This is a genomic window from Streptomyces sp. NPDC001219 (assembly GCF_053597915.1).
The window spans coordinates 57,672-110,857 of record NZ_JBSFJF010000025.1; the positions used below are offsets into that span (position 1 = coordinate 57,672).

45 protein-coding genes and 2 tRNA genes (1 of these 47 only partly in view) are annotated in these 53,186 nt (G+C 72.8%); 37 read left to right on the top strand and 10 right to left on the bottom strand.

The window, feature by feature from the left end:
• From proB to ACWC9R_RS18490, 5 genes are all read left to right on the top strand, one after another.
• Positions 1-1,015, top strand: the 3' portion of a protein-coding gene (gene proB, locus ACWC9R_RS18470) for a glutamate 5-kinase (protein ID WP_450732751.1). 104 nt of this gene lie to the left of the window's left edge; the window shows 1,015 of its 1,119 coding nt (coding positions 105-1,119); the start codon falls outside the window, past its left edge; the stop codon is at positions 1,013-1,015.
• A gap of 234 nt (positions 1,016-1,249) precedes the next feature.
• Positions 1,250-1,744 (top strand): hypothetical protein, encoded by a 495-nt coding sequence (locus ACWC9R_RS18475; RefSeq protein ID WP_450732752.1) that lies wholly within the window; start codon positions 1,250-1,252, stop codon positions 1,742-1,744.
• Between the two features lie 72 nt (positions 1,745-1,816).
• Positions 1,817-3,085 carry a glutamate-5-semialdehyde dehydrogenase gene (locus tag ACWC9R_RS18480; RefSeq protein ID WP_450732754.1) on the top strand — a complete coding sequence of 423 codons (1,269 nt, stop codon included), beginning with the start codon at positions 1,817-1,819 and terminating at the stop codon, positions 3,083-3,085.
• Positions 3,086-3,146: 61 nt separating this feature from the next.
• Positions 3,147-3,806 (top strand): SCO2584 family spore wall biosynthesis protein, encoded by a 660-nt coding sequence (locus ACWC9R_RS18485; protein WP_450732756.1) that lies wholly within the window; start codon positions 3,147-3,149, stop codon positions 3,804-3,806.
• Positions 3,807-3,913: 107 nt separating this feature from the next.
• Positions 3,914-5,026, top strand: coding sequence for an SCO2583 family membrane protein (locus tag ACWC9R_RS18490; RefSeq protein WP_450732757.1), 1,113 nt, complete (start codon positions 3,914-3,916; stop codon positions 5,024-5,026).
• Positions 5,027-5,047: 21 nt separating this feature from the next.
• Here the strand turns inward: ACWC9R_RS18490 and ACWC9R_RS18495 are convergent, their stop codons facing one another.
• On the bottom strand, positions 5,048-6,130 hold the full coding sequence (locus tag ACWC9R_RS18495; RefSeq protein WP_450732758.1) for a M48 family metallopeptidase: 1,083 nt from the start codon (positions 6,128-6,130) through the stop codon (positions 5,048-5,050).
• A 150-nt stretch (positions 6,131-6,280) separates the two neighbouring features.
• Between ACWC9R_RS18495 and ACWC9R_RS18500 the strand changes: the two genes are divergently transcribed.
• From ACWC9R_RS18500 to ACWC9R_RS18540, 9 genes are all read left to right on the top strand, one after another.
• Positions 6,281-6,430: a hypothetical protein gene (locus ACWC9R_RS18500; protein ID WP_393363257.1), complete on the top strand. Its 150-nt coding sequence runs from the start codon at positions 6,281-6,283 to the stop codon at positions 6,428-6,430.
• 120 nt (positions 6,431-6,550) lie between these two features.
• Entirely contained in the window at positions 6,551-6,712 is a 162-nt protein-coding gene (locus tag ACWC9R_RS18505; RefSeq protein ID WP_018088238.1) for a hypothetical protein, read from the top strand.
• Between the two features lie 52 nt (positions 6,713-6,764).
• Positions 6,765-7,376 carry a nicotinate-nucleotide adenylyltransferase gene (gene nadD, locus ACWC9R_RS18510; RefSeq protein WP_362606855.1) on the top strand — a complete coding sequence of 204 codons (612 nt, stop codon included), beginning with the start codon at positions 6,765-6,767 and terminating at the stop codon, positions 7,374-7,376.
• Positions 7,377-7,400: 24 nt separating this feature from the next.
• Complete coding sequence (locus tag ACWC9R_RS18515) at positions 7,401-9,215, top strand: LytR C-terminal domain-containing protein (RefSeq protein ID WP_450732761.1); 1,815 nt, start codon at positions 7,401-7,403, stop codon at positions 9,213-9,215.
• Positions 9,216-9,474: 259 nt separating this feature from the next.
• Positions 9,475-9,909 (top strand): ribosome silencing factor, encoded by a 435-nt coding sequence (gene rsfS, locus ACWC9R_RS18520; protein WP_362606851.1) that lies wholly within the window; start codon positions 9,475-9,477, stop codon positions 9,907-9,909.
• The gene (locus tag ACWC9R_RS18525; protein WP_450732811.1) at positions 9,906-10,559 is read left to right on the top strand and encodes a histidine phosphatase family protein; all 654 of its coding nucleotides are present in this window, start codon (positions 9,906-9,908) and stop codon (positions 10,557-10,559) included. The genes rsfS and ACWC9R_RS18525 overlap by 4 nt, the downstream gene beginning before the upstream one ends.
• A 112-nt stretch (positions 10,560-10,671) precedes the next feature.
• Positions 10,672-10,744: transfer RNA gene (locus tag ACWC9R_RS18530), tRNA-Ala, on the top strand.
• A gap of 226 nt (positions 10,745-10,970) precedes the next feature.
• Positions 10,971-11,210 (top strand): hypothetical protein, encoded by a 240-nt coding sequence (locus ACWC9R_RS18535; protein WP_450732762.1) that lies wholly within the window; start codon positions 10,971-10,973, stop codon positions 11,208-11,210.
• Positions 11,211-11,213: 3 nt separating this feature from the next.
• Positions 11,214-11,447 (top strand): hypothetical protein, encoded by a 234-nt coding sequence (locus ACWC9R_RS18540; protein ID WP_362606849.1) that lies wholly within the window; start codon positions 11,214-11,216, stop codon positions 11,445-11,447.
• 212 nt (positions 11,448-11,659) lie between these two features.
• On the opposite strand, the gene ACWC9R_RS18545 is transcribed toward ACWC9R_RS18540, so the two are convergent.
• Positions 11,660-13,000, bottom strand: a complete 1,341-nt coding sequence (locus ACWC9R_RS18545; RefSeq protein WP_450732763.1) for a glycosyltransferase 87 family protein — start codon at positions 12,998-13,000, stop codon at positions 11,660-11,662.
• A gap of 153 nt (positions 13,001-13,153) precedes the next feature.
• On the opposite strand from ACWC9R_RS18545, the gene ACWC9R_RS18550 reads away from it, so the two are divergent.
• From ACWC9R_RS18550 to ACWC9R_RS18590, 9 genes are all read left to right on the top strand, one after another.
• Positions 13,154-13,226: transfer RNA gene (locus ACWC9R_RS18550), tRNA-Ala, on the top strand.
• A gap of 359 nt (positions 13,227-13,585) precedes the next feature.
• Complete coding sequence (locus ACWC9R_RS18555; RefSeq protein WP_450732765.1) at positions 13,586-15,544, top strand: S53 family peptidase; 1,959 nt, start codon at positions 13,586-13,588, stop codon at positions 15,542-15,544.
• A gap of 303 nt (positions 15,545-15,847) precedes the next feature.
• Entirely contained in the window at positions 15,848-18,745 is a 2,898-nt protein-coding gene (locus ACWC9R_RS18560) for a leucine--tRNA ligase (protein WP_450732767.1), read from the top strand.
• A 251-nt stretch (positions 18,746-18,996) separates the two neighbouring features.
• Positions 18,997-19,857 (top strand): hypothetical protein, encoded by an 861-nt coding sequence (locus ACWC9R_RS18565; RefSeq protein ID WP_450732769.1) that lies wholly within the window; start codon positions 18,997-18,999, stop codon positions 19,855-19,857.
• A gap of 368 nt (positions 19,858-20,225) precedes the next feature.
• A complete protein-coding gene (locus ACWC9R_RS18570; RefSeq protein WP_450732771.1) occupies positions 20,226-21,071 on the top strand; it encodes a DegV family protein in 846 nt (281 codons plus the stop codon).
• 709 nt (positions 21,072-21,780) lie between these two features.
• Entirely contained in the window at positions 21,781-22,503 is a 723-nt protein-coding gene (locus ACWC9R_RS18575) for a helix-hairpin-helix domain-containing protein (protein ID WP_450732773.1), read from the top strand.
• Complete coding sequence (locus tag ACWC9R_RS18580) at positions 22,500-25,439, top strand: ComEC/Rec2 family competence protein (RefSeq protein WP_450732775.1); 2,940 nt, start codon at positions 22,500-22,502, stop codon at positions 25,437-25,439. Before ACWC9R_RS18575 ends, ACWC9R_RS18580 begins: the two co-directional genes overlap by 4 nt.
• 38 nt (positions 25,440-25,477) lie before the next feature.
• Positions 25,478-25,957 (top strand): RrF2 family transcriptional regulator, encoded by a 480-nt coding sequence (locus tag ACWC9R_RS18585; protein WP_450732813.1) that lies wholly within the window; start codon positions 25,478-25,480, stop codon positions 25,955-25,957.
• On the top strand, positions 25,957-26,766 hold the full coding sequence (locus tag ACWC9R_RS18590) for an arylamine N-acetyltransferase family protein (RefSeq protein ID WP_450732777.1): 810 nt from the start codon (positions 25,957-25,959) through the stop codon (positions 26,764-26,766). The genes ACWC9R_RS18585 and ACWC9R_RS18590 overlap by 1 nt, the downstream gene beginning before the upstream one ends.
• A 186-nt stretch (positions 26,767-26,952) precedes the next feature.
• Here the strand turns inward: ACWC9R_RS18590 and ACWC9R_RS18595 are convergent, their stop codons facing one another.
• A complete protein-coding gene (locus tag ACWC9R_RS18595; RefSeq protein WP_450732815.1) occupies positions 26,953-27,189 on the bottom strand; it encodes a hypothetical protein in 237 nt (78 codons plus the stop codon).
• Between the two features lie 136 nt (positions 27,190-27,325).
• Here ACWC9R_RS18595 and holA point away from each other — a divergent pair, with 136 nt between their 5' ends.
• Positions 27,326-28,309: a DNA polymerase III subunit delta gene (gene holA / locus ACWC9R_RS18600; RefSeq protein WP_450732779.1), complete on the top strand. Its 984-nt coding sequence runs from the start codon at positions 27,326-27,328 to the stop codon at positions 28,307-28,309.
• Between the two features lie 453 nt (positions 28,310-28,762).
• On the opposite strand, the gene ACWC9R_RS18605 is transcribed toward holA, so the two are convergent.
• Together ACWC9R_RS18605 and rpsT are read right to left on the bottom strand one after the other, a co-directional pair.
• A complete protein-coding gene (locus ACWC9R_RS18605; RefSeq protein ID WP_450732781.1) occupies positions 28,763-29,644 on the bottom strand; it encodes a hypothetical protein in 882 nt (293 codons plus the stop codon).
• A gap of 555 nt (positions 29,645-30,199) precedes the next feature.
• Complete coding sequence (rpsT, locus tag ACWC9R_RS18610) at positions 30,200-30,466, bottom strand: 30S ribosomal protein S20 (protein ID WP_018088219.1); 267 nt, start codon at positions 30,464-30,466, stop codon at positions 30,200-30,202.
• A 438-nt stretch (positions 30,467-30,904) separates the two neighbouring features.
• Here rpsT and lepA point away from each other — a divergent pair, with 438 nt between their 5' ends.
• The 5 genes from lepA to ACWC9R_RS18635 all read left to right on the top strand — a co-directional run bounded on the left by lepA (position 30,905) and on the right by ACWC9R_RS18635 (position 39,332).
• The gene (lepA, locus tag ACWC9R_RS18615) at positions 30,905-32,779 is read left to right on the top strand and encodes a translation elongation factor 4 (RefSeq protein ID WP_450732784.1); all 1,875 of its coding nucleotides are present in this window, start codon (positions 30,905-30,907) and stop codon (positions 32,777-32,779) included.
• Positions 32,780-33,100: 321 nt separating this feature from the next.
• Complete coding sequence (locus ACWC9R_RS18620; protein ID WP_450732786.1) at positions 33,101-34,990, top strand: AMP-dependent synthetase/ligase; 1,890 nt, start codon at positions 33,101-33,103, stop codon at positions 34,988-34,990.
• 283 nt (positions 34,991-35,273) lie between these two features.
• Positions 35,274-37,370, top strand: coding sequence for a SpoIIE family protein phosphatase (locus ACWC9R_RS18625; RefSeq protein ID WP_450732788.1), 2,097 nt, complete (start codon positions 35,274-35,276; stop codon positions 37,368-37,370).
• A 52-nt stretch (positions 37,371-37,422) separates the two neighbouring features.
• Positions 37,423-38,655 (top strand): radical SAM family heme chaperone HemW, encoded by a 1,233-nt coding sequence (hemW, locus tag ACWC9R_RS18630; protein ID WP_450732790.1) that lies wholly within the window; start codon positions 37,423-37,425, stop codon positions 38,653-38,655.
• Positions 38,656-38,762: 107 nt separating this feature from the next.
• Complete coding sequence (locus tag ACWC9R_RS18635) at positions 38,763-39,332, top strand: Uma2 family endonuclease (protein WP_450732817.1); 570 nt, start codon at positions 38,763-38,765, stop codon at positions 39,330-39,332.
• Here ACWC9R_RS18635 and ACWC9R_RS18640 read toward each other — a convergent pair.
• Positions 39,310-40,143, bottom strand: coding sequence for a DUF3097 domain-containing protein (locus ACWC9R_RS18640; protein WP_450732792.1), 834 nt, complete (start codon positions 40,141-40,143; stop codon positions 39,310-39,312). The two genes, ACWC9R_RS18635 and ACWC9R_RS18640, sit on opposite strands and share 23 nt — an antisense overlap.
• 28 nt (positions 40,144-40,171) lie before the next feature.
• On the bottom strand, positions 40,172-40,906 hold the full coding sequence (locus ACWC9R_RS18645) for an MBL fold metallo-hydrolase (RefSeq protein ID WP_450732794.1): 735 nt from the start codon (positions 40,904-40,906) through the stop codon (positions 40,172-40,174).
• A gap of 194 nt (positions 40,907-41,100) precedes the next feature.
• Between ACWC9R_RS18645 and hrcA the strand changes: the two genes are divergently transcribed.
• From hrcA to ACWC9R_RS18665, 4 genes are all read left to right on the top strand, one after another.
• A complete protein-coding gene (gene hrcA, locus ACWC9R_RS18650) occupies positions 41,101-42,117 on the top strand; it encodes a heat-inducible transcriptional repressor HrcA (protein ID WP_450732795.1) in 1,017 nt (338 codons plus the stop codon).
• Positions 42,118-43,254 carry a molecular chaperone DnaJ gene (dnaJ, locus tag ACWC9R_RS18655; protein ID WP_362606778.1) on the top strand — a complete coding sequence of 379 codons (1,137 nt, stop codon included), beginning with the start codon at positions 42,118-42,120 and terminating at the stop codon, positions 43,252-43,254.
• 96 nt (positions 43,255-43,350) lie between these two features.
• A complete protein-coding gene (locus tag ACWC9R_RS18660; RefSeq protein WP_450732798.1) occupies positions 43,351-44,439 on the top strand; it encodes a nitronate monooxygenase in 1,089 nt (362 codons plus the stop codon).
• A complete protein-coding gene (locus tag ACWC9R_RS18665; RefSeq protein WP_450732800.1) occupies positions 44,436-45,179 on the top strand; it encodes a 16S rRNA (uracil(1498)-N(3))-methyltransferase in 744 nt (247 codons plus the stop codon). The genes ACWC9R_RS18660 and ACWC9R_RS18665 overlap by 4 nt, the downstream gene beginning before the upstream one ends.
• Before the next feature lie 211 nt (positions 45,180-45,390).
• Here the strand turns inward: ACWC9R_RS18665 and ACWC9R_RS18670 are convergent, their stop codons facing one another.
• Positions 45,391-47,883, bottom strand: a complete 2,493-nt coding sequence (locus ACWC9R_RS18670; RefSeq protein ID WP_450732802.1) for a hypothetical protein — start codon at positions 47,881-47,883, stop codon at positions 45,391-45,393.
• A 183-nt stretch (positions 47,884-48,066) separates the two neighbouring features.
• Positions 48,067-48,495: an OsmC family protein gene (locus tag ACWC9R_RS18675; RefSeq protein ID WP_159746027.1), complete on the bottom strand. Its 429-nt coding sequence runs from the start codon at positions 48,493-48,495 to the stop codon at positions 48,067-48,069.
• Between the two features lie 247 nt (positions 48,496-48,742).
• Between ACWC9R_RS18675 and ACWC9R_RS18680 the strand changes: the two genes are divergently transcribed.
• Positions 48,743-49,102, top strand: coding sequence for a histidine triad nucleotide-binding protein (locus ACWC9R_RS18680; RefSeq protein ID WP_362612043.1), 360 nt, complete (start codon positions 48,743-48,745; stop codon positions 49,100-49,102).
• A 6-nt stretch (positions 49,103-49,108) separates the two neighbouring features.
• Positions 49,109-50,014: a ribonuclease Z gene (locus ACWC9R_RS18685; protein WP_450732804.1), complete on the top strand. Its 906-nt coding sequence runs from the start codon at positions 49,109-49,111 to the stop codon at positions 50,012-50,014.
• A 93-nt stretch (positions 50,015-50,107) separates the two neighbouring features.
• On the opposite strand, the gene ACWC9R_RS18690 is transcribed toward ACWC9R_RS18685, so the two are convergent.
• Positions 50,108-50,923 carry an HAD family acid phosphatase gene (locus ACWC9R_RS18690; protein ID WP_450732806.1) on the bottom strand — a complete coding sequence of 272 codons (816 nt, stop codon included), beginning with the start codon at positions 50,921-50,923 and terminating at the stop codon, positions 50,108-50,110.
• A 418-nt stretch (positions 50,924-51,341) separates the two neighbouring features.
• Between ACWC9R_RS18690 and ACWC9R_RS18695 the strand changes: the two genes are divergently transcribed.
• Together ACWC9R_RS18695 and ACWC9R_RS18700 are read left to right on the top strand one after the other, a co-directional pair.
• Positions 51,342-52,427, top strand: coding sequence for an S-(hydroxymethyl)mycothiol dehydrogenase (locus tag ACWC9R_RS18695; RefSeq protein WP_450732808.1), 1,086 nt, complete (start codon positions 51,342-51,344; stop codon positions 52,425-52,427).
• Positions 52,427-53,056 (top strand): MBL fold metallo-hydrolase, encoded by a 630-nt coding sequence (locus ACWC9R_RS18700; protein ID WP_362612037.1) that lies wholly within the window; start codon positions 52,427-52,429, stop codon positions 53,054-53,056. Before ACWC9R_RS18695 ends, ACWC9R_RS18700 begins: the two co-directional genes overlap by 1 nt.
• The last annotated feature ends 130 nt before the right edge of the window (positions 53,057-53,186 follow it).

Sequence of the window (53,186 nt, forward strand, 5' to 3'; positions counted from 1 at the left end):
CGACGCGCTGGTGGACGTGCTGGCCAAGCACCAGGACAAGGAGATCGTGCTGGTCTCCTCCGGTGCCATCGCGGCCGGTCTGGCGCCCCTGGGGCTGGAGCGGCGGCCCCGCGACCTGGCCCGGCAGCAGGCCGCCGCCAGCGTCGGCCAGGGCCTGCTGGTCGCCCGCTACACCGCCTCCTTCGCCCGCTACGGCCGCCGCGTCGGCCAGGTCCTGCTGACCTCCGACGACACCAGCCGCCGGGCCCACTACCGCAACGCCTACCGGACCCTCGACCAGCTGCTGGCCATGGGCGCGGTACCGATCGTGAACGAGAACGACACCGTCGCCACCGACGAGATCCGCTTCGGCGACAACGACCGGCTGGCGGCCCTGGTCGCCCATCTCGTCCGCGCCGACCTGCTGATCCTGCTCTCGGACGTCGACGGCCTCTACGACGGCGATCCGGCCACCCCCGGCACCTCCCGGATAGCCGAGGTCGGCGGGCCCAAGGACCTGGAGGGCGTCTCCATCGGCAGCGCGGGCAAGGCCGGCGTCGGCACCGGCGGCATGGTCACCAAGGTCGAGGCGGCCCGGATCGCGGCCGCGGCCGGTATCCCGGTCGTCCTGACCTCCGCCGTGCACGCCGCCGAGGCGCTGGCCGGCGGCTCGACCGGCACCCACTTCCTGCGCACCGGCCGCCGCTCCGCCGACCGGCTGCTGTGGCTCGCGCACGCCTCCACACCGCGCGGGGCGCTCGTCCTGGACGACGGGGCGGTGCGGGCCGTCGTGGAGCGCCGCTCCTCGCTGCTGCCCGCCGGCATCGCCGCCGTGGAGGGCGAGTTCTCCGCCGGTGACCCGGTGGAGCTGCGGGACGGCGGGGGCCGCGCGGTCGCCCGTGGCCTGGTCAATTTCGATGCCCGGGAAATCCCCCGTTTGATTGGCCGTTCGACCCGCGATCTCGCCCGCGAGCTGGGCCCCGCCTATGAGCGGGAGGTCGTGCACCGCGACGACCTGGTGCTGCTGCACCCCTGACGGCCGTCCGCGGCCGTGCCCCTCGGCGGCCGAAAACCGCCCCACCGTCCCGGTGCACGGACCGGCCTTTCCATGGGGACCTTGGTGAAAACGCCCCCGCGACGGGCCGCGGGCTGGTCAACTTTGTTGCGGACGCCGAAGGGGAGCGGCGCCCGCAGCGCGCACGCGCACCCGCCGATGTACGACGGCTCCGCGCCCCCGGGACGGAGCGATTCTCATCACAGGAGGCCGCCGGTGAGACGAGGGCGACCGGGGTCACCGCCCCGAGGGACGGCGGAGCGCACCCTGACCAGCGTCGGAACCGGCGAGGACACCGGCCTGCCGGACCCGCCGGCCGCGGAGCGTGACGGCGCCGACCGGCCCGCCCCGGAGGGCGGCCGCCGGGAGGTGTCCCGTCTGTGGCACATCACCCTCAGCGTCGCGGGCGCCGAGGCCCCGCTGAAGGAGGTCCGGCGGGCCCTGGAGCAGCTCGCCCACGACCATCCGTTCCTGCTGACCAGCCGCTACGCCAACGACCACGCCGAGATCCGCTACTGGGAGGAGGCGCGGGACCTGCACGACGCCGCGGCGGTCGCCCTGCGGCTGTGGGGCGAGCACCGCTCGACGGCCAAGCTGCCGCCCTGGGAGATCGTCGGCCTGGAGGTCATCGACCGCAGGACCTACCACCAGCGCCTCGCGGAGGGCTACGGTCCGCCGCCGGCCTCCCCGATCGGCGTCCACCCGTTCTGACCACCGGCCGTCCGCGTCCCGCGCTGTGAGATACGGCGTGGCCCCGCCCCGCCGCCCCGCTAGGCTGCGGCCATGACCAGCAGCGCACCGCACTCCTCGCCCGTCCTCGAGGCCGCCCGCCGCGCGCGGGAGGCAGCCGCCGTCCTGGCGCCACTGCCGCGTACGGCCCGTGACGCAGCGCTGCTCGCCATCGCCGACGCCCTGGTGGAGCGGACCGACGCGATCGTCACCGCCAACGCCCAGGACATCGCCAAGGCGCGGGCGGCCGGCACCGCCGAGTCGGTCGTGGACCGGCTCACCCTCACCCCCGAGCGGATCGCGGCCATCGCCGCCGACGTCCGCCAGGTCGTGGCGCTGCCCGACCCGGTCGGCGAGGTGGTGCGCGGCTCGACCCTGCCCAACGGCCTCGACCTGCGGCAGGTCCGGGTCCCGCTCGGCGTGATCGGGATCATCTACGAGGCCCGGCCCAATGTGACGGTCGACGCCGCGGCCCTGTGCCTGAAGTCCGGCAACGCCGTGCTGCTGCGCGGCTCGTCGTCCGCGTACGCCTCCAACAGCGCCCTGGTGGAGGTGCTGCGCGACGCCGTCCAGAGCGCCGGGCTGCCCGCCGACGCGGTGCAGCTGGTGCCGGGGGAGAGCCGGGACTCGGTGCGGGAGCTGATGCGCGCCCGCGGCCTGGTCGACGTGCTGATCCCGCGCGGCGGCGCCTCGCTGATCCGTACGGTCGTCGAGGAGTCCACCGTCCCGGTGATCGAGACCGGCACCGGCAACTGCCACGTCTACGTCGACGAGGCCGCCGACCTCGACATGGCCGTCGACATCCTGGTCAACTCCAAGGCCCAGCGGCCCAGCGTCTGCAACGCCGCCGAGACGGTGCTGGTGCACGCCGGGATCGCCGAGAAGTTCCTGCCGCGCGCCCTGGAGGCGCTGACCCAGGCCGGTGTGATCGTGCACGGCGACGCCGCCTGGCAGCAGGCCGGCCCCGGACTGGTGGCCCCCGCCACCGACGAGGACTGGGCGACGGAGTACCTCTCGTACGACATCGCGGCCGCCGTGGTGCCCGACCTGGACGCGGCGGTGGCGCACATCCGGCGCTGGACCTCCGGCCACACCGAGGCCATCGTCACCACCTCGCAGGCCGCCGCCCGCCGTTTCACCCAGTTGGTCGATTCCACCACCGTCGCGGTCAACGCCTCCACCCGTTTCACCGACGGCGGCGCATTCGGCTTCGGCGCGGAGATCGGCATCTCGACGCAGAAGCTGCACGCCCGCGGCCCCATGGGACTGCCGGAACTGACGTCCACGAAGTACATCGTCACGGGCGACGGCCACACCCGCTGAAGGTCCCCCGGATTCCCCGTTCTCCCTGCCCAAAACGACCGGCCGGGGCTAACCTGGACGGGTGCCGGACGACGTGGGGGGCAAGCCGTTCCCGGACGGTGAAGAGCCCGACGAGCACCACCACGGGAGCCACGGAAAAGCGGACGAAGAATTCGCCTCCGTGGTCTTCGACGAGGAATTCGTCCGGTCCGCCCGTATTCACGAGCCCTCGGCGGTCGAGCGGATGCTGGCCGCCGCCGAGGCACGCGCGGAGGCCGAGGCGGCCCGCTCCGGCCCCGGCTTCGGCCCCGACGGCGACGACGTGGACGAGACCGGACCCCGCCGCCGGCGCCGTGGCCGCGAGCCCGACGACTACGACGGCTACGCCGCTTACGGAGAGTACGACGACGGGGAGTACGGCGACTATCCGCCGCATGACCCGTATGGCCCCTACGGCGGAGCGCTGCGTCCGTACCGCGGCGGCACCCGCTGGCACCGGCCGGTCGCCTGGGTGCTGGCCGTGGTGATGGGGATCGGGCTGGTCGCGCTGGCCTTCAGCGCCGTCTACCGGGGCTCCTCCGGGCGGCCCCAGAACCCGGCTCCGGCACCCGCCTCCAGCGGCGTGGACGCCCCGGTCACGGGCGGTCCGGACGGGGCCCGTACGGCGCGCCCCGGCCTCCCGTCGCCGCCGTCCGCGGAGGCCCCGCGGCCCTCGTTCTCGGCGGTGCCCAGGCAGCACTGACGGCGCGGCACACTTCCCGCAAATCGGACGCCTGAAACCGCTTTGCCCGGCGAAGTTGCCCGGCGCCCCCGCGTTTACGTTCGCCCCGGCAGACCTACTCTTGTTGTATGACCGGGCCTGGTGACCCTCCGGAAGGGACGCCCAACGGCGCCCCGGGAGGCGGTGAGGACGAATACCGATCCGTCGTCTTCGACGAATCGTTTGTTCGGGCTGCGCGGCTGCAGGAATTCTCCGCGGACGAGCGACTCGGCGAGCACCACTCACCCGCCGTCAAGACCCGGCACGCATGGCGGCGCCTCGGCGGCTCCCGGCAGGCGATCCTGCTGGTGCTGCTGATCGTGCTCGCCTTCGGCACCGCCGTCTACATGGGCGTACGGCACCCGTACAAGACCCCGGAGACGGTCCGGGCGCAGGCGCTGCGGTCCGCCGTGGTGCCGCTGGCGCCGGCCGGGAAGGTGCCGGGCGCGACGCCGGACGATCTCTTCGCGCACAGCCCCGCGGCGAACTACCGGATCGGCGCGGAGGGCGTGAATCTGCCCGCCGTCTCTCGCACCGAGCACTTCTCCGACGGGCAGATCGTCTCCGCGCTGACCATCGCGAAGGACTACCTCGTCCGATCCTCGCTGGACCCGGACACCCTCACCGGCGGCTCCGTACGGCCGGTGCGGCTGCTGCTCGACACCCGTCAACTCGACCAGTTCGACCGGAGCATGGCGCACCCGGACGACAACGGCCACGACGCCGCGACCGGCTGGCTGATCCGCTTCGACCCGCGCCAGACCCGGCTCGCCGACCGGGACGTACGGGTCAACGGCACGCTGGCTGCCTCGGAGTTGAGCCCGGACGCCCTTGATGTGACCGCCGACTACACCTTCGTCTACGCGGTGCGGCCCGCGCCCGGCGCACCGCACGCGGACACCGGCAAGCCGACAGCGGGCGCCGCCTCGCTGGTCACCGTCCGCCGTGAGGTGCACTTCCGGCTGACCCGCGAGAACCTCAGCGACCACCGCCTGGAGGTGCTGCAGAGCAGCCTGCAGGCGGGGCCGCTGGCCTGCTCCTCGAAGCCGGCCGACGCGCTGCGCCCGCTGTTCGCGGGACAGCACGCCGGCAGTGACCGGCCCTCGGGCACCGACCCCTACGCCAGGGACCGCGTCAACCCCTCCCTCTGCGGCGAGCTGGCACCCTCCGCCCAGCCGAAGCCGAGCCGTCCGATGCGCTAGGAAGGGGTCCCGGGGCGAGCCCTAGGAGCCCGTTCCGCCGTTCCCGTTGGCGCCGCCCTGGCCGTCGGGCCGTGAGCCGCCGCGGAAGACCGTGTCGCGCAGCTTGCCGCCCAGGTCGCCCGCACCGCCCGCGATGTCGCGCACCAGGCCCATCAGCGGGTCCTTGCTGTTGCGCATCGAGTCGGCGTAGTGGGCGGCGGAGTCCCGGAACGAGTCGGAGACCGAGGTGTCCTTGTCCTCGTCCCGGCGCGGGTAGTGGCCGTCCATGATCCGCTGGTAGTCGCGGCCGGCCGCCCACTTCTTGAGCTCGGCCGCCCGCACGGTGGTGAACGGGTGGCTGCGCGGCAGCAGGTTGAGGATCTTCAGCACGGAGTCGCGCAGATCGCCGCCGGACTCGTACTCGTCCGCCTGCTTCAGGAAGGCGTCGACATTCATCTCGTGCAGGTGATTGCCGCCGGCCAGCTTCATCAGGCCGCGCATCGAGGCCTGCAGATCCTGCCCGACCAGCAGCCCGGCGCGGTCGGCCGACAGCTCCGACTTGCGGAACCACTCGCGCAGTGCCGTCACGATCGCCATGATCGCGACGTTGCCCAGAGGAATCCAGGCGACCTTCATCGCCAGGTTCGTCAGGAACAGCAGAATCGTGCGGTACACCGCGTGACCGGACAGCGCGTGGCCGACCTCGTGGCCGACGACCGCCCGCATCTCCTCCTCGTCCAGCAGCTCGACCAGGCCGGTCGTCACCACGATGATCGGCTCGTCGAGACCGATGCACATGGCGTTGGGCTGCGGGTCCTGATTCACGTACATCGGCGGGACCTTCTCCAGGTCCAGGATGTAGCAGGCATCGCGCAACATGGCGTTGAGGTGCGCGAACTGCTGGTCGCTCACCCGTACCGAGTCCGACAGGAACAGCAGCCGCAGGCTGCGCTCCGGCAACAAGCCGCTGAGCGTCTTGAAGACGGTGTCGAACCCGCTCAGCTTGCGCAGCGCCACCAGCGCCGAGCGGTCCGCCGGGTGCTCGTACGCCCGCGACGAGATGCCGGGGAACCGCCGCCGGTCCCGGCTCGGTACGTTTGCGCTGCCGCCTGGGCTCTCCGTCATTGGGGCCTCCCCCTGTTCGACTGCGTGCGTTCAGACTAGAGGACGCCACCGACAGACGAATGGATGCTCGGGCGTACGCTGGCGATCGCACCAATACCCGCACGGGCCCGGACACATGACCACCCGGCCGTACCAGAGGAGCGCCTCGTCATGCCGTATCCGAACCTGCTGCTCGCCGCGGCCCAGGAGACCGCCAGGGACGCCGGACCGGGATGGATTCTGCGCACCGTGATCATCGGTGGAGTGGTGGGCGCCGCCCTGCTCGCCTGGTTCCTGCTGCGCGGCTACGGCCGGGACTGACCCTCCGCCGGCCGCCGCGGGGCGGGTCCGGACGGAGTCGCCGTGGGCCCACGGTGAGCCGCCGCTTACGATGTGGTGGAAGTCTCCGCCCGACCCCAGCCCGGATTGGTCCTGCCGACGATGAGCCTGCACACCACCGCACAGTCCCTGGCCACCCTCGCCGCCGAACCCGGGCACGAGGGCGGTCACGCCAGCCTCAGCCCCTTCGTGACCGGCGGCGGCGCCCTTTTTATCCTGCTCCTCCTGCTCTGGATCACCACCCGTTTCAACCGGGACCGCTGAGCCCCGGCACCCGGCCCCCGGCATCGCGCGCCGCCCAGTAGGGTCTGCACGCATGGGAGAGCACACAGGGCCCGTGAAGCGGCGACTCGGAGTGATGGGCGGGACGTTCGACCCGATCCACCACGGACACCTGGTCGCCGCCAGCGAGGTGGCCAGCCAGTTCCACCTCGACGAGGTCATCTTCGTGCCGACGGGACAGCCGTGGCAGAAGAGCCACAAGACGGTGTCCCCGGCCGAGGACCGGTATCTGATGACGGTCATCGCGACCGCGTCGAACCCGCAGTTCTCCGTCAGCCGGATCGACATCGACCGCGGCGGCAAGACGTACACGATAGACACGCTGCGTGATCTGCGGACCGAGCACCGTGACGCGGATCTGTTCTTCATCACCGGCGCCGACGCGCTCAGCCAGATCCTGACCTGGCACGATGCCGCGGAGCTGGTGTCACTCGCCCACTTCATCGGGGTGACCAGGCCCGGCCACGTCCTCGCGGACCCCGGGCTGCCCGAGGGAGCGGTGTCCCTGGTCGAGGTGCCGGCGCTGGCCATCTCCTCGACCGACTGCCGGGCGCGCGTCGCCCAGGGGGAGCCGGTCTGGTACCTGGTGCCGGACGGTGTGGTGCGCTACATCGACAAAAAAGAGCTGTACCGCAACGACCGCTGACGGGGCTGACGGAAAGGGGCACCGGTGAGCGACCGACAGGACGCGTACGGGCCGCAGGACCCGTATGCCCACGACCCGTATGCCCAGGAGCGGCACGGGCAGCAGTCGGGCTACACCTACGACGCCTACGGGCAGCCGGTGTACCACGACGCCGCACAGCCGTCGTACGAGCAGCACTACGACCCGTACGGGCAGCAGGCCGCCGCCACCGCCTACCAGGGCTACGACCCGTACGGCGGCCAGACCGCTCAGGACCACCAGGCCGGCCGGCCGCCCTACCAGGCGCAGCAGGAGTACGGCTACGACGCCTACGGGAGCGGGCAGGCGCCGGCGCAGCCCGGCTATCCGCAGCAGTACGACCCGTACGGCCCCGCCCAGCAGGACCCGCAGCACCAGCAGGACTGGATTCCGCAGCAGGCCCAGCAGTCCCCGTACGAGCAGCCCTATGGGGAGCCGCCCCGTTACGAGGAGCCCGCACCGCAGCGCCAGGACGGCCCGCCCCGGCCGCCGGCGCAGCGCCGCGCCCCCGACGACACCGACGGGCCGGACGCCGCGGGCCGTCCCGCCGCGCCCGCCGACGGCGGTCCCGAGTACCGCACCGAGCAGTTCTCCTTCATCGAGGAGCCGGACGAGGACTCCGAAGACGTCATCGACTGGCTGAAGTTCACCGAGAGCCGCACCGAGCGGCGCGAGGAGGCCAAGCGGCGCGGCCGCAGCCGGATCGTCGCGCTGTCGGTGGTGCTGGCCCTGCTGGCCGCCGGTGGTGTCGGCTATCTCTGGTGGGCGGGCAAGCTGCCGGGCGTGGCCGCTCCGGGCGCTGATGCGGCCGCCGCGGGCGCCGGGCAGAAGCGCGACGTCCTCGTCGTCCATCTGCGGGACACCACGTCGGGGAACAGCTCGACGGCGCTGCTGGTGGACAACGAGACCACCGACAAGGGCACCACCGTCCTCCTGCCCAACAGCCTCCTCGTCTCCAAGGACGACGGCACCACCACGACGCTCGGCAAGTCCGTCAAGGACGAGGGCACCGAGCCGACCCGGGACGCCCTCAACAGCCTCCTGGGCGCCGACCTCAAGGCCAGCTGGCGGCTGGACACCCCGTACCTGGAGAACCTGGTCGAGACGGTCGGCGGGATCACCCTCGACACCGACGCCACCGTCCCCGGCGCCAAGAAGGGCGCCTCCCCGGTCGTCAAACAGGGCAGCGCCCAGGACCTCAGCGGTCAGGCCGCCGTCGCCTACGCCACCTACCTGGGGCCGGGCGAGCCCCAGACCAAGCAGCTGCAGCGGTTCGGCCAGGTCATGCAGGCGACCCTGAAGAAGGTCTCCAGTGACGCCGACGGCGCCACCACCACGGTGAAGACCCTGCTCCAGGTGCTGGACCCGCCGCTCACCGAGGCCCAGCTGGGCAGCTCGCTGGCGCAGCGGGCGGAGCTGGCGAAGACCGGCGCCTACCGGACCACCCTGCTGCCCGTGCAGGCGAACGGGACGCTCAGCCCGACCACCTCGGCACGCGTGGTCAAGGACGTGCTCGGCGGCACGGTCAAGAAGACCGCCCCCGACGCGACCGCCCGGGTCGCGGTCCGTAACGCCACCGGCAACCGGGCCGCCACCGGCAAGGCGCAGGTGGCGCTGCTCAACGGCGGCTACACCTTCGTCGACGACGGCGCCGCCGGTGCGGCCGCCGCGTCCCGGATCACCTACGCGGACGCCGCCCAGAAGACGAAGGCGGCGGAGGTCGCCAAGACACTGGGGCTGCCGGCCGGTGCGGTCCGGCAGGGCAAGGGCGCCTCGAACGCCGACATCACCGTGGTGCTGGGGCGGGACTACAAGGGCTGACGGGCCGGACGCGCCGGGCTCCCCACCGGTGGCGGCGGGGCCCCCGGCGGCCCGGCCCCGGCGCTGACCGGCCCGGACACCGGAGCCGGCCGGTGGGTCCGGAAACACAGCCGGGAGTGTCGGCGGTCCGTGAGACCCTTGAGGGGTACCTGACCGCCGATCCGGTTGCCCATGGGGACTGCGGCGCGCACCGCGGTTCCGCAGCGCGCCGGCGCCCCTGCCCGGCCGGAGAGGCTGCCCTCGAACCGGAAAGCCGCTTGTGACCGCCACGGACCGCTCCATCGAGCTCATCAACGCCGCCGCCCAGGCCGCCGCCGACAAGCTCGCGCACGACATCATCGCGTACGACGTCAGTGACGTCCTCTCGATCACCGACGCCTTCCTGCTGGCCTCGGCGCCCAGCGACCGCCAGGTCAAGTCGATCGTCGACGAGATCGAGGAACGCCTCAACAAGGACCTCGGTGCCAAGCCGGTCCGCCGTGAGGGCGACCGCGAGGCCCGCTGGGTGCTGCTCGACTACGTCGACATCGTGGTGCACGTCCAGCACAGCGAGGAGCGCGTCTTCTACGCGCTCGAGCGCCTGTGGAAGGACTGCCCCGAGATCGACCTCCCCGAGGAGGCCAAGGCCACCCGCGGCAAGGCCGCCGCGCACGCCGAGGCCACGGCCGGCGAACAGGACGGTGAGCTGCTCTGAACGCCACCAAGAGCGGCCAGGGTCGCCGCATCGTCCTCTGGCGCCACGGCCAGACCGCCTGGAATCTGGAGCGCCGTTTCCAGGGCTCGACGGACATCGAGCTGACCGAGGCGGGCGTCGCCCAGGCGCGGCGCGCCGCCCGGCTGCTCGCCGCCCTGACCCCGGACGCCATCGTCGCCTCCGACCTGCGCCGGGCCGCGGCGACGGCGGGCGAGCTGGCCGCCCTGACCCGGCTCGAGGTGACGCATGACGCGGCCCTGCGGGAGACCTACGCGGGCTCCTGGCAGGGGCTGACGCACGACGAGATCCTCGCGCAGTACGGCGAGCAGTACACCGCCTGGAAGCGCGGGGAGCCGGTGCGCCGCGGCGGCGGCGAGCTGGAGACCGAGGTCGCCGACCGGGCCGCCCCGGTCGTCCTCAACCACGCCGACAAGCTCCCCGAGAACGGCACCCTGGTCGTGGTCAGCCACGGCGGCACGATCCGCACCACCATCGGGCGGCTGCTCGGCCTGGAGGCCCACCACTGGGAGGGCCTGGGCGGTCTGTCGAACTGCTGCTGGTCCGTGCTGGGCGAGGGCGCGCGCGGCTGGCGCCTGATGGAACACAACGCCGGCACCCTGCCGGAGCCGGTGCTCGGCGACGACGACTGAGCCCGCCGGGCGGCCCCGGCCGACCGGATTTCACATCTGGGCAGGTCGCAGGCTAAAGTTCTTCTTGTTCGCGGCGCCGCCGGGGGAAACCCGGAGGAGCGGAACAAGACCCGGGGCTATAGCTCAGTTGGTAGAGCGCCTGCATGGCATGCAGGAGGTCAGGAGTTCAATTCTCCTTAGCTCCACAACCCGGATGATCCCGTCTCCCTCGCGGAGGCGGGATCTTCTGCGTTGTACGGGCCGCCGTACGGGGCGCCCCGCCCGGAACGCCGTCGCCGCCCCGGTGGCGGGCACTCTCGCCGGGGCGGCGGAGGGGCACTGTCCTCGGCCAGGGTGGCGCGAAGGCGGGCCTGACCCGGCACCCGGTCCGTGGCAGAATCGGACGGCGCCGGCAGGGGAGGAGAGATCGCGATGCCCACGAGCATCCTCGAGGAGGTCAACGACCTGCTCGATGTGGCCGAGGCGCAGGGCTATGACTGGCTCCCGGAGTACGCGCTCCGTTTCACCTGCCCCGTTGACGGCCCCGTGTGCAGCAGCGACGGCACTGCCCTGCAGTGCCCCTCGTGCGGCTCCTCCCATGTCGCACAGGTGCTGGGCGACAACGGGGGCGTTTCCTTCGTTTGTACGGCCTGCGGCCACAGTTGGAGCTGATGGATGGGCGCCCACAGCAGGAAATGTGACTGGTGCGGCAGCGGTACGCCGATCGTCCGGGACATGGAACCCGTCAACACGGACTACCAGTACTGGTGCGAGGAATGCGCCCGCGCCCTGGTCATAAAAGGCGACCCCATCGAGACCTACCGGGAGCTCGACGGGGAGCCGATCTACGGGCGACTGCTGGACGAACACTGCACGCTGAAGCGCTTCTACTCGTTCGCCACGTCCTGAGCGGGCCGCCGTGCCCCCGGGGCCGGCGAACGAGCCGGCCTTCTCCTTGACGCGGCCTCAGGCAGCCGTGTGTCGCGGACGGTTCGGGGCAACTGCGGGCAATTCCGGGCGGTTCTGGGCGGCTCCGGTCAGGCGGAACTGACGTCGGCGGAGCGGACGTTGTGGCCGAGAGGGGACCGTTCCCGCGCAATTCCGCCGTGCGGGCGCACGGTTCAGCCACCGCTGCCGGCGTCGCCGGACGGGTGCGCGGCGCTCCGCCCCGCCCCTCTGAGCCGCCACAGCCGGGCCCCGGTCAGCGCCAGTAGCGCCAGGCCGGCGAGCGGATAGCCGGCGGAGAGCAGCATCTGCGGGCCGTTCTGGTGCAGCTCCTCGTGCTGGTGCCAGCGGTGCGGCACCCACCACAGCGCGAACGAGCAGAAGAGCAGCCCCAGTGCGCCGGCCGCCACCCACCGGCGGCGGGCCGCGGTGCCCGTCCGGTGCAGTGCCTCGGAGCCGAGCAGCACCAGCATCGGTACGCACCACACCCAGTGGTGGGACCACGAGATCGGGCTGACCAGGAGCGCGGTCGCCGCGCAGGCGACGGCCGCCCAGGCGCGCTGCCCACGCAGCAGCGCCCCGACCGCCAGCGCCAGCCCGATCACCCCGGTCAGACCGGCGGCCACGGCCCAGGAGGCGCCCGGGTCGTGGGTGTGCAGCAGCCGGGCGAGGACACCGCGCAGCGACTGGTTGGCGGTGATCTCCACCTCGCCGACCCGGTCGGCGGCGTACACGGTCTCGGTCCAGAAGCGGTGGGAGTCGCGGGGCAGCACGAGCGCCGAGAGCAGCGCGGTGGCCAGGAAGGTGGCGGTGGCGACGGTGGCCTGACGCAGCCAGGGGTTCCAGGCGGCACGGAGCCCCGAGCCGGAGCGGAGCAGCTGCCCGGCGCGCACGAGGCCGGCCAGCGCGAGGAACACCGCGAACAGCGCCGGGGTCAGCTTGATGCCGGCCGCGATCCCGATGCCGATCCCCGCGAGCCGCCGGCCGTCCCTGCGGGTGAGGTCCCACAGCACCAGCACGGCGATCAGCAGGTTGATCTGGCCGTAGCGCAGCGTCGTCCAGACCGGCTCGCACCACACCAGCAGCGCGGAGACCGCGAAGGCCGCGGCGGGCCGCGGCAGCCGCCGGGGCAGGCCGGCCAGCCGCAGCGAGAGGTGGACGACGCCGACGAGCAGCAGCAGGTTGCCGGCGGTGGCGAGGGTGCGCATCTCCGGGACGCCGAGCAGGGTGAGCGGGGTGAACAGCAGGGCGGCGAAGGGCGGGTAGGTGTTGGGCAGGTGCGCGGAGGTCGCCACCATGTCGTAGAGGGACGCGCCGTCGCGGACGGTGAAGCCCTCGGCGCGGTAGACCATCAGGTCGATCATCGTCACGTGCAGCAGGCGCTGCACGGTCCAGAAGACGGCGAAGGAGACCAGGCAGCCGAGGGCCGCCGCGAGGGTCGGGTGCCGGCGGACGAGGCCCCCGCCGGGGCGGGTGCCGCCGGCGTCGGCGGACTGCTCCAGCTCCAGCGCGGTCACGGCGTACGACTCCCCAGGACGTATCGGGCACAGGCCGCCGACAGTACCGCGCGTCGCACCGGAGGGCCCCGGCAGAACGATTTGGCGAAAGCCGGGGAGGTCCGTGTAATGTAGGCGATGCCGCAGCGGGGAACCGGGCGGAAAACAGAACACGGGGCTATAGCTCAGTTGGTAGAGCGCCTGCATGGCATGCAGGAGGTCAGGAGTTCAATTCTCCTTAGCTCCACAGCGAACGGAGCAGGTCGTCCGATACGGGCGGCCTGCTTCGTCGTGCGTGTGCGGACCGGGTGCCCCGGGGGTCCGTGACCGGTGGGGAGTTCCTCCGGGTCCGCGCTGACAGTCGGTCAGGGGCGCTTCCGTCATGACGCGTTGGCTGTCCGCTTCGTGCTCATTCCTGACCAGTCCTTGTCGTTCCTTGGGCTCATCTTGGTGATCGCATGTCCCTGACATGAACGGTTCACCGAAAGAGTGGCGCATCGCGTGAACGTGACATCTCACGCCTCCACCGCTCGTGCGGTGCCGCGCACCGGCACGCCGCGCAGCGCGGTACCCCGCAGCGCACCGCATCGCCACCCAAGGGGTCACATGAGAGCAAGCCGCACCAGATCACCGCGCGCCCGGGCCGGCCTGGCCTGGGCAGCGACGCTGCCGTTGGTCGCCGGCGCGCTCGCGCTCGGCGCACCCGCCGCCGACGCCGCGGGCCACGACGGCGGCCGGCACGCCCTGCAGGGCACCAAGCCCGGATGGGCCACCCGGCAGGCCGACCAGGGCGCCACCGCCGCCTCCACGGCCGTCACCGCCCGCGTCTACCTGGCCGGCCGCGACGCCAAGGGCCTCGCGGCCCACGCCCGCGCCGTGTCCGACCCGCACTCCGCCGCGTACGGGAAGTACCTCGGCCCCGCCCAGGTGCGCGCCCGCTACGGCGCCACGCACCACCAGATAACCCAGGTGGCCGACTGGCTGAAGAAGTCCGGCCTGAAGATCACCGGCACCACCAACCGCTATCTGACGGTCAGGGGCGACGCGGCCGCCGCCGAGCGCGCCTTCGCCACCGACCTGCACAACTACCGCAAAGGCGGGCACACTTACCACGCCCCGTCGGCCACCGCCTCCGCGCCCGGCTCCCTGGCCGGAGCGGTACTGACGGTCACCGGCCTGGACAACGCGCCGCGCCTGGCCAAGCACCACTCCGGCGAACTGCCGCCGCCGGAGGGCGTCTTCCGCAACGCCGGCCCGTTCTCCTCGTACTACGGCTCCCGTACCGACAAGACGCTGCCGTCCGCCTACGGACACAAGGCGCCGTACGCGGTCAAGGGCTACACCGGCAGGCAGCTCCGCGCCGCCTACGGGGCGAAGAAGTGGACCGGCAAGAACGTCACCGTCGCGATCACCGACGCCTACGCCTCGCCGACCATCGCCAAGGACGCGGACACCTACGCCGCCCGCAACGGCGACCCCCGCTACCGCCGGGGCCAGCTCTCCCAGGTCCTGCCCGAGGACTACACGCACGTCAAGGAGTGCGGCGCGGCCGGCTGGTACGGAGAGGAGACCCTCGACGTCGAGGCCGTCCACGCCGTCGCCCCCGACTCCGACATCGTCTACGTCGGCGGCGCCTCCTGCATGGACGACGATCTGCTCGACTCCCTCGGCAAGATCGTCGACGGGCACCTCGCCGACATCGTCTCCAACTCCTGGGGCGACATCGAGGCGAACGAGACCCCGGACGTGGCCGCCGCCTACGACCAGATCTTCCAGCAGGGCGCGGTCCAGGGCATCGGCTTCTACTTCTCCTCCGGCGACAACGGTGACGAGGTCGACAACACCGGCACCAAGCAGGTCGACACCCCCGCGAACTCCGCCTGGGTGACCGCCGTCGGCGGCACCTCCCTGGCCGTCGGCAGGCACGACGCCTACCAGTGGGAGACCGGCTGGGGCACCCGGAAGGCGGTGCTCTCCAAGGACGGCAACGACTGGACCGGCTTCCCCGGCGCCTACAGCGGCGGCGCCGGCGGCGGCACCAGCAAGACCGTCGCGCAGCCCTTCTACCAGCGCGGAGTCGTCCCCGACGGACTCGCGAAGGCGAACGGCGGCGGCGCGAAGCGCACCGTGCCGGACATCGCCGCGGTCGCCGACCCCAACACCGGCTTCCTGGTCGGCCAGACCCAGACCCTGCCGGACGGAAAGCTCGGCTACGACGAGTACCGCATCGGCGGCACCTCACTGGCCGCCCCGGTGATCGCGGGCGTCCAGGCGCTCGCCCAGCAGGCCCGGCACGGCGTCGCCGTCGGCTTCGCCAACCCCGGCATCTACCAGCGCTACGGCACCGGCGCCTACCACGACGTCACCGATCACCCGCTCGGCGCGGGCCGCGACCTGGCGGTCGTCCGCGTCGACTACGTCAACGGCACCGACGCGAGCAAGGGCACCACGACCTCGCTGCGCAGCCTGGGCAAGGACAGCTCCCTGCGCGCGGTCGTCGGCTACGACGACGTCACCGGCGTGGGCACGCCGGGCGCCGGCTATGTGAGCTCCTACCGCCCCTGAGGCCAGGGCGCGCCGCTTCCTTCCCCGCCCGGTGGTGCGGCGGCAGGAGGGCGGGGTAACAGGGTGCGGGGCCCGTGGTGGGGTAATCCTCAGCGCGGGCCCCGTACGCCCTGCGGTACCCTGACGCCATGCGTGCCGTACGCCTTCTGCTTAGCGGGCCGCGCTGATCAGTACCGACGGTTGACAGAACCCGTCGGAATCGGCGCGGCTTCCCCTCCTGTGCGAGGGGTCTTTTTGTTTCCGGCGTGCCGGAGATCTGGCGCGTTTCCGCTGGCAGAGACGATCGATGGAGCTTTGAGGACGATGAGCGAGACGACCACCGCTGCCGAGGTCGCAGCGCCGCACCGCTATACGGCCGCGCTGGCCGCCGACATCGAGGCACGCTGGCAGGACTTCTGGGAGGCGAACGGGACCTACGAGGCCCCGAACCCGAAGGGCGACCTGGCCGGCGACGCCGAGACGGCGGCCCGCCCCAAGAAGTTCATCATGGACATGTTCCCGTACCCGTCGGGCGCCGGCCTGCACGTCGGGCACCCGCTGGGATTCATCGCCACCGACGTCTACGCCCGCCACCAGCGCATGACGGGCCACAACGTCCTGCACACCCTGGGCTTCGACGCCTTCGGCCTGCCCGCCGAGCAGTACGCCGTCCAGACCGGCACCCACCCGCGGGTCTCCACCGAGGCCAACATCGTGAACATGCGGCGCCAGCTGCGCCGCCTGGGCCTGGGCCACGACCAGCGCCGCTCGGTCGAGACGATCGACCCGGCGTACTACAAGTGGACCCAGTGGATCTTCCTGCAGATCTTCAACTCCTGGTACGACCCGGAGGCGGACGCCGCCCGCCCGATCGACACCCTGGTCGCCCAGTTCGAGGCCGGCACCCGCGACACCCCCGACGGCCGGGCCTGGAGCGGGCTGACCGCTCTGGAGCGGGCCAACGTCCTGGGCGAGTACCGCCTGGCGTACGCCTCGGACGCCCCGGTCAACTGGTGCCCCGGCCTGGGCACGGTGCTGGCCAACGAGGAGGTCACCGCCGACGGCCGCTCCGAGCGCGGCAACTACCCGGTCTTCAAGGCCAAGCTGCGCCAGTGGAACATGCGCATCACCGCCTACGCCGACCGGCTGCTGAACGACCTGGACGCGCTGGACTGGCCGGAGGCCATCAAGCTGCAGCAGCGCAACTGGATCGGCCGCTCCGAGGGCGCCCGGGTCGACTTCCCGGTGGGCGATGACAAGATCACCGTCTTCACCACCCGCCAGGACACCCTGTTCGGCGCGACGTACATGGTGCTGGCACCCGAGCACCCGCTGGTCGCCGGCTCCGACAACGGCCACGGCGCGGGCTCCATCGTCCCCGACGCCTGGCCCGAGGGCACCCACGACGTGTGGACCGGCGGCCATGCCACCCCCGGCGACGCCGTAGCCGCCTACCGCAAGCAGGCCGCCTCCAAGTCGGACGTCGAGCGCCAGGCCGAGGCCAAGGACAAGACCGGCGTCTTCACCGGCGCCTTCGCGACCAACCCGGTCAGCGGCGAGCAGGTCCCGGTCTTCATCGCCGACTACGTCCTGATGGGCTACGGCACCGGCGCGATCATGGCCGTGCCCGCGCACGACAGCCGTGACTTCGCCTTCGCCCGCGCCTTCGAGCTGCCGATGCGCTGTGTGGTCGAGCCGTCGGACGACCGCGGCACCGACCCGTCCACCTGGGACGACGCCTTCGCCTCGTACGACGCGAAGATCGTCAACTCCGCCGGTGCGGACATCTCGCTGAACGGCCTGGGGGTGACCGAGGCCAAGGCCAAGATCACCGATTGGCTGGCCGGCGAGGGCATCGGCGAGGGCACCGTCAACTTCCGCCTGCGCGACTGGCTGTTCAGCCGGCAGCGCTACTGGGGCGAGCCGTTCCCGATCGTCTACGACGAGGACGGGGTGGCGCACGCACTGCCCGAGTCGATGCTGCCGCTGGAGCTGCCCGAGGTCGAGGACTACTCCCCGCGGACCTTCGACGCCGACGACGCCGACACCCAGCCGGAGACCCCGCTGTCCCGCAACGAGGACTGGGTCCACGTCGACCTGGACCTGGGCGACGGCAACGGCATCAGGCGCTACCGCCGCGAGACCAACACCATGCCCAACTGGGCGGGTTCGTGCTGGTACGAGATGCGCTACCTGGACCCCCACAACAGCGACGCACTGGTCGACCCGGAGACCGAGCAGTACTGGATGGGCCCGCGCGAGGGGCAGCCGGCCGGCGGCGTCGACCTGTACGTGGGCGGCCAGGAGCACGCCGTACTGCACCTGCTGTACGCCCGCTTCTGGTCCAAGGTGCTGCACGACCTGGGCCACGTCTCGTCCTCCGAGCCGTTCCACAAGCTGTACAACCAGGGCATGATCCAGGCCTTCGTCTACCGGGACAGCCGCGGCATCGCCGTCCCGGCCGCCGAGGTCGAGGAACGTGACGGCGGCTACTACTACCAGGGCGAGAAGGTCAGCCGCGTCCTGGGCAAGATGGGCAAGTCCCTGAAGAACGCCGTCACTCCGGACGAGATCTGCGCCGAGTACGGCGCCGACACCCTGCGCCTGTACGAGATGGCGATGGGCCCGCTGGACGTGTCGCGCCCGTGGGACACCCGGGCCGTCGTCGGCCAGTACCGGCTGCTGCAGCGCCTGTGGCGCAACGTCGTCGACGAGGCGACCGGTGAGGTCACCGTCGTCGACGGCGAGCCGGACGAGGCCGCCCTGCGCGCCCTGCACAAGGCGATCGACGGCGTCACCCAGGACATGGCGAACCTGCGCTTCAACACCGCCATCGCCAAGGTCACCGAGCTGAACAACCACCTGACCAAGGCGGGCACCCCCGTCCCGCGCACGGTCGCGGAGCGGCTGGTGCTGCTGATCGCCCCGCTGGCGCCGCACATCGCCGAGGAGCTGTGGCGCAAGCTGGGCCACACCGGCTCCGTGGTGTACGCGGACTTCCCGGTGGCCGACCCGGCGTACGTCGTGGACGAGACCGTGACCTGCGTCGTTCAGATCAAGGGCAAGGTCAAGGCGCGGCTGGAGGTCGCCCCGTCGATCTCCGACGCCGACCTGGAGGCGGCGGCCCTGGCCGAGCCGGCCGTGGTCGCGGCGCTGAACGGCGCGGGCATCCGGAAGGTCATCGTCCGGGCGCCGAAGCTGGTGAACATCGTGCCGGCGTAGTCCGTCGGCGGCGCCCGGGACTGTTCCCGGGCGCCCGGCAGCGGAGCGCTGGGGACGCCGCCGCTGCCGCACCGGGCCGACCGGGAGACCGTTCGGCCCGCACCGCCGGTGCTCCGCGAGCACCATGGGTGGTTTCCCCTACGGGCAGGTTGGGGGTTCTTCCGGAACCCGCGACCTGCCCGAGCCGTTTACCGTGGAGATACCGGGCGCGGGCCGGAAACCGGCGCCGCCGACACGTTCTGGGGAGAGCCATGGAAGCCGCCGCCGCCATCATCGGACTGCTTTTCGTGCTGTTCGTTCTGGCCGGGGTCTTCGTGACGGTCAAGGCGGTCCAGGCGGCCAAGCGCGGAGTGGACCGCACGGTCGCCCACGCCCGCCGTACCGTCGAGGACACCACCCTCCGGGCCCGCCAGATCGCCCAGCCCGGCGTGGTCGGCGAACTGGCGCAGCTGCGGCTCTCGCTGCGCACCTCCATGCGCTCCACCCAGGAGGTGCTCTACGGGGGATCGCCGGACGACGCCTCCCTCAGCGAGGCCATCGGCCTCTTCGAGCGGCTCAGCGCCCATGGCCACGAGCTGGACGACGAGCTGAAGCGGCTCGAACGCGAACCCGACCGCGCCACCATCGCCACCCGCCTCCCGGACCTCCGGGAGCGCCTGGAGCGGATCACCCACTCCGCGGAGTCGCTGCGCTGGGCCGCACGCGACCGCGCACGCAAGTTCGCTGACGACGACCTGGCCTCCCTGAGCGACCAGATCGATGTGGAGTCCGGGGCCCTGCGCCACTGGACCCGGGTCGACGACGTCGCGGACCCCCTGCGCGACCCCGTACCGGGCCGTGCGGACGCCGCGGGACCGGGAGAGCCGGCGAGCCCGGCGGGAGGGCAGCAGCCGCAGGGGCCCGCACGGGCCGGTGCCGCCGGCGGCCCCTCGAACCCCGCCGCCCGGCCGGACAGCGCGACCGAGCCCCGCTCCTGGGGCCCGACGCCCGAGGACCCGCCGGCCATCACCGCCCGTGACCCGCGCACCCAGCCGTCCTACCCGTGGCAGAAGACCCCGCGCCCCGAGGCACAGCGGACGGAGGCTCCGCGGACGGAGGACACGACCAGATGAGGCGATAGGGGCAGGGGCAGGGGGAGGGGCGAGGGGTGGGGTGGGGGCGGGGCGGGGCCCCGGGAGAGAACCCGGTGAGGCCCGCGGAGAGCCAGTGGAGAACCAGCTGAAGGGGCCGTCCCGGCGGGTTTGGGCCTCTCCAGTCCCTGGGGGCGCTGAGGGGGACGCGTGGGAGGATCGAGGACGAGTGGGACGGCAGAGGGTTGACGCGGTCGCGCGGTCCCAGGCACCGGCCCCAGGTGGTCATCGGCTCCAGGCCTCGGCGCCGTCTTGCGGTGGGCTCTTGGCAGAGCCTTGGGTAAACCTGGAGGATCTTGGGGAGGGGCCCGCACTGTGCGGCATCCGTATCCCCGGATAACCTCCCTGTCATGTCCCGCCATGTCGCTATCGTCACCGATTCCACGGCCTACTTGCCGCGGGCGGCTGTCGAGCGTCACCGCATCACGGCCGTACCACTGACCGTCGTCCTGGGGGACCAGGCCCTGGAAGAGGGCACCGAAATCTCCGCGAGATCCCTCGCCCAGGCGCTGCAGAAGCGGCGGCCCGTGACGACCTCCCGGCCCAGCCCCGAGACGTTCGCGGAGACCTACCGCAAGGTCGCGGCGACCGGCGCGAGCGGCATCGTCTCGCTCCACCTCTCCTCGGAGTTCTCCGGCACGTACGACGCGGCGGTGCTCGCGGCGCAGGAAGCTCCGGTGCCCGTGCATGTCGTGGACACCGGAATGGTGGCGATGGCTCTCGGGTTCTGCGCCCTCGCGGCCGCGGAGACGACGGAGGCCGGCGGGAGCATGGACGAGGCGGTCGCCGCCGCGGAGAAGCGTGCGGCGGGCACCTCCGCCTACTTCTATGTCGACACGCTGGACTATCTGCGCCGCGGTGGCCGGATCGGCGCGGCGCAGGCGCTGCTCGGCTCCGCGCTCGCGGTCAAGCCGCTGCTCCAACTGGCCGACGGGCGGATCGAGCTGCTGGAGAAGGTCCGTACGGCCTCCAAGGCCATCGCGCGGCTCGAGGAGATCGCCGCGGAGCGGGCGGGCGAGGGCCAGGTCGATATCGCGGTGCAGCATCTCGCCGCGGCGGAGCGCGCGGAGGCCCTGGCGGAGCGGCTCCGGGAGCGGGTTTCCGGGCTCAACGAGCTGCATGTGAGCGAGGTGGGCGCGGTGATCGGCGCGCATACGGGGCCAGGGCTGCTGGGGGTTGTGGTCTCGCCGCGGTGAGAGGGGCGGAGGGGTGTCCTGTGGGTGACGGAGTTATCCACAACTGAGGCTCTGTCCACCGGATTTGAGGCCGTTCGGCGGGATCTGCGCGGGGTGCTTAGCGTCGGTCGGTATGAACTTCTATCGATCTGCGTCATGGGGATGTGCGGGCTCGGCAGGGGCGTTGGGGCCGGGGGCGGTGCCGGGGTGGGCCTCGGATTCGGTTCCGGGACCAGTTCCGGGGTCGGTTTTGGGGTCGCTTCCGGGGCCGGGCCCGGCGGCAGCGGTGGCGTCGGCAGCGGGGCTGGAGCCGTTGGGGGTGTCGGCCGGGGCGGAGTCGTTATCGCTGCCGGGTGGGTCGGATGCTTCGGGGCGTGCAGATCCGTTGGCTTCTCCGGGGGCTGGGCGTCCATCCGGCTCCGCCGACTCATCGGTGACATCTGGTCCTTCCGTCTCGTCGTCCGCGCCGCCTGCCTGGTCAGCGTCACCTGGGTCACCTGGGGCACCTGAGTTATCTGGGGCACCTGGGTCACCTGCGGAGTTCGCGTCATCCCTGCCATCCCCGCCATCCGCGTCGTCTGCGCCGGATCGGCGGGAGCAGGATCGCGAGAGGGTACGGGCCCGGGCGGCGGCGATCTTCGGCGACGTGGGGGTTGCCGTCGAGGCCGGTCCGCCGTCTCCTGGGCACGATCCGCCGGGGAGAGGCCGTGGGGAGCGGGTGTGGTGTGCCGTGCGCGAACGGCTCCCGTTGTGGGTGCAGTTACGGTGTGGCACCGACCCGAAGGCGCTCGCCGCCCTGGTCCTGGTGCTCGTGGTGGCCGTGGGGTTCGCCGTGCAGCACTTCTGGACGGGCCGCCCCGAGCCGGTACGGGCCCCGGCTGCCGAACGGGCCGGAGGGGCGCCCGGCCCTGGGCCGCGGGCACCGCAGCCGCCGTCCGCCTCGTCGACCGCCACTGCGGCGGCTAATGGCCCGCCGGGCAGTACGGGGCGGCAGCTGGTCGTCGATGTCGCGGGCAAGGTCCGGCACCCGGGAATCCAGCGGATGCCGGCGGGGTCGCGGGTGGTCGACGCCCTGCGGGCCGCGGGCGGTGTGCTGCACGGGGCGAATATCCGCGGGCTCAACCGGGCGCGGCTGCTGACCGACGGCGAGCAAATCGTGGTCGGTGCGCCCGGTGGTGGGGCCGGGGGCGGTGCGGGGGCCGCTGACGTGGGGGCCGGGGGGACGGGGAGTGGGGCGCCGAGTGCCGGGGGCGGTCCGGGCGGACCGGTCAGTCTCAGTACCGCGACCGAGCAGCAGCTCGACGCCCTCCCCGGAGTGGGGCCCGTCCTGGCCCGTCACATCGTTGAATTCCGCACCCAGCACGGTGGGTTCACCTCCGTGGACCAGCTCCGCCAGGTGACTGGTATCGGTGACCGCCGGTTCGCCGATCTGCGCCCCCTGGTGGTGCCATGACCGGCCCCCGCGCCACCGTGCACGCCACGGCGGCATCGCCGCACGGCGCCTCGGACCCGTATCAGGAGGGCCCCGCCGATCTGCGCCTTGTCGCGCCCGCGCTGGGCGCCTGGGCGGCCGCGGCGATCGGTCTGGGTGTCTCCGGTGGGGGAGTGGCAGCGGCCTGTGGCGTGGCCGTGGTGCTCGCGGCCGTCGCGCTACGGGCCGCTGCGGTGCGGCGCCGGGCCGAGCGTGAACCGGGGGAGGGGCGGCACCCCGGTGCTGGTCCTCGGGCCGGCGGGGAAGGCGCTGAACCGTCCCGTCGCCGAGATTCGCGCCTCCGGTCGGCCGGTGGGCTCGTGGCCCTGGCCGCGGTGTTGCTGTGTGCCGCGGCGGGGGCCGCTTCCGCCGCACTGCATGCCTCGGACCTGCGACGGGGGCCACTGCCCGCCCTGGCGAAGCAGTACGCGCGGGCCACGGTGGAGTTGGAGGTGACCGGTGATCCACGGCTGACCCGCCCCAAGGTGCGGGGCTCCCAACGGACGCCCCCGGTGCTGGTGTTCACGGTCGACGCCGTCCGTGTCACGGCGCCGGACGGTGAGGTCACCGCCGTCCGCACACCGGCCCTGGTGGTCGTACAGCAGCCCGGTGGAGGAGGCGGCGCAGGGAGCGGGCACGACGGAGCCGACCGCCGTGCCGACGCCGGTGGGGGCATCGCGTCGGCGTGGCGGGGATTGCTGCCGTCGACGCGGATTCGGGTCGCGGCGCGTGCTGCGCCGCCGCTGTCGTCGGGTGACCAGGTGGCCGCCGTGCTGCGGGTCACGGGCGATGCGCCGCCGGTCAAGGTGCGGGAGCCGGACGCGCTGCAGCGGTTGGCGGGGAGTCTGCGTGCCGGGCTGCGGGAGGTCACCGGCGGACTGCGTCCCGATGCCCGTGCGCTGCTGCCGGGCCTCGTGGTGGGGGACACCTCGCGCGTACCGCCGGATCTGGACGACGCGTTCCGTGCCACCGACCTGACGCATCTGCTCGCCGTGTCCGGCAGCAATCTGACGATTGTGCTCGCGCTGCTGGTCGGACCGCCGCATCTCGCGAGCCGCGCCGAGCGCCGTGGGCTGGCACCGCGTCTGCGACTGTCCCTGCGCGGTACGGCAGTCATCGGCGGCGCGCTCGCTCTCGGCTTCGTCGTGGTGTGCCGACCGGACCCGAGCGTGCTGCGGGCCGCCGCCTGCGGGCTGATCACCCTGCTCGCGATCGGCACCGGCCGCCGCCGTTCCCTGCTCCCCGCGCTCGCCGCCGCTGTCCTGCTGCTGGTTCTGTACGACCCGTGGCTGGCCCGCAGCTACGGCTTTCTGCTCTCCGTCCTGGCCACCGGCGCGCTGCTGTTGCTCGCGCCGCGTTGGAGCGCCGCACTGCAACGGCGCCGGGTGCCGCCCCGGCTCGCCGAGGTGATCGCGGCCGCGGCCGCCGCCCAGGCGGTCTGCGCACCGGTCGTCGCCGTGCTGGCGGCCCGGGTGGGCCTGGTCGCCGTGCCCTGCAACCTGCTGGCCGAACTGGCCGTGGCGCCCGCGACGGTCCTGGGCTTCGCGGCCCTCGCCGCCGCTCCGCTCGTGCCGCCGGTCGCCCAGGCGGTGGCGTGGTGCGCGGGCTGGCCCGCCGAGTGGATCGCCGGTGTCGCCCGTACGGGAGCGGCGCTGCCGGGGGCGGAGTTCGCCTGGCCCGGCGGCTGGGCCGGTGGGCTGGCGCTGGCGGCCGCCACGCTGGTGCTGGTGCCGGTCGGGCGCAGGGTGCTGCGCCGTCCCTGGCTGTGTGTGCTCTGCGCGCTGGCGTTGATCCTGGCGGTGTGCCGCCCCGCGCCGTTCACCCGTGCGCTGACCGGCTGGCCGCCGCCGGGCTGGCGCGCCGTGGTCTGCGACGTCGGACAGGGTGACGGCCTGGTGCTGGCCGCCGGTGACGGTACGGCGCTGGTGGTGGACACCGGGCCCGAGCCCCAGGCCATCGACCGCTGCCTGACCGACCTGGGTGTGCGCCGCATCCCGTTGCTCGTCCTGACGCACTTCCACGCCGACCATGTGGACGGGCTGCCGGGGGCGCTCCGTGGGCGTGCGGTCGGCGCGATCGAGACCACGACGCTGCAAGAGCCTCCGGGGCAGGCGCAGTTCGTGCATGCCACGGCTGCCGCGGCCCGGGTGCCGGTCGTCCGCGCCACACCGGGGGAGCGCCGCCGTCTGGGGCCGCTGACCTGGGAGGTCCTGTGGCCACCCGCCCCGCCACCGGGCCTTCCCCGCCCTGGCGGTCCCGACAATCCCGGCAGCCCGAGCATTCCCGCCGACCCCGGCGACCTCGACGGTCCCAACGACGCCAGCGTCACCCTGCTCGTCCGTACGGGAGGGCTGACCATCCTGCTGCTCGGTGACCTCGAACCGCCCGCGCAGCAGGGGCTGTTCGCCGCGCATCCCGAGCTTGGTGGCGTCGATGTCCTGAAGGTGGCACACCACGGTTCCGGCTACCAGGACCCGTCGTTGATGCACCGGCTGGCGCCGCGTCTGGCGCTGATCTCCTGCGGCGCCGACAACCCGTACGGCCATCCGGCACCCCGTACCGTCGCGGCGCTCCGCGCCCAGGGCGCCCGGGTGTTGCGTACGGACACCGACGGCGCCATCGCGGTCCTCGGCACCACGGCCGGGCTGTCCGCCACGGTCACCGGCCACCGAGTCACCGACCGCCCGGCCGACGGCCCGAGAGTCCGGGCCCGCCCGCAGCGCGGTGTGCGCGGAGCCAACGTGCGCGGAGTCGGCGCGCGCGGAGCCGGTGTGCGGACGGCAGGCAACCGCCGCCCCAGGAGGCGTCCCAAGAGGCGTCCCCGCGCCCCGCCTGGTGGCAGCCGCAGAGGCCGCACACGCCACAGAGGTGGCAGCGGCCGCGGCCGCAGGCCATCACAGCCGGACAAATGGAGGTAAAGCGTCAAATCAGGATCTGTAGACTCCAGGTTGTGAGGATGAGTGAAGGCGTCGAGTGGGGCCTGCACTGTTGTGTGACGCTGGCCTGGCTCGAAGGGGACGGCCCCGTCTCCACCGCCCGGCTGGCGGCCTCCTTCGACCTGCCGGCGCCCTACCTGAACAAGCGGCTGCAGGCGCTGGCCCGGGCCGGGGTCCTGAGTTCCTCCCCCGGCGCGCGGGGCGGCTTCCAGCTGGCCCGGCCGCCGGAGCGGATCACCCTCATGGACGTCGTCGCGGCGATCGAGGGCACCGACGATGTCTTCCGGTGTACCGAGATCCGACGGCAGGGAGTCGGCGCGACGGCGTCCGGCAGGGAGTTCGGGCGGCCCTGTGGCATCTCCACGGCGATGCGCAAGGCCGAGCTGGCCTGGCGGCGTGAGCTGGCCGCGCAGACCCTTGCCGACGTCCTGGCCGGTACACCCGCCTCAGCGGCGGAACGGACCCGCCGCTGGTTCGCTGCGGAGAGGACGCACACCTGATGGACACCGCTGCCACTGACGCCTACCTGGAGCGGATCGGCGCCCGCCGGCCCGCCTCCCCCGACGCCGACGCGCTGCGTGCGCTGCACCTCAGCCATCTGCGGACGGTCCCCTTCGAGAACCTCTCCATCCATCTCGGAGAGGAGATCGTGCTGGCCGAGCAGCCGCTGCTCGGCAAGATCGTCGGTGCCCGGCGCGGCGGCTTCTGTTACGAGCTCAACGGTGCGTTCGCCATGCTGCTGGGCGCGCTCGGATACGAGGTCGAGCTGCTGGCCGCCCGCGTGTTCGGCGCCGAGGGGAAGCTCGGGATTCCGTATGACCACCTCGCGCTGCGGGTCCGGACACCGGACGGGCCATGGCTCGCGGACGTCGGCTTCGGCAGGCACAGCCACTTCCCGCTGCGCTGGGGCAGCCGTGCCGAGCAGACCGATCCCGGCGGGGTGTTCCGGATCGAGGAGACGGAGGAGGGCGATCTCGATGTCCTGAGGGACGGCTCGCGCCAGTACCGCCTGGAGCAACGTCCGCGCGCATACCGGGACTTCGAGGTCGGCTGCTGGTGGAACCGGACCTCGCCGGAGTCGCACTTCACCCGGTCCCTGGTGTGCTCACGGCTGACGGAGACCGGTCGGATCACGCTCTCCGGCCGTACGTTCGTCACCACCGGGCCGGCCGGTGCCCGTGAGGAACGCCGGCTGGACGCAGACGAGATCCTCGCCGCCTACCGGGAGCACTTCGGGATCGTGCTGGACCGGGAGCCCGTGGTGGGTGGGGTGCCACTGCCCGGGGCGGGAGGCCAGGGCCGCCCGTAGAGCCGCGTCGCCCGCTCGCCCCGGCTGGTAGCTGCCTTGGCCGCCAGGGGAGCGGACCGTTGCTGCCTCGTCCACCGGGGGCGGCCTGTCCCTGCCTCGTCCGCCGGGGTGCGGGCCGTCCACCGCCCCGTCCGACCGGCGCGCGGTCTGTTGCTATGACGTCCGCCGGGCGCGTGTGGCCTGCCGTTACTCGGCCTCGCGCCAGCCCTCGTGCTCCGCTGCCAGGTCGTGCAGCCGCTCGGGGTCGTGTACGGCGTCCGGGTCCTCCACGACCACGAGCCACTGCGCGTCCTCGGCGTCGTCCTCACCGGCCAGGGCGTCCCGTACGAGCTGAGGCTCCTCGGTGACACCGAAGTGTTCGGTCAGGGCTTCGGCTACCTCCTCCGCCGCGTCGCGGTCGGGCAGCACCAGGACGTGGCGCACAGGTCGTACCTCGGGGTGGTGGGGGGCTGCGTCATTCACCGGGCCATTGTCCGACAGCGGGCGGGTGGTCCGGACCGGCAGGGGCCGGGGAGCGGCCGGGCCGGGTTGTCAGTGGCACGTGGGATGCTGGACCGCGATGGCCAGGAAGACAGCTCACGATGACCCGCTCGCCCCCGTCACGATCGCGGTGGGCCAGGAAGACCTGCTGCTGGACCGCGCGGTGCAGCAGGTGGTGGCGGCTGCCCGGGCGGCGGACGCGGACACCGATGTGCGCGACCTCACCCCCGACCAGCTCCAGCCCGGCACCCTCGCCGAGCTGACCAGCCCCTCGCTCTTCGCCGAGCGCAAGGTCGTCGTGGTGCGGGCCGCCCAGGACCTGTCCGCGGACACCATCAAGGACGTCAAGGCGTATCTCGGCGCGCCCGCCGAGGAGATCACGCTGGTGCTGCTGCACGCCGGCGGCGCCAAGGGGAAGGGTCTGCTGGACGCCGCCCGTAAGGCCGGGGCGCGGGAAGTGGCCTGCCCCAAGATGACCAAGCCGGCCGACCGGCTGGCGTTCGTTCGGGGTGAGTTCCGTACGGCCGGGCGCTCCGCGACGCCGGAGGCCTGCCAGTCGCTGGTCGATGCGATCGGCAGCGATCTGCGTGAGCTGGCGTCGGCCTGTGCACAGCTGGCCGCCGACGTCGAGGGCGCGATCGACGAGGCCGTCGTCGCGCGCTACTACACGGGCCGGGCCGAGGCATCGAGCTTCACCGTCGCGGACCGTGCCGTCGAGGGGCGTGCCGCCGAGGCGCTGGAGGCGCTCCGCTGGGCGATCGCCACGGGCGTCGCCCCGGTCATGATCACCAGTGCGCTGGCCCAAGGCGTCCGCGCCATCGGCAAGCTGGCCTCCGCCCCCCGCGGCGCCCGCCCCGGCGACCTCGCCCGCGATCTGGGCATGCCGCCCTGGAAGATCGACCGGGTACGGCAGCAGATGCGCGGCTGGTCGGCGGACGGTGTCGCCACGGCACTGCGCGCGGTGGCGGCGGCCGACGCTGGCGTGAAGGGCGGCGGCGACGATCCCGAGTACGCGCTGGAGAAGGCCGTCGTGACCATCGCGCGGGCGGCCCGGTCGCGGTGAGGCGGCAGCCGGCGCCCCGGCGCGGGTGAGCGGCGGCAGCCACCTGACGGCAGTGGCGAGGCAGTGGTGAGGCAGCGGCGGTTACGCGTCCGCTGCCCGGCGAACCAAGGGGCCGCAGTGCCCGTGCCGGTGAAGGCGTGCACTCATCAACTCCGTGAGCCGAGCGGCCCGTTGGCCCGTTGGCCGTTGATCCATTGATTCGCCGGGAACCGTGACCTGCGGGCACCGGCATCCGCCGGGCACCATGACCCACCGGGCTCCACGAGCCCTCACGGAGACCGCGAGACCCGGCGAGACCCACGAGCCCCCCCGGCCCCTGAGTCCTCTCACCGAAACCGCGCCGACGCGAACCCGACGAGAGCCCCCACCGAACCCGCACCCTCTACCGAAACCGCGACGCCGCGCAGCCGACGCCCCCTTCACCAAACCCGCGGGCCGTGCCCCCTGACCCCCCTACCGGGACCGTGAGTTCTGCAGTCGCTGCAGTGTCTCCCTGGCGCTGGTCTTCAGCATGGTCGCGACCTCGTCGTCGGTCGGGGGCTTGGCGGAGCTGCGGCTCGACGTATAGCTCGACCAGGTCGACTGGTACGTCAGCCAGCCGTCCCGGACGCCGAGGAGCACATACGAGCCGGAGCCGGTGCTGCCGTCGTTCTTCCGGGTCACCAGAAACGCCTCGTCGCCCAGGCCCGACACGGCCTCGACCCGGTAGCCGACGGAGGTGTCCTGCTTCTCGTAGGAGCGGTAGTTGTCGGCGAACTCGGGGGCCGGATCGGACTTCTTGTGCAGCGTCGCGGTGTTGTACAGCCAGGTCGAGGCGTAGTCGGGGCCGCTCGCGCCCTTCTTCTCCAGGGAGGCGTTGCACCACATGGTGTCCAACGAGGTCTGCTGGGCGCCGCTGTGCTGCGGGTTGGCGTTCTTCGAGGTCGTGCCGGTGCCCTCCTTGGTCTGGAAGCCGGCGGTCTCGAACGGGGTCATCGAGGTGCTCGCGCACAGGTCGCTGGTGTAGCCGTAGCCCGCGAGGTCGGGGCTGGGCTCGGAGGAGAAGCCGCCGGTGGCGAACAGCACGGAGCCCCAGATCGCGGAGGCGGCGACGGCTCCGCCGATCGCCCAGACCCAGCCGGACGTGCCGCGGCCCGCGCCGTCCGGAGCGCCGGGTGCCCCCAAGGGCGCGCCGGGCGCCGGATAGCCGTATCCGGCGGGCGGGCCCTGTGGCGAGCTCTGCTGCGTGTAGGGATTCTGCTGGGCGGGCACCGGATTCTGCGGTGCCGGAACCTGGCCGTAGGCGTGTGGCTGCGCCTGGCCGTACGGATTGTTCTGATCCCCCGATATCGACATGGCCGCAGCGTAGCGGACCCCGCCGACAGCGAACCCGGTAAGAGGACCAGTCAAGAACCGGCCAAGATCCAGCCGGAACCCATCGAAACCCGCCGCACCCGCCAGGAGAACCTGCCGACAGAACCTGTCGGCAGAGCCGGCCGAGAGCCCCAGCAGCCGTCCCACGGCCCGGTCACCCCAGCGCCCCACGCCCTGATCGCCTCGCTCCTGACCAGCCCCGACCAGCCCCGACCAACCCCGACCGGCCGCCCCACGGCCCAACAGCCCCGTCGCCCCCGACACGCCACGACAAAGACCCCGCCTCACCCCTGGGGAAGGGGCGAGGCGGGGTCTTCGTATCAAGTTGCTGCGGCTTCGTCGGCGGTGGTTGCCGCCGGGTGAGCCGGGTGCGCCGCACCCGCGTGGCGAACGCAGGCCGTGTGCGGCGCGGTGGTGCACCGGTCAGGGAGCGGAGAGAGGGGCCGCTGGGTCCCTGTCGGCAGGGTTACTGCTCGGGTACTGCGGTGGAACGAAGATCAGGCCCGGACGGGCCGAGGACCTTCCTCCGGAGGAAGGTCAGCCCTTGAGGGACGCGACCTTCTTCGCCAGCGCCGACTTCTTGTTGGCGGCGGCGTTCTTGTGGATGACACCCTTGCTGACGGCCTTGTCGAGCGTCTTGGCAGCGGCGGCCTGGGCGGTGGTGGCCTTCTGCAGGTCACCGGCCTCCACGGCCTCGCGGGTGCGACGGATCGCGGTCTTCAGAGTGGACTTGACAGCCTTGTTGCGCTGACGAGCCTTCTCGTTGGTCTTGATCCGCTTCATCTGGGACTTGATGTTCGCCACGAAAGAGCCTTTTCAGGTTCGTTGGAGTTTCGAGTGGCGCCTCGTACGAGAGAGGGCACGAAGCGCAGTGGACCAGGCTACCAGCACGGTCCACGGCCTCCCAAACCGGACCGGCCCCACCCCGCGCCCGCCGCCCGGCCACCCCGCGACCACCCTCTGACCTGCGGCCCGCCACTCCGGCCCGAGCCCACCCGCCACGCCGGCCCGCGCCGACCGGCCACGCCCCACCCCCACCGACCCGCCACCCCGCGAAGCCGCTCACCGAAGCCCACGACACCGCTCACCGAAGCCTCCGGCACCACCCCCGAAGCCCCCCACAACCGCCCGATCCCACCCCCGCCCCCGCCCAAACCGGACCGAGCCCCTCGCTCATGGGACGATGGGGGTGACGTCACACAACCGAGTCCCGCCTACCCGCGTTCACTGAATGGACCCTGCGTGCCCGCGACCCCTACGAACGTGCCGGAGCCGAGCCGTACCGATCCGGCCCTCCTCCGTAACTTCTGCATCATCGCGCACATCGACCACGGCAAGTCGACGCTCGCCGACCGGATGCTCCAGATCACCGGTGTCGTCGACCAGCGGCAGATGCGCGCGCAGTACCTCGACCGCATGGACATCGAGCGCGAGCGTGGCATCACGATCAAGTCCCAGGCGGTCCGGCTGCCCTGGGACCCCTCCGAGGGTGAAGAGGGAAGTGGCACGACCCACATCCTCAACATGATCGACACCCCGGGCCACGTCGACTTCACCTACGAGGTCTCCCGGTCGCTCGCCGCGTGCGAGGGCTGCATCCTCCTCGTCGACGCCGCCCAGGGCATCGAGGCCCAGACCCTCGCCAACCTGTACCTGGCGATGGAGCACGACCTCACGATCATCCCCGTCCTCAACAAGATCGACCTGCCGGCCGCGCAGCCCGAGAAGTTCGCCGCCGAGCTGGCCAACCTGGTCGGCTGTGAGCCCGAGGACGTGCTGCGGGTCTCAGCCAAGACCGGCGTCGGCGTGGCCGAGCTGCTGAACAAGGTCGTCCGTGAGGTGCCGCCCCCGGTCGGTGTCAAGGACGCCCCCGCCCGCGCGATGATCTTCGACTCGGTCTACGACGCCTACCGCGGTGTCGTGACCTACGTGAAGGTCGTCGACGGCACGCTCAGCAAGCGCGAGCGCATCAGGATGATGTCGACCGGCGCCGCGCACGAGCTGCTGGAGATCGGCACCAACTCCCCGGAGATGAAGGCCGCCGACGGGCTGTCCGTCGGTGAGGTCGGCTATCTGATCACCGGTGTGAAGGATGTCCGGCAGTCCAAGGTGGGTGACACGATCACCCAGCTCAACAAGGGGGCCCAGGAGCCGCTGGGCGGCTACAAGGACCCCAAGCCGATGGTGTTCTCGGGGCTGTACCCGCTGGACGGCTCGGACTACCCGGAGCTGCGCGACGCCCTGGACAAGCTGCAGCTCAACGACGCCGCGCTGGTCTACGAGCCGGAGACCTCCGCGGCCCTGGGCTTCGGCTTCCGCGTCGGCTTCCTCGGCCTGCTGCACCTGGAGGTCATCCGCGAGCGCCTGGAGCGCGAGTTCGGCCTCGACCTGATCGCCACCGCCCCCAACGTGGTCTACCGCGTGGACATGGAGGACGGCACCGAGCACGAGGTCACCAACCCGAGCGAGTTCCCGACGGGCAAGATCGACAAGGTGCACGAGCCGGTCGTCCGGGCCACGATCCTGGCGCCGAGCGAGTTCATCGGCGCGATCATGGAGCTGTGCCAGAACCGCCGCGGCAACCTCCTCGGCATGGACTACCTCTCCGAGGACCGGGTCGAGATCCGCTACACGCTGCCGCTCGCCGAGGTCGTCTTCGACTTCTTCGACCAGCTCAAGTCCAAGACCCGGGGCTATGCCTCGCTGGACTACGAGCCCACCGGCGAGCAGGTCGCCGACCTCGTCAAGGTCGACATCCTGCTGCACGGCGACAAGGTCGACGCGTTCTCCGCGATCTGCCACAAGGACAAGGCGTACGCGTACGGCGTGCGGCTGGTCGCCAAGCTGCGGGAGCTGATCCCGCGGCAGAGCTTCGAGGTGCCGATCCAGGCGGCCATCGGCAGCCGGGTCATCGCCCGTGAGACGGTCCGCGCCATCCGCAAGGACGTCCTCGCCAAGTGCTACGGCGGTGACATCTCCCGTAAGCGGAAGCTGCTGGAGAAGCAGAAGGAAGGCAAGAAGCGGATGAAGATGGTCGGCAGCGTGGAGGTCCCCCAGGAGGCCTTCATCGCGGTGCTGTCCTCGGACTCCGACGGCGACGCCAAGGCCAAGAAGTAGCGCGCGGCCGCGCGACGGCGACAGGGCGCCGGTCCCCATGGCGGGGCCGGCGCCCTGTCGGCTTTCCCGCCGGGCGCCGGGGTGAACGCGCGGCCGGGCGCCCGGCAGGGCGTGTTCCGGCCCGCCGGGTGTGGTCTGGTGTGGGGGAGCGGCGCGGCGCACTATCGGGCATTGTGTGTGCTACGTACACCTATCGCACCGGTCACAACGTGAACCAGTAGGTCGCAGCCCCTTACGTGTCGGCGCCTCGCGCTCTAGTCTGATCACTGCTCAAAGGTTACTCGCGAGTCACCAGCAACGAAGCGGGCCCCGGAGGACGCCGTGACGGACACCCACACGCTGATCGAAAACCGGCCGCCCTCGGTGGCACACCTCTTCCTGGAGCGGGTGGCGGCCACGCCCGACAACGAGGCCTATCGCTATCCGGTCCCGCCGTCCTCGGGCCAGGGGCCGGACGACTGGAAGGCGATCAGCTGGGCCGGTGCCGCGGAGCGGGTCAACGCCGTGGCCGCCGGGCTCATCGCGCTCGGCGTCCACCCCGAGGAGCGGGTGGCGCTGGCCTCGAACACCCGCGTCGAGTGGATTCTCGCCGACCTCGGCGTGCTCTGCTCCGGCGCCGCCACCACCACGGTCTACCCCAGCACCAACACCGAGGAGACCGCCTACATCCTGGCCGACTCCGGCAGCCGGGTGCTGATCGCGGAGGACGCCGGGCAGCTCGCCAAGGTCCGCGAGCGGCGGGCGGAGCTGCCCGAGCTGGCGCATGTCGTCGTCATCGACGAGGCGGGCGCTGAGCCCGCCGAGGGCGATCCGGAGGGCTGGGTGCTCACCCTCGCCGAGCTGGAGAAGCGGGGCACCGCCTATCTGGAGGAGCACCCGGAGTGCGTCCAGGAGCGGATCGCCGCACTGCGCGCCGACCAGCTGGCGACGCTCATCTACACCTCCGGGACCACCGGCCGTCCCAAGGGCGTCCGGCTGCCGCACGACTGCTGGTCGTACATGGCCCGCGCGATCCAGTCGACGGGCCTGGTCCATGAGGAGGACGTGCAGTACCTCTGGCTGCCGCTGGCGCATGTCTTCGGCAAGGTGCTCACCGCCGGCCAGATCGCGACCGGCCAGGTGATCGCCGTGGACGGCCGGGTCGACAAGATCATCGAGAATCTGCCGGTGGTCCGGCCGACCTACATGGCGGCCGTGCCGCGGATCTTCGAGAAGGTCTACAACGGTGTCGCGGCCAAGGCCCGGGAGGGCGGCGGCGCCAAGTACAAGATCTTCCAGTGGGCAGCCGGGGTGGCCCGCGAGTACGCCAAGGTCTCGCAGGACAACTTCCGCCGTACCGGCAGCACCTCCGTGCCGTTCGCGCTCGCCGCCAAGCACAAGGTCGCCGACGCCCTCGTCTACGCCAAGCTGCGGGAGGCGTTCGGCGGCCGGCTGCGCGCCGCGGTCTCCGGTTCGGCCGCGCTCTCGCCGGAGATCGGCTACTTCTTCTCCGGCGCCGGTATCCACATCCTGGAGGGCTACGGCCTGACGGAGTCCAGCGCCGCCAGCTTCGTCAACCCCGGCGAGGCCTACCGCACCGGAACGGTCGGCAAGCCGCTGCCCGGCACCGAGGTGCGGATCGCCGAGGACGGCGAGATCCTGCTGCGCGGCCCCGGCATCATGCAGGGCTACCACGGCCTGCCCGACAAGACCGCCGAGGTCCTGGAGGAGGACGGCTGGTTCCACACCGGCGACATCGGCGAGCTCTCCCCGGACGGCTATCTGCGGATCACCGACCGCAAGAAGGACCTGATCAAGACCTCGGGCGGCAAGTACATCGCGCCGGCCGAGGTGGAGGGCCAGTTCAAGGCGGTCTGTCCGTTCGTCTCCAATGTGCTGGTGCACGGCGCCAACCGGAACTTCTGCACCGCGCTGATCGCCCTCGACGAGCCGACCATCATGACCTGGGCGGCGGAGCACGGCCTGGGCGGCAGGCAGTACGCCGAGGTCGTCGCCACCGACCAGGTCCGCGAGCTGATCGACGGCTACGTCGAGCGGGTCAACGAGGGGCTCCAGCGCTGGCAGCAGATCCGCAAGTTCCGGCTGCTGCCGCGTGACCTGGACATCGAGCACGGTGAGGTCACCCCCAGCCTCAAGATCAAGCGGCCGGTGGTGGAGCGGACGTTCAAGGACCTGCTCGACGAGATGTACGCGGGGGCGCGCGAGTCGTAGCGGTACGGCGCGGTGGTGCGGGACGGGTCCGAGGGCCCGCCCCGTACCGCCGCGTGCGTACGGGGGAGTCCGGGCCGCCGCGGGAATCCGCGGCGGCCCTTTCCCGTCCCCGCGGGGTTCCCCGGGCCCGCTCTCCGCACCTCGGCCAACTCCCGCCCGGCGTCAGCCGAATTGGTGGCCGCGACCATGTACTTCTGTGACTCGGCGCTTATGTCCGCGCTCGTTCTGTCACTCTGTCGTTGGCGCATCCGGCGCTGTAGCGGAGCTGCTCGGGAGTTACTCAATGAGGACGACCACTTCGTCTCCACGGGACGACGACGTCACGGCGGCGCGCACGACGAGGACGGACGGGTTCCCCGGCCAGCCCGCGGCCCAGGCCGCCGACGGTCCCGCCGCCCGCTCCCGTCGGGCCAGCCTGCCCGGTGACCCGCAGGCCGCTGCCGCCGCCCGGCGCTTCGTCCGGGCCACCTTCGCCGACTGGTCCGGCCGCCGGCTGACCGGCGCGGAGGGCCTCACCGACCGGCTCGCGGACGAAGCCGAGCTGCTGGTCAGCGAGCTGGTGACGAACGCGGTCGTGCACGCGGGCACCACCGTCGAGCTGCGCTGCCGGCTGGACCCGGCGGCCGGGCGGGACGGGGAGCCGGAGCCGTTCCGGGGCCGGGCCGCGGAGCCGTACGAGGCGCCGCACCGGGACGCCGGAGCCGGCCCGGAAGCCGGTGCCGACGACCTGTCCGGCCCCGGCGTCGTCATCGAGGTCTCCGACCACCACCCCACCCAGCCCGTCCGCGCCCGCGCGGAGAGCGCCGCGTCCGAGAACGGCGGGCACGGGCTCCAGCTGATCAGCGCGGTCGCCGAGTCCTGGGGCGTCACCTACCGCCGGGCCATGAAGACCGTGTGGTTCCGGCTGCCCGTGCGGGACGGCGGATGGCCCGAGCCGGACTTCACCCTCGACAACCAGCTGCTGCCGCGTGCGCTGCGGGCCGCCGAGCTCCTCGCCCCGGCCCCGCGCCGGGCCGCCCGGCCGGAAGCCGGCACCGGCCGGGCCGACAACGGCGCCCTCTCCTTCCTCGCCGAGGCCTCCGACCTGCTCTCCGGCCAGCTCGACGCCGACCAGGTCGCCGCGCTCGCCGCCCAGTTGATCGTGCCCCGGCTCGCCGAGTGGTGTGCGGTCTGGCTGTATGACGGCGACGGCGGCGCACCCGGCCGGGGCCTCGCCCAGGGCGCCGACGAGCAGCGGCTCGCCGGCGTCTGGCACACCAGCGAGAGCCGGATCGACCCGCTGCGCACCGCGCTGGAGAAGCAGCCGCCGGAACCCCCGTCCGGCAGCGCGCCGGGGGTCGCCCCCTGGCCCTGGCCGTACGAACCGGGCGGCCACGGCCCCGGCGGCGCCGCACTGGCCTGCCCCCTGGTCGCCGGCGGCCGGCGGCTCGGCACCCTGCTGCTCGGCCGGGGCGGACTGCCGCACTTCCCCGACGAGACGGTCGCGCTGATCGAGGACCTGTGCCGCCGGGTCGCCCGCGCCGTCGCCACCGCCCGCGCCTACAGCCGCCAGGAGCGCATCAGCCAGGTCCTCCAGCGCCGGCTGCTGCCCCAGGGACGGGCGCGGGTGCCCGGGGTGGAGTCCGCGGTGGTCTACGAGCCGCGCGAGGGCGCCTGGGCGGGCGGCGACTTCTGGGACCTCTTCGAGGCCGGGGACGGCCGCTGGTGCTTCGCGCTCGGCGACGTCTGCGGCAGCGGCCCCGAGGCGGCGGCGGTGACCGGGCTGGCCCGGCCGGTGCTGCGGCTGCTGGCCCGCGACGGCTTCGGCGTCGCGGCGGTGCTCGACCGGCTCAACAAGACCATGGCGCGGGAGGCCGCGGACTCGGTCGCGGCGGTCGCGGCGGCGGTGGCCGCGGCCGGAGCCGGGGCCGAGGCGCCGGTCGAGATCCGCGAGGAGGGCGAACAGGCCCGCTTCCTGTCCCTGCTCTACGGCGAGATCGTCCCCTACCCCGGCGTCCGCAGCGGCGCCCGCTGCACCCTCGCCAGCGCCGGCCACCCGCTGCCGCTGGTGCTCGGCACGGACGGCGCGGTCCGGGTCGTCGCGGCGCCGCAGATGCTGCTGGGGGTGGTCGAGGACGCGGCGTACGTCAGTGAATCGTTTGACCTCTGCCCGGGGGAGACGCTGCTGTGCGTCACCGACGGGGTGACCGAGCGGCGCTCGGGGCGGCGGCTCTTCGACGACGAGGACGGGCTGGCCACCGCCCTCGCCGCGGGCGCCGGCCTGGGCGCCACCGCCCTCGCCGACCACATCCGCAGCACCGTCCACGCCTTCGGCCCCACCCCGCCCGACGACGACCTGGCCCTGCTCGTCCTCCAGGCGTCGGGGCCCGGGGTGTCCTGAGGCACAGCGGTACCGGACCGGCACCGCCCCGCCATGACGGACAATGGTTCCCATGCCTTCCGCACTGCCAGATGGTGAGCCGATGCCCGAGGACGGGGCGCTGCCCGGTCATACGCCGGCCGATGCCGCCGGACGACCCCTCGGCTTCTATCTGCATGTGCCGTACTGCGCGACCCGCTGCGGCTACTGCGACTTCAACACCTACACCGCGAGCGAGCTGCGCGGCTCCGGCGGCGCCCTGGCCTCCCGCGACAACTACGCCGACACCGTCGTGGACGAGATCCGGCTGGCCCGCAAGGTGCTCGGCGACGACCCGCGCCCGGTCGAGACGGTCTTCGTCGGCGGCGGCACCCCGACCCTGCTGCCCGCCGCCGACCTCGGCAGGATGCTGGCCGCGATCCGCGAGGAGTTCGGCCTCGCACCGGGCGCGGAGATCACCACCGAGGCCAACCCGGAGTCCGTCGGCCCCCGCTACCTCGACGAGCTGCTGGCGGGCGGCTTCAACCGCGTCTCCTTCGGCATGCAGAGCGCCCGGCAGCACGTCCTGAAGATCCTCGACCGTACGCACACCCCCGGCCGCCCCGAGGCCTGTGTCGCCGAGGCCCGCGCGGCCGGCTTCGACCACGTCAACCTCGACCTGATCTACGGCACCCCCGGCGAGACCGACGACGACTGGCGCGCCTCCCTGGACGCCGCGCTCGGCGCCGGCCCCGACCATGTCTCCGCCTACGCCCTGATCGTCGAGGAGGGCACCCAGCTGGCCCGCCGCATCCGCCGCGGCGAGGTCCCGATGACCGACGACGACGTGCACGCCGACCGCTACCTCATCGCCGAGGAGCGCCTCGCCGCGGCCGGCTTCACCTGGTACGAGGTCTCCAACTGGGCCACCACCGGGGCCGCCCGCTGCCGCCACAACGAGCTGTACTGGACCGGCGCCGACTGGTGGGGCGCCGGCCCCGGCGCGCACAGCCACGTCGGCGGCGTCCGCTGGTGGAACGTCAAGCACCCCGGCGCCTACGCCCAGGCCCTCGCCGAGGGCCGCTCCCCGGGCGCCGGCCGGGAACTCCTCTCGGCCGAGGACCGCCGCGTCGAACGCATCCTCCTGGAACTGCGCCTGGCGGACGGCTGCCCGCTGGACATCCTGGCCCCGGCGGGGGCGCGTGCGGCAGCCCGTGCGCTGGCCGACGGCCTGCTGGAGGCCGGCCCGTACGAGGCGGGGCGGGCCGTCCTGACCCTCCGCGGGCGGCTGCTGGCGGACGCGGTGGTGCGGGATCTGGTGGACTGATCACTCGACCGGGGGATCTCCCCCGGAGACCCGGACCGCCGGGCGGCGCCGTTCCTAGGCTGTCGGCAACACATCGGCAGGCAGGGACAGTTGGGCGGTTGGCCGCAGTGCGCGATCAGCACATCGAGGAGTACTTCGCGGAGTTCGAGCCGCCGGAGGGCCTCCGGGTGGAACTCCTGCGCCGGGAGATCCTGCTGACCGGCGGGACGGATATCGTCCACAACAGGATCGTCAGCGAGGTGACGGGCCAGATTCCGCACGACCGCTGGCAGAGATTCGCCACCCAGCACCTCTCGATCCCCGGGGAGGTCAGCAAGCCGCAGTCCGACCTCGTGGTGCTGGAGCGCGGCAGGTGCCAGGGCTCCGGATGGCTCGTACCCGCCTCGGACGTGACGCTGCTGCTCGAGGTGGTCTCCCTGCGCAGCGCCGACCGCGACTACGGCCTGAAGCGCTCCCTCTACGCCGCGGGGAGAATCCCCGCGTACCTGATCGCCGACCCGTATGACGCCCGCTGCCTGCTGCTGACGGAACCGGACGGTGCGGGGGAGGGCGCCGGCTACGAGGTTCAGCGCACCGTCTCGTTCGGTGCTCCGCTCCGCGTCGATGCCCTCGGCATCGAGCTGGACACCTCGCCGTTCGGAACCCTTCCGGCCGTCACGCGACACCGCCGGCCGTGACGAAGTCGATCAGCTCCTCCACCCTCCCCAGCAGCGCCGGCTCCAGGTCCTTGTAGGAGCGCACGCACGACAGGATGCGCTGCCAGGCGGCGCCGGTGTTCTCCGGCCAGCCCAGCGCGCGGCACACGCCCGTCTTCCAGTCCTGGCCGTGCGGGACGGCCGGCCAGGCCGGGATGCCGACCGAGGACGGCTTCACGGCTTCCCAGATGTCGATGTACGGGTGGCCCACCACCAGCGCGTGGTCGCCGGTCACCCCGGCCGCGATCCGGGACTCCTTCGAGCCGGGCACGAGGTGGTCGACGAGGACGCCGAGGCGGGCGTCCGGGCCGGGGGAGAAGCCGCGGACGATCGCGGGCAGGTCGTCGACGCCCTCCAGGTACTCCACGACGACGCCCTCGATGCGCAGGTCGTCGCCCCACACCCGCTCCACCAGCTCGGCGTCGTGCCGGCCCTCCACATAGATGCGCCCGGCGCGGGCGACCCGTGCGCGGGCGCCGGGCACGGCCAGCGACCCGGACGCCGTACGCGCCGGAGCGGCGGCGGCCGGCCTGCCCTCGGGGCGCACCAGCGTCACCACCCGCCCCTCCAGGAGGAAGCCGCGCGGCTCCATGGGGAAGACGCGGTGCTTGCCGAAGCGGTCCTCCAGGGTGACCGTCGGGCCCTGCGCGGTCTTCTCGCAGCGGATCACCGCGCCACAGAAGCCCGAGGTGACCTCCTCGACGACCAGATCGGGATCGGCGGGGACCTCGGGCGCGGGGCGCTGCTTCTTCCAGGGCGGGGTGAGGTCGGGGCTGTAGCGCTTGCTCTGCATGGGGACCTGTCTGTGGGTGGCGGGCGGATCAGGAGGGGGCGACGCCGAAGCGGGCGGCGAGGGCGTCCCGTTGGGCGCGGACGAAGCGGGCGTCCACCACGGCGCCGTGGCCGGGAACGTACCGGGCGTCCTCGCCGCCAAGGGCCAGCAGCCGGTCCAGCGCGCCGGGCCAGCGCTGCGGCAGCGCGTCCGGGCCCGCCTGGGGCTCGCCGGACTCCTCGACCAGGTCGCCGCAGAAGACGATCTCCGGGGACCCGCCCCGGCCGGGCACCAGGACCGCCAGATCGTGCGCGGTGTGGCCCGGCCCGACGTTGGCGAGCAGCACCTGCCGGTCGCCGAGCTCGACGGTCAGCTGGTCGTGGACGTGGTGGTGCGGGGCGACCAGCAGATCGGCGGCCTCGGCGGCGGCGTCCCGGTCGACGCCCTGCCGCACCGCGTCGTGCCGCAGCTCGTCCTTGCCGCGGCGCAGCAGGTCGCCCAGCCCGGCCGCGCCGAAGACCTCGACGCCCGCGAAGGCGGCGGTGCCCAGGACATGATCGAAGTGGGGGTGGGTGAGCGCGACATGCGTCACGTCGCGGCCCAGCACACCGCGGATCGCCCGTCGCAGATCCGCGCCGTCGCGCAGGGTCGCGCCGGTGTCGACGATCATGACGCCGGTGGTCCCCGCGATCACGCCGATCGTCTCGTCCCAGCCCGGCATCCGGCGTCTGGCGACACCGTCACCGAGCTGTTCCCAGCCGGCCTCTTCCCAAGCAGTGTGCATACCGAGACGCTAGCGCCATCGCGATAGCGTTGCCCGACAGATCGCCCGAACACGGTCACCGGGCGGGTGCTGTGTGCGGCCACCCTTGCCGGGTCCGTGCTACTCGGCCGTACACTGGCTCAAGGTCTGGCACTCGGCCCGTGTGAGTGCCAGGAGAGTCGAGACGGCGGACGGCCGGACTGGAGGTGCGCGGGATGCTCAGTGAACGCAGGCTCGAGGTGCTGCGCGCCATCGTCCAGGACTATGTCGGGACGGAGGAGCCGGTCGGCTCCAAGGCCCTGACCGAACGCCATCAGCTCGGTGTCTCCCCGGCCACCGTCCGCAACGACATGGCCGCCCTGGAGGACGAGGGGTTCATCGCCCAGCCGCACACCAGCGCCGGGCGTATCCCCACCGACAAGGGCTACCGCCTGTTCGTCGACAAGCTGGCCGGCGTGAAGCCGCTGTCCAGCCCGGAGCGGCGGGCGATCCAGAACTTCCTGGACGGCGCCGTCGACCTCGACGACGTCGTGGGCCGCACGGTCCGGCTGCTGGCGCAGCTGACCCGGCAGGTCGCGGTCGTGCAGTACCCGTCCCTGACCCGGTCCACGGTCCGGCACGTCGAGCTGCTGGCGCTGGCCCCGGCCCGGCTGATGCTGGTGCTGATCACGGACACCGGGCGGGTCGAGCAGCGGCTGATCGACTGCCAGGCACCGTTCGGTGAGGCCTCCCTCGCGGACCTGCGGGCCCGGCTCAACAGCCGGGTGGTGGGGCGCCGGTTCGCGGATGTGCCGCGGTTGGTGCAGGATCTCCCGGAGTCCTTCGAGCAGGACGACCGCGGCACGGTCTCGACAGTGCTGTCGGTGTTGCTGGAGACTCTGGTGGAGGAGACCGAAGAGCGGCTGATGATCGGCGGCACCGCAAATCTCACGCGCTTCGGGCATGATTTCCCGCTGACCATCCGGCCGGTGCTGGAGGCGCTCGAGGAGCATGTGGTGATGCTCAAGCTGCTCGGGGAAGCCAATGACTCGGGCATGACCGTACGTATCGGGCATGAGAATGCCCACGAAGGCCTGGCGTCCACATCGGTCGTCACGGTCGGCTACGGTTCGGGCGACGAGGCAGTCGCCAAACTCGGCGTGGTCGGACCGACCCGCATGGACTACCCCGGAACGATGGGAGCGGTACGCGCAGTGGCACGTTACGTCGGACAAATCCTCGCGGAGTCGTAAGTGGCCACGGATTACTACTCGGTCCTCGGCATCGGACGCGACGCCTCGCAGGACCAGATCAAGAAGGCCTTCCGCCGGCTCGCGCGTGAGCTGCACCCGGACGTGAACCCGGACCCGAAGACCCAGGAGCGGTTCAAGGAGATCAACGCCGCTTACGAGGTGCTGTCGGACCCGCAGAAGAAGCAGGTCTACGACCTCGGCGGGGACCCGCTCTCGCAGGCCGGCGGCGGCCAGGGCGCGGGCGGCTTCGGCGCGGGCTTCGGCAACTTCTCCGACATCATGGACGCGTTCTTCGGCACCGCGTCGCAGCGCGGGCCGCGCTCGCGCACCCGCCGCGGCCAGGACGCCATGATCCGGCTCGACATCGAGCTGAACGAGGCGGCCTTCGGTACGACCAAGGACATCCAGGTCGACACCGCCGTCGTCTGTACGACGTGCAGCGGCGAGGGCGCGGCGCCGGGCACCTCGGCGCAGACCTGTGACATGTGCCGCGGCCGCGGTGAGGTCTCGCAGGTCACCCGGTCGTTCCTCGGCCAGGTCATGACCTCGCGGCCGTGCCCGCAGTGCCAGGGCTTCGGCACGGTCGTCCCGACGCCGTGCCACGAGTGCGCGGGCGACGGGCGCATCCGCTCCCGCCGCACCCTGACCGTCAAGATCCCGGCCGGTGTCGACAACGGCACCCGCATCCAGCTCGCGGGCGAGGGCGAGGTCGGCCCCGGCGGCGGCCCCGCCGGTGATCTCTACGTGGAGATCCACGAGGTCGCGCACTCGGTGTTCCAGCGCCGTGGCGACGATCTGCACTGCACGGTCACCATCCCGATGACGGCGGCAGCGCTCGGCACGAAGTGTCCGCTGGAGACGCTGGACGGGGTGGAGGAGATCGATGTCCGGCCCGGTACCCAGTCCGGCCAGTCGATCCCGCTGCACCAGCGCGGGGTGACCCATCTGCGCGGCGGCGGCCGGGGCGACCTCATCGTCCATGTCGAGGTGCAGACGCCTTCCAAGCTCGACGCCGAGCAGGAGGAGGTGCTGCGGCGGCTGGCCAAGCTGCGCGGCGAGGAGCGGCCCACGGGGCAGTTCCAGCCGGGACAGCAGGGGTTGTTCTCCCGTCTGAAGGACGCGTTCAACGGGCGATAGCCCAGGTCGGCCCGGGGGTGGCGGTACCTCCCCGGGCCCGCGCGGATGCCGCCGCCCCGGTGCGGGGCGGCGTGCCGGGCGTGACACGATGTGCTCATGCCCACCGCGCTGACCGATCTCTGCCGCTACCCGATCGTGCAGGCCCCGATGGCGGGAGGCGGCTCCGGACCCGAGCTGGCCGCCGCCGTCTGCGGCGCCGGCGGTCTCGGCTTCCTCGCCGCCGGCTACAAAACCGCCGACGGCATGTACCAGGAGATCAAGCAGCTGCGGTCGCTGACCGACCGGCCCTTCGGCGTCAACCTCTTCATGCCGCAGCCCTCCCTGGCCGACGCCTCCGTCGTCGAGGTCTACCGCGAACAGCTGGCCGGCGAGGTCACCTGGTACGAGACCGATCTCGGCGACACCGACGGGCCCATCGACGACGGCTACGAGGCCAAGCTCGCGATACTGCGGGAGGACCCGGTGCCGGTGGTGTCCTTCACCTTCGGCTGCCCCTCGCGCGCCGTCCTCGACGCGTTCGCCAAGGTCGGTACGGCCACCGTCGTCACGGTCACCACCGCCGCCGAGGCGCAGGCCGCGCAGTGGTCGGGCGCCGACGCGGTCTGTGTGCAGGGCGTGGAGGCCGGTGGCCACCAGGGCACCCACCGGGACGATCCGCACGCGGACGGGACCGGCGCGGGGCTGGGGCTGCTGGCGGCGCTCGGCCAGATCCGGGAGGCCGTGCAGATCCCGGTGATCGCCGCGGGCGGGCTGATGCGCGGGGCGCAGATCGCGGCGGTGCTGGCGGCCGGGGCGAGCATGGCGCAGCTGGGCACCGCCTTCCTCGCCACCCCCGAGTCGGGCGCCAACCCGCTGCACAAGCAGGCGCTGACCAACCCCCTGTTCACACATACGGAGTTGACCCGGGCGTTCTCCGGACGCCCGGCCCGCGGGCTGGTGAACCGCTTCATGCGCGAGCACGGCCCGTACGCCCCGGCCGCCTACCCGGCCGTCCACTACCTCACCGCCACCGTCCGCAAGGCCGCCGCCAAGGCGGGCGACGCCCAGGGCATGAACCTGTGGGCGGGGCAGGGGCACCGGCTGGCGCGGGAGCTGCCCGCCGGGCAGCTGGTGGAGGTGCTGGCGGCCGAACTGGACGCCGCACGCGCCGCGGTGAACCTCCCCAACACCGGAAGCGGCTCATGACCGCGCCGGTCTTCCTCGTCGACTCGCTCGCGGGCGTACGGGCCGGCGGCACGCTGACCCTGGACGGTCCCGAGGGCCGGCACGCGGTCTCGGTGCGCCGGCTGCGGACCGGTGAGGAGGTCGTCCTGACGGACGGTCAGGGCAGCGGCGCGTACGGCACGGTCGCCGCCGTCGAGGGCAAGGACCGGCTCACCGTCGCGGTCACCGCACTGCGCACCGAGGAGCCGCCGCGCCCCACGATCACCGTCGTCCAGGCGCTCCCCAAGGGCGACCGCGGGGAGCTGGCCGTCGAGACGATGACCGAGACCGGGGTGGACGCCATCGTGCCCTGGGCGGCGGCGCGTTGTGTCACCCAGTGGAAGGGCGAGCGGGCCGCCAAGTCGCTGGGCAAATGGCGCGCGACCGCCCGCGAGGCGGGCAAGCAGTCGCGCCGGCTGACCTTCCCCGAGGTCGCGGACCCGCTGACGACGAAGCAGGTGGCGGCGCTGCTCGCGGACGCCGGCTTCGCGGCCGTCCTCCACGAGGAGGGCAGCACCCCGCTGGCCACCGCCGAACTCCCCACGGAGGGCCGGATCGTGCTCGTCGTCGGCCCGGAAGGCGGCGTCTCCCCGGAGGAGCTCGCCGCTTTCGCCGAGGCCGGCGCCCGGCCCTACCGGCTGGGGACGACCGTCCTGCGCACCTCCACGGCGGGCACCGCGGCCACCGCGCTGCTGCTGGGGCGCACGGGGCGGTGGAGCTGAGTCCGGGCCCACGTTTTCGGCTTTCCCGCCGTGGGTGTTGCTCGCCGTTTGTTGCCCGCTTGCGCGGTGCACCCGCCGTTGCGCCTGCGGCGGGCGGTGCCGCTGCGCGGGGCTGTTGGGGTGCGGTGACGGGCCTGCGCGGGTGGGGCTTTACGTAGGTGGTCCGCTGCGGCTTGCGGGGCGTGGAGAAACGGGCTGCTGACCTCGGCACTCAGGCCGGTGGCCGCACGATCGCGGCCGCCGTCGCGAACAGCTCCGTGAGGGTGCCGGCGAAGGTCGGCAGCAGTTGGAGACAGACGGCCCAGGCCTCGGGGTCGCCGCCCAGGTGTTCCGCGGTCAGCGCGGCCGCCCGTGTCCGCAGCTCCTGCCGGTCCGCCTGCCGGACGGGCTGCTGGTTCGCCTGCCGGTCCGAGGGGTTGAGCAGGCGGAGGAGGTGGGCCAGGCCCTGGTGTGCGGGGGCGGCATGGGTCAGGACGTCCTCCGGGGTGAGCGTGCCGCGCCGTAGGGCGCGCTGGGGCCACGAGAGGTGGGAGCGGCCGGGCTCCGGGGTGCTCGACAGCAGTGCCAGCAGCAGCTCGCGTGGGCAGTCCGCGAGCGCCGCGAGGTCCTGGGCCGCACCGGGGGCCAGCCTGCCGGAGCGGTGCGCAGCGATCAGCTCGGGCCAGGGCAACGGGACGCCCTCGCCGGCGAGTTTGTCCGGCTGGCCGCTGTCATGGCCCGGTGCCTTGTTGAGGAACGCCAGCAGCTTCTCCGGGTCCTCCTCGGCGGCCAGACGGGCGCGCAGCCGCTCCAGGCCGTCCGGGAGGCCGAGGAGCTTCTCGGTCTGCCGGCGGAGGGTGACCGGGAGCCGGTCCATCGCCAGGATCTCGCGCACCGCGTCCGGGCCGCCGCGCTCCCACACGGCCACCAGCAGCCGCAGCCGGGCCGCGGGTATCCGCAGCCGCAGCCGCCCGACGACGACCCGGGCCACGCCCAGGTCACCGGAGTCCAGACCGGCGATGAGCCAGTGGCGGTAGTGGCCGAGGTTGGCCTCCCGCAGGACGTGCAGCAGCTCCTCGGGGACGGTGCGGGTGCCGCCGCCGCGCAGCCGCCCGGCGAGCATCCGCTCCCGCTCCGCCTGGTCGATCCGGCAGTGGAAGAACAGCTGGGCGTCCACCTGCGGTTCGTCGAGGTCGAGGAGGTGGGTGAGCTTCTCGGGGGAGAGGGCGGAGGTGGCGGCCTGCGCGGCCAGTGCCGGTACCCCGTGGGCGGCGATCACCGCGTCCCGGACGGCCGGCGCCGGATCGCCGTACACCAGGAGGTGCTGCACGGCCCGCGGGTCGAAGTGCGGCACGACGGCGGTCTGCGCCGCCTCCGACGCGCACTGCAACAGGCTCAGGAACGCGGCCCGGGACGCCTCGGGGGCCGTGGCCGGGAAGACCGCCTCCAGGGGGCGGGGCCAGCTGGTGCTGCGCTTCCTGCGGGAGCCGGGTGAGGCGGCGTCCTCGACCAGTTCGGCGACGCTGCCCCGGGCCCGGCCCATCCGGGCGTACAGCGTCAGCCAGTTGACCGGGTCCCTGCCGAGCCGTTCGAGGAGTCCGGCGAGGGCCTTGCGGGTCGGCTCGTGGTCGTACGGCAGCGCGTTCAGCACCTCCGTCGCCGGGCCCACCTCCGCCAGCACACGGTCCACCGGCAGCCGGCCCGTACGGATGCCGCGCCCCAGGGTCTCGTCGAAGGGCACCTTGCCCGCCGCCTCGGGCCCCACCAGCGCCTCGAAGGGCAGCTCGGCGGCGACGTGCGAGGTGCCCCAGGGGTCGGCGCGGAAACACTCCATGACGAGGTCGTCGGGGCAGCCCTCCCAGTGGGTGAGCTGCGACAGGTGGTTGCCGCTCTGCCGGCGGCTCGTCCGGCCGCTCCGGAAGGGCAGGCGGGCGTGCTCGCGCCGGACGAGTTCCCAGTCCAGGGCGGCGGGCTTCGCGACCGAGGCGGCGCCGTCACGGACCATCAGCAGGGCCCGCAGCGCCGCGGGGTCGGTCCACTCGCCGGCCGGACGCCGCTCCCGCAGGAACGCCTCCGGATCGTCAGCGGCCGCGGCCTCGCGCATCAGCTCCAGCAGCTCCGGGCGCCCGAAGTCGAAGTCCGCGGCCTGCTCGACCCCGTTGGCGAAGGCCACCAGCGCGGCGCCGCCCGCGAGGCGGACCAGGGCCAGACAGGCGTCCACGGCGGCCGGCAGCGGGAGGAACCGGGACAGCCGGACCAGGGTGTAGGAGATCAGCTGGGGGAACGGGCCGGTCAGCGCGGGAAGCAGCTCAACGGGGGTGGCCTCCTTCTGGAGCAGCGGGACGAGGCCGTCCTCGGCTTCCCAGCGCGGGTCCGCGGGGTCGGCGGCACCCAGCATCGCCGGCAGCAGATCGGGCAGGTCCCTTGCGCGCCGGTTCCATTGCGGGGAGGGGCGGTACCACGCCTTCCACACCGCGCGGGCGACCACCGGGTCGCCGCTCCCCGCCGCCCGTATCAGGAAGGCCTCGGGATCGGCGTCCAGCGCGGCCCGCAGCGCCGCGCCGCCCGGTCCGGTCACCGTCTCCACGATCTCCTCCGGCAGCCCGAACCGGTGGGACAGCGCGGCCAGCAGCTCCGGACGCTGCCGCTCGGCGAGGGCGTCGGCGGTGTCCGGCGCGGCGAGCCGCAGTGCCAGGCGGAGCGGGGCGGCGGAGCTGTGGGTCACGTGCGGAGGTCCCTTCGCGGGGCGGGAGAGCGGCCGTGCACGGACCGGCACCGGGCCGTTCCGCGACCCACAGATCGTGGCACGGCCCACTGACAACGCGACGGTGCGCCGGACGCCCCCTCAGGGGCCGCCCGGCGCACCGTCGTTCCCACACGGAGGGCCGGTCCGGCCGGCCCCCGCGCGTCAGACCAGCTCGGCCGCCAGCGTGATGTTCTTGACGCCCGCCAGCGCCTGGCTCACCGGGCAGTTGGCCTTGGCGTCCTGGGCCGCCGCCTGGAAGTCCTCCTCCGACAGGCCGGGGACGCGGGCCTTGACGGTCAGCGCGATGCCGGTGATGCCCTCACCGGGCTGGAAGGTGACATCGGCCTGGGTGTCCAGGGCCTCGACGGTGTAGCCCTTGCCCGCCAGGCCGTGCGAGAAGGCCATGGAGTAGCAGGAGGAGTGGGCCGCCGCGATCAGCTCCTCGGGGCTGGTGACGCCGTTGGGCTGCTCCGCGCGGGCGGGCCAGTTCACGTCGTAGGTACCGACCTTGGAGGACTCCAGGGCGACGGTGCCCTTGCCCTCCAGGAGGTTGCCTTCCCAGTGGGTCTTGGCGGTGCGCGTGGTTGCCATGGTGCAGATCTCCCGGTTGTGGGCGAAAGCGGTTCCGCGCGCCAGCTTAGTGATCCCGGGGACCGCGCCGTGCCGGCCGCCGCCCGCCGTCCGCCGTCTGGCGGTGCACGGAGGGAGCGGGACCCGGCCCGGCGGGGCGGCGGGCGGTGCTCCTTCCCCGGCCGCTGCAACCCCCCGTGGGTGCCGCCCGGTAGCATCCGAAGGCCGTACGCACCGTGTGGACGGCCGATGACCGGGAGGAGCCGACGTGGCGGGAGCACCGCAGGCCGACTGCCTGTTCTGCAAGATCGTGGCGAGGGAGGTGCCGGCGACCATCGTCCGGGAGACCGAGACGACCGTCGCGTTCCGCGACATCAACCCCCAGGCGCCGACGCACGTCCTGATCATCCCCAAGGTGCACTACCCGGACGCCGCGTCCCTCGCCGCCGCGGAACCGCAGATCATCGCCGACATACTGCGGGAGTCCCAGGAGGTCGCCGCCGAGGAGAAGGTGGAGGACCGCGGCTACCGCGTCGTCTTCAACACCGGCTCCGGCGCGGGTCAGACCGTCTTCCACGCCCATCTGCACGTGCTCGGCGGCCGCGGCCTCCAGTGGCCCCCCGGATAACCGACCGTGTCCGTACGCGAACTGGTCGTCCTCGGCACCGCGAGTCAGGTCCCCACCCGGCACCGCAACCACAACGGCTATCTGCTGCGGTGGGACGGCCAGGGGCTGCTGTTCGACCCCGGCGAGGGCACCCAGCGGCAGATGCTGCGCGCCGGGGTCGCCGCCCACGACCTGAACCGGATCTGTGTCACCCACTTCCACGGTGACCACTCGCTGGGCCTGGCGGGGGTGATCCAGCGGATCAACCTCGACCGGGTGCCGCATCCGGTCACCGCCCACTACCCGGCCAGCGGCCAGCACTTCTTCGACCGGCTGCGCCACGCCACCGCCTACCGCGAGACGGTGCGGCTGGTCGAGCGGCCGGTCGACGCCGACGGTGAGCTGGACCGCGCGGAGTCCTACGTCCTGGAGGCGCGGCGGCTCTGGCACCCCGTCGAGTCGTACGGCTACCGCCTCGTGGAGCCGGACGCCACCCGGATGCTGCCGGAGCGGCTGGCGGAGCACGGCATCGCCGGGCCGGACGTCGGGCGGCTCAAACGGAACGGCGAGCTGAACGGCGTGACGCTCGACGAGGTCAGCGAGGTGCGGCGGGGCCAGCGGTTCGCGTTCGTCATGGACACCCGGCTGTGCGAGGGCGTGCACGCGCTCGCGGAGGGGGTGGACATGCTGGTGATCGAGTCGACGTTCCTGGACGAGGACGTCCAGCTGGCCGTCGACCACGGTCATCTGACCGCCGGGCAGGCCGCGGAGGTGGCCGCACGGGCCGGGGTGCGACATCTGGTGCTGACGCACTTCTCGCAGCGCTACCCCGACCCCGCGGAGTTCGAACGGCAGGCCCGCGCGGCGGGCTACACCGGCGAACTGACCATCGCCCAGGACCTGTCGCGGGTGCCGCTGCCCCCACGGCGCTGACCGGCGCGGCGCCGGGCCCGCGCGGCCGGACCGGACCGGCGCGACCGGCGGGACCGGCCCGGCGCGACCGGCCCGGCCACGGGGCGGCTCCGCCTACGGCAGGTAGTACATCGGGTTGGGCATCTTGAACGTCCGGTCCCCGGCGCCGCCGCGCAGATCGCTGTACTGGTCCCCGAAGTTGGCGACGATGTTGTAGCCCTGGGACTCGATGTGCTTGCGGGTGCCCGACTTGTACTCGATGGTCGTGCAGGTCGCGCCGCAGGGCAGGTAGGCCGGCGGGTGCTCCTTGTCCTTCAGGTAGACGTGCCCGCGGTCCAGCGGCACCCCGTAGCCGACGTTCTTCAGGTTGCGGACGCTCCAGGCGCGCTGCGCCTCCTTGCGCCCGGTGAGGAAGAAGACCTCGGCGCCCTTGCCGTGGGCCCAGTTGACCAGCCGGTCCATGCCGAAGACCGGGTCCATGTCGGTGGTGGCCAGGTACTTGTCCTGGCTCTCCTCGGTGAAGTGGAAGCCGACCCGCAGCTCGTAGTTGTAGGTGAGCAGGGTCGTGTCGTCGATGTCCACGACGATGGCCGGCTTGGCCTTGCCGCCCGTCCGGCCGTGCCCCGCAAGGGCCTTGGACAGGTAGCCGCGGGCCTTGGCCTCGATGCCGCGGACCTGGCGGCCGTAGTTGCTGCGGGGGGAGGCGTAGTGCTCGCCGTCCGCCGTCACCGTGTCGCCGTAGTACGCCTTGATCTTGTCCTGCACCTGCGTGAGGTTGGGGATCTCCTTGTCGGTGCGCGGTACGGAGTGCTCGGCGGTGGCCTGGCCGATGCCGAAGACGGCCGTGCCGGCGACGAGGGTGGCGACCGTCGCGGCGCCGAGGCGGGCCCTCCGGGAGAGGACGGGGCGGAAGCGGGCGGGGCGGGGCATGCGCGGGACCTCCGGGTGACAGGGGGCGGAACCAGTAGGTCTAACAGAGCCTCATCTCCGTATCTACGCGCGCAGATTCAACCCTTGGTAAAAGGTCGCCGCAGTGCGGGCGGCCGATCCGCCGCTGCCGAACACGCACGGTGTCCACCAGCCGTACGCCCCCCCGTCTGACCATCGAGGTGGTCACCGAGGACGGCGTCACCGGGCTCGGCGAGACCTGCGGGGACGCCGGCTGCCCGGAGTTGGCCCGACGGCGGCGGACACCACGACCGGGCCAGCGGGCGGCGGCCCCGGGCCGGAGATCACGGACCCGGCCGTGGTCCTGTGCCCGGTGGCCCGGCACGCGTACGGTGAGGCACGGCTCAGTGGCGGTGCGCCACAGTGGTCCCGTAAGTGATCTTTGAAAGGGGCTGTCCCGATGGCACAGGAAGTGCGCGGCGTGATTGCGCCGGGGAAGAACGAACCGGTCCGGCTGGAGACCATCCTGGTGCCGGACCCGGGTCCCGGCGAGGCCGTGGTGAAGATCCAGACGTGCGGGGTGTGCCACACCGACCTGCACTACAAGCAGGGCGGCATCAACGACGACTTCCCGTTCCTGCTCGGACACGAGGCGGCCGGCGTGGTGGAGTCGGTCGGCTCCGGCGTCACCGATGTGGCGCCCGGCGACTTCGTCGTCCTCAACTGGCGGGCGGTGTGCGGCCAGTGCCGCGCCTGTCTGCGCGGCCGCCCCCAGTACTGCTTCGACACCCACAACGCCCGGCAGAGGATGACCCTCAAGGACGGCACCGAGCTGAGCCCGGCGCTGGGCATCGGCGCCTTCGCCGACAAGACGCTGGTCGCCGCCGGACAGTGCACCAAGGTCAGCCCCGAGATCGCGCCCGCGGCGGCCGGTCTGCTGGGCTGCGGGGTGATGGCGGGCATCGGCGCCGCCCTCAACACCGGCAACGTGGGCCGCGGCGACACGGTCGCGGTCATCGGCTGCGGCGGCGTCGGCGACGCGGCCGTGATGGGGTCCCGGCTGGCCGGCGCGTCCAAGATCATCGCGGTGGACATCGACGACCGCAAACTGGAGACCGCGCGCTCCATGGGCGCCACCCACACGGTCAACTCCCGCTCCACCGAACCCGTCGAGGCGGTCCGCGAGCTGACCGGCGGCTTCGGCGCGGACGTCGTCATCGACGCGGTCGGCCGCCCGGAGACCTACCGGCAGGCGTTCTACGCCCGCGACCTGGCCGGCACCGTCGTCCTGGTGGGCGTCCCCACCCCGGACATGACCCTGGAACTCCCCCTCCTGGACGTCTTCGGCCGCGGCGGCGCCCTCAAGTCGTCCTGGTACGGGGACTGTCTGCCCTCCCGGGACTTCCCGATGCTGGTCGATCTGCACCTCCAGGGCCGGATCGACCTGGGCGCGTTCGTCACCGAGACCATCGGCATCGAGGACGTGGAACAGGCCTTCGCGCGGATGCACGCCGGCGACGTGCTGCGTTCGGTGGTGACGCTCTGATGGCGGTCCGCGTCGACCACCTGGTCACCTCAGGAACCTTCTCCCTCGACGGCGGCACCTGGGACGTCGACAACAACGTGTGGATCGTCGGCGACGACGACGAGGCGATCGTCATCGACGCCGCCCATGACGCCGACGCCATCGTCGCGGCCCTCGGCGGCCGGACGCTGCGCGCGATCATCTGCACCCACGGCCACAACGACCACATCGACGCCGCCCCGGCGCTCGCCTCCCGCACCGGCGCCCGCATCCATCTGCACCCCGCCGACCTGCCGTTGTGGAAGATGACCCACCCGGACACCCCGCCGGACGCGGAGCTGGCGGACGGGCAGGTGCTGACCATCGCCGGAACCGACCTGACCGTGCTGCACACCCCCGGCCACGCCCCCGGCGCGGTCTGTCTCCACGCGCCCGACCTGGGCACCGTCTTCACCGGCGACACCCTCTTCCAGGGCGGTCCCGGCGCCACCGGCCGGTCCTTCTCCGACTTCCCGACGATCGTCGCCTCGATCCGCGACCGGCTGCTGACCCTGCCGCCGGAGACCCGGGTCCGCACCGGGCACGGCGATCCGACGACGATCGGTACGGAGGCCCCGCACCTGGAGGAGTGGATCAAGCGGGGCCACTAGGGCGTGTCCGCAAAGTCCCGCCTGGCTCGCGGCGTCTGGCACGCACGCTCGCTGCGTTGTCGGGATCGTCCACGTAGACCCACTACGAGGACGACCCTCCGCCTTGCGAGCGCACGCACCAGACGCCGCG

Bases quoted from the DNA above. Each gene is read 5' to 3' on its own strand.
- ACWC9R_RS18675 (WP_159746027.1), bottom strand. From the start codon at position 48,495: ATGGCAACCACGCGCACCGCCAAGACCCACTGGGAAGGCAACCTCCTG.
- ACWC9R_RS18690 (WP_450732806.1), bottom strand. From the start codon at position 50,923: ATGCCCCGCCCCGCCCGCTTCCGCCCCGTCCTCTCCCGGAGGGCCCGC.
- ACWC9R_RS18480 (WP_450732754.1), top strand. From the start codon at position 1,817: ATGACCAGCAGCGCACCGCACTCCTCGCCCGTCCTCGAGGCCGCCCGC.
- ACWC9R_RS18695 (WP_450732808.1), top strand. From the start codon at position 51,342: ATGGCACAGGAAGTGCGCGGCGTGATTGCGCCGGGGAAGAACGAACCG.
- ACWC9R_RS18665 (WP_450732800.1), top strand. From the start codon at position 44,436: ATGACCGCGCCGGTCTTCCTCGTCGACTCGCTCGCGGGCGTACGGGCC.
- nadD (WP_362606855.1), top strand. From the start codon at position 6,765: ATGGGAGAGCACACAGGGCCCGTGAAGCGGCGACTCGGAGTGATGGGC.
- hemW (WP_450732790.1), top strand. From the start codon at position 37,423: ATGCCTTCCGCACTGCCAGATGGTGAGCCGATGCCCGAGGACGGGGCG.
- ACWC9R_RS18645 (WP_450732794.1), bottom strand. From the start codon at position 40,906: ATGCACACTGCTTGGGAAGAGGCCGGCTGGGAACAGCTCGGTGACGGT.
- ACWC9R_RS18490 (WP_450732757.1), top strand. From the start codon at position 3,914: ATGACCGGGCCTGGTGACCCTCCGGAAGGGACGCCCAACGGCGCCCCG.
- ACWC9R_RS18555 (WP_450732765.1), top strand. From the start codon at position 13,586: ATGAGAGCAAGCCGCACCAGATCACCGCGCGCCCGGGCCGGCCTGGCC.
- ACWC9R_RS18535 (WP_450732762.1), top strand. From the start codon at position 10,971: ATGCCCACGAGCATCCTCGAGGAGGTCAACGACCTGCTCGATGTGGCC.
- ACWC9R_RS18500 (WP_393363257.1), top strand. From the start codon at position 6,281: ATGCCGTATCCGAACCTGCTGCTCGCCGCGGCCCAGGAGACCGCCAGG.
- ACWC9R_RS18505 (WP_018088238.1), top strand. From the start codon at position 6,551: ATGAGCCTGCACACCACCGCACAGTCCCTGGCCACCCTCGCCGCCGAA.
- ACWC9R_RS18560 (WP_450732767.1), top strand. From the start codon at position 15,848: ATGAGCGAGACGACCACCGCTGCCGAGGTCGCAGCGCCGCACCGCTAT.
- ACWC9R_RS18605 (WP_450732781.1), bottom strand. From the start codon at position 29,644: ATGTCGATATCGGGGGATCAGAACAATCCGTACGGCCAGGCGCAGCCA.
- ACWC9R_RS18625 (WP_450732788.1), top strand. From the start codon at position 35,274: ATGAGGACGACCACTTCGTCTCCACGGGACGACGACGTCACGGCGGCG.
- ACWC9R_RS18580 (WP_450732775.1), top strand. From the start codon at position 22,500: ATGACCGGCCCCCGCGCCACCGTGCACGCCACGGCGGCATCGCCGCAC.
- ACWC9R_RS18590 (WP_450732777.1), top strand. From the start codon at position 25,957: ATGGACACCGCTGCCACTGACGCCTACCTGGAGCGGATCGGCGCCCGC.
- ACWC9R_RS18640 (WP_450732792.1), bottom strand. From the start codon at position 40,143: ATGCAGAGCAAGCGCTACAGCCCCGACCTCACCCCGCCCTGGAAGAAG.
- ACWC9R_RS18495 (WP_450732758.1), bottom strand. From the start codon at position 6,130: ATGACGGAGAGCCCAGGCGGCAGCGCAAACGTACCGAGCCGGGACCGG.
- ACWC9R_RS18570 (WP_450732771.1), top strand. From the start codon at position 20,226: ATGTCCCGCCATGTCGCTATCGTCACCGATTCCACGGCCTACTTGCCG.
- holA (WP_450732779.1), top strand. From the start codon at position 27,326: ATGGCCAGGAAGACAGCTCACGATGACCCGCTCGCCCCCGTCACGATC.
- ACWC9R_RS18700 (WP_362612037.1), top strand. From the start codon at position 52,427: ATGGCGGTCCGCGTCGACCACCTGGTCACCTCAGGAACCTTCTCCCTC.
- hrcA (WP_450732795.1), top strand. From the start codon at position 41,101: ATGCTCAGTGAACGCAGGCTCGAGGTGCTGCGCGCCATCGTCCAGGAC.
- ACWC9R_RS18540 (WP_362606849.1), top strand. From the start codon at position 11,214: ATGGGCGCCCACAGCAGGAAATGTGACTGGTGCGGCAGCGGTACGCCG.
- ACWC9R_RS18565 (WP_450732769.1), top strand. From the start codon at position 18,997: ATGGAAGCCGCCGCCGCCATCATCGGACTGCTTTTCGTGCTGTTCGTT.
- ACWC9R_RS18585 (WP_450732813.1), top strand. From the start codon at position 25,478: ATGAGTGAAGGCGTCGAGTGGGGCCTGCACTGTTGTGTGACGCTGGCC.
- ACWC9R_RS18660 (WP_450732798.1), top strand. From the start codon at position 43,351: ATGCCCACCGCGCTGACCGATCTCTGCCGCTACCCGATCGTGCAGGCC.